34 protein-coding genes, 2 tRNA genes, 2 rRNA genes and 3 pseudogenes (1 of these 41 running past the window's edge) are annotated in these 42,914 nt (G+C 62.8%); 14 read left to right on the top strand and 27 right to left on the bottom strand.

The annotated features are described in order from the left end of the window. Window positions 1-55: 55 nt before the first annotated feature. The 4 genes from FSB78_RS15230 (at window position 56) to FSB78_RS15215 (ending at window position 3,811) form a co-directional block, all read left to right on the top strand. A tRNA-Ala gene (locus tag FSB78_RS15230) sits at window positions 56-131 on the top strand. Between the two features lie 366 nt (window positions 132-497). After that, window positions 498-3,289 (top strand): 23S ribosomal RNA (locus FSB78_RS15225). A 250-nt stretch (window positions 3,290-3,539) separates the two neighbouring features. Then, window positions 3,540-3,654, top strand: a 5S ribosomal RNA gene (gene rrf, locus FSB78_RS15220). A gap of 80 nt (window positions 3,655-3,734) precedes the next feature. Further along, window positions 3,735-3,811, top strand: a tRNA-Met gene (locus FSB78_RS15215). 261 nt (window positions 3,812-4,072) lie between these two features. On the opposite strand, the gene FSB78_RS15210 is transcribed toward FSB78_RS15215, so the two are convergent. The 10 genes from FSB78_RS15210 to FSB78_RS15165 all read right to left on the bottom strand — a co-directional run bounded on the left by FSB78_RS15210 (window position 4,073) and on the right by FSB78_RS15165 (window position 14,576). Beyond that, complete coding sequence (locus tag FSB78_RS15210; protein ID WP_147083419.1) at window positions 4,073-4,960, bottom strand: ComEC/Rec2 family competence protein; 888 nt, start codon at window positions 4,958-4,960, stop codon at window positions 4,073-4,075. A gap of 34 nt (window positions 4,961-4,994) precedes the next feature. Beyond that, window positions 4,995-5,609, bottom strand: coding sequence for a hypothetical protein (locus FSB78_RS15205; RefSeq protein ID WP_147083418.1), 615 nt, complete (start codon window positions 5,607-5,609; stop codon window positions 4,995-4,997). Beyond that, window positions 5,609-6,478 carry a Mov34/MPN/PAD-1 family protein gene (locus tag FSB78_RS15200; RefSeq protein ID WP_147083417.1) on the bottom strand — a complete coding sequence of 290 codons (870 nt, stop codon included), beginning with the start codon at window positions 6,476-6,478 and terminating at the stop codon, window positions 5,609-5,611. The genes FSB78_RS15205 and FSB78_RS15200 overlap by 1 nt, the downstream gene beginning before the upstream one ends. A 101-nt stretch (window positions 6,479-6,579) precedes the next feature. Continuing rightward, window positions 6,580-7,872, bottom strand: a complete 1,293-nt coding sequence (locus FSB78_RS15195) for a hypothetical protein (RefSeq protein ID WP_147083416.1) — start codon at window positions 7,870-7,872, stop codon at window positions 6,580-6,582. Then, complete coding sequence (locus FSB78_RS15190) at window positions 7,865-8,998, bottom strand: MBL fold metallo-hydrolase (RefSeq protein WP_147083415.1); 1,134 nt, start codon at window positions 8,996-8,998, stop codon at window positions 7,865-7,867. Before FSB78_RS15190 ends, FSB78_RS15195 begins: the two co-directional genes overlap by 8 nt. Window positions 8,999-9,114: 116 nt before the next feature. Next, window positions 9,115-9,528 (bottom strand): hypothetical protein, encoded by a 414-nt coding sequence (locus FSB78_RS15185; RefSeq protein ID WP_147083414.1) that lies wholly within the window; start codon window positions 9,526-9,528, stop codon window positions 9,115-9,117. Between the two features lie 46 nt (window positions 9,529-9,574). Continuing rightward, entirely contained in the window at window positions 9,575-10,966 is a 1,392-nt protein-coding gene (locus FSB78_RS15180) for a UvrD-helicase domain-containing protein (RefSeq protein ID WP_158638022.1), read from the bottom strand. A 5-nt stretch (window positions 10,967-10,971) separates the two neighbouring features. Then, entirely contained in the window at window positions 10,972-12,672 is a 1,701-nt protein-coding gene (locus FSB78_RS15175) for an ATP-dependent nuclease (protein ID WP_158638021.1), read from the bottom strand. Window positions 12,673-12,769: 97 nt separating this feature from the next. After that, window positions 12,770-13,291, bottom strand: coding sequence for a hypothetical protein (locus FSB78_RS15170; RefSeq protein WP_147083411.1), 522 nt, complete (start codon window positions 13,289-13,291; stop codon window positions 12,770-12,772). After that, window positions 13,215-14,576 carry a phospholipase effector Tle1 domain-containing protein gene (locus FSB78_RS15165; RefSeq protein WP_147083410.1) on the bottom strand — a complete coding sequence of 454 codons (1,362 nt, stop codon included), beginning with the start codon at window positions 14,574-14,576 and terminating at the stop codon, window positions 13,215-13,217. Before FSB78_RS15165 ends, FSB78_RS15170 begins: the two co-directional genes overlap by 77 nt. Window positions 14,577-14,755: 179 nt before the next feature. Between FSB78_RS15165 and FSB78_RS15160 the strand changes: the two genes are divergently transcribed. Further along, on the top strand, window positions 14,756-15,151 hold the full coding sequence (locus FSB78_RS15160; RefSeq protein ID WP_147083409.1) for a WYL domain-containing protein: 396 nt from the start codon (window positions 14,756-14,758) through the stop codon (window positions 15,149-15,151). Continuing rightward, window positions 15,151-16,005, top strand: a complete 855-nt coding sequence (locus FSB78_RS15155; protein ID WP_147083408.1) for a DUF5677 domain-containing protein — start codon at window positions 15,151-15,153, stop codon at window positions 16,003-16,005. The genes FSB78_RS15160 and FSB78_RS15155 overlap by 1 nt, the downstream gene beginning before the upstream one ends. Window positions 16,006-16,017: 12 nt before the next feature. Here the strand turns inward: FSB78_RS15155 and FSB78_RS15150 are convergent. The 7 genes and pseudogenes from FSB78_RS15150 to FSB78_RS15120 all read right to left on the bottom strand — a co-directional run. After that, window positions 16,018-16,434: pseudogene (locus FSB78_RS15150) on the bottom strand (NAD(P)H-dependent oxidoreductase); the annotation flags it as partial. Continuing rightward, window positions 16,401-16,946 carry a hypothetical protein gene (locus FSB78_RS15145; protein WP_147083407.1) on the bottom strand — a complete coding sequence of 182 codons (546 nt, stop codon included), beginning with the start codon at window positions 16,944-16,946 and terminating at the stop codon, window positions 16,401-16,403. The gene FSB78_RS15145 and the pseudogene FSB78_RS15150, both read right to left, overlap by 34 nt. Next, a complete protein-coding gene (locus FSB78_RS15140) occupies window positions 16,946-17,635 on the bottom strand; it encodes a hypothetical protein (protein WP_158638020.1) in 690 nt (229 codons plus the stop codon). The genes FSB78_RS15145 and FSB78_RS15140 overlap by 1 nt, the downstream gene beginning before the upstream one ends. A 167-nt stretch (window positions 17,636-17,802) precedes the next feature. Continuing rightward, window positions 17,803-18,372, bottom strand: a complete 570-nt coding sequence (locus FSB78_RS15135; protein WP_147083405.1) for a hypothetical protein — start codon at window positions 18,370-18,372, stop codon at window positions 17,803-17,805. Next, on the bottom strand, window positions 18,365-18,607 hold the full coding sequence (locus tag FSB78_RS15130) for a hypothetical protein (RefSeq protein ID WP_147083404.1): 243 nt from the start codon (window positions 18,605-18,607) through the stop codon (window positions 18,365-18,367). Before FSB78_RS15130 ends, FSB78_RS15135 begins: the two co-directional genes overlap by 8 nt. Beyond that, window positions 18,607-19,134 carry a hypothetical protein gene (locus FSB78_RS15125; RefSeq protein WP_147083403.1) on the bottom strand — a complete coding sequence of 176 codons (528 nt, stop codon included), beginning with the start codon at window positions 19,132-19,134 and terminating at the stop codon, window positions 18,607-18,609. The genes FSB78_RS15130 and FSB78_RS15125 overlap by 1 nt, the downstream gene beginning before the upstream one ends. A 204-nt stretch (window positions 19,135-19,338) precedes the next feature. Continuing rightward, window positions 19,339-20,010, bottom strand: coding sequence for a hypothetical protein (locus FSB78_RS15120; protein WP_147083402.1), 672 nt, complete (start codon window positions 20,008-20,010; stop codon window positions 19,339-19,341). An 89-nt stretch (window positions 20,011-20,099) separates the two neighbouring features. Between FSB78_RS15120 and FSB78_RS15115 the strand changes: the two genes are divergently transcribed. Continuing rightward, window positions 20,100-20,669, top strand: a complete 570-nt coding sequence (locus FSB78_RS15115; protein ID WP_147083401.1) for a hypothetical protein — start codon at window positions 20,100-20,102, stop codon at window positions 20,667-20,669. Between the two features lie 996 nt (window positions 20,670-21,665). Here the strand turns inward: FSB78_RS15115 and FSB78_RS15110 are convergent. The 4 genes from FSB78_RS15110 to FSB78_RS15095 form a co-directional block, all read right to left on the bottom strand. Then, a complete protein-coding gene (locus FSB78_RS15110) occupies window positions 21,666-23,012 on the bottom strand; it encodes a hypothetical protein (RefSeq protein ID WP_147083400.1) in 1,347 nt (448 codons plus the stop codon). A gap of 52 nt (window positions 23,013-23,064) precedes the next feature. Next, on the bottom strand, window positions 23,065-23,856 hold the full coding sequence (locus FSB78_RS15105) for a caspase family protein (protein WP_199743195.1): 792 nt from the start codon (window positions 23,854-23,856) through the stop codon (window positions 23,065-23,067). A 409-nt stretch (window positions 23,857-24,265) separates the two neighbouring features. Continuing rightward, the gene (locus tag FSB78_RS15100) at window positions 24,266-25,396 is read right to left on the bottom strand and encodes a hypothetical protein (RefSeq protein ID WP_147083399.1); all 1,131 of its coding nucleotides are present in this window, start codon (window positions 25,394-25,396) and stop codon (window positions 24,266-24,268) included. After that, complete coding sequence (locus tag FSB78_RS15095) at window positions 25,302-26,759, bottom strand: RNA-binding domain-containing protein (protein ID WP_147083398.1); 1,458 nt, start codon at window positions 26,757-26,759, stop codon at window positions 25,302-25,304. Before FSB78_RS15095 ends, FSB78_RS15100 begins: the two co-directional genes overlap by 95 nt. Window positions 26,760-27,252: 493 nt before the next feature. On the opposite strand from FSB78_RS15095, the gene FSB78_RS15090 reads away from it, so the two are divergent. Beyond that, window positions 27,253-28,311: a hypothetical protein gene (locus tag FSB78_RS15090; RefSeq protein WP_147083397.1), complete on the top strand. Its 1,059-nt coding sequence runs from the start codon at window positions 27,253-27,255 to the stop codon at window positions 28,309-28,311. Between the two features lie 88 nt (window positions 28,312-28,399). Here FSB78_RS15090 and FSB78_RS19325 read toward each other — a convergent pair whose 3' ends face one another. From FSB78_RS19325 to FSB78_RS19555, 5 genes and pseudogenes are all read right to left on the bottom strand, one after another. Beyond that, on the bottom strand, window positions 28,400-30,214 hold the full coding sequence (locus FSB78_RS19325; protein WP_199743194.1) for a hypothetical protein: 1,815 nt from the start codon (window positions 30,212-30,214) through the stop codon (window positions 28,400-28,402). 143 nt (window positions 30,215-30,357) lie between these two features. Continuing rightward, a pseudogene (locus FSB78_RS19785) lies at window positions 30,358-30,528 on the bottom strand (putative quinol monooxygenase); the annotation flags it as partial. Window positions 30,529-30,744: 216 nt separating this feature from the next. Then, entirely contained in the window at window positions 30,745-31,950 is a 1,206-nt protein-coding gene (locus FSB78_RS15075) for a hypothetical protein (RefSeq protein WP_147083396.1), read from the bottom strand. Window positions 31,951-31,991: 41 nt separating this feature from the next. Beyond that, the gene (locus tag FSB78_RS15070) at window positions 31,992-32,744 is read right to left on the bottom strand and encodes a GNAT family N-acetyltransferase (RefSeq protein ID WP_147083395.1); all 753 of its coding nucleotides are present in this window, start codon (window positions 32,742-32,744) and stop codon (window positions 31,992-31,994) included. 178 nt (window positions 32,745-32,922) lie between these two features. Then, window positions 32,923-33,209: pseudogene (locus tag FSB78_RS19555) on the bottom strand (IS110 family transposase); the annotation flags it as partial. Window positions 33,210-33,589: 380 nt separating this feature from the next. Between FSB78_RS19555 and FSB78_RS15060 the strand changes: the two are divergent. Further along, window positions 33,590-34,204 (top strand): hypothetical protein, encoded by a 615-nt coding sequence (locus FSB78_RS15060; protein ID WP_147083394.1) that lies wholly within the window; start codon window positions 33,590-33,592, stop codon window positions 34,202-34,204. Between the two features lie 95 nt (window positions 34,205-34,299). Here the strand turns inward: FSB78_RS15060 and FSB78_RS15055 are convergent, their stop codons facing one another. Then, entirely contained in the window at window positions 34,300-36,048 is a 1,749-nt protein-coding gene (locus tag FSB78_RS15055) for a response regulator (RefSeq protein WP_199743193.1), read from the bottom strand. A 595-nt stretch (window positions 36,049-36,643) separates the two neighbouring features. Here FSB78_RS15055 and FSB78_RS15050 point away from each other — a divergent pair. From FSB78_RS15050 to FSB78_RS15030, 5 genes are all read left to right on the top strand, one after another. After that, window positions 36,644-37,927: an arsenic transporter gene (locus FSB78_RS15050; protein ID WP_422396707.1), complete on the top strand. Its 1,284-nt coding sequence runs from the start codon at window positions 36,644-36,646 to the stop codon at window positions 37,925-37,927. A 118-nt stretch (window positions 37,928-38,045) separates the two neighbouring features. Then, window positions 38,046-38,630 carry an RNA polymerase sigma factor gene (locus tag FSB78_RS15045; RefSeq protein WP_147083392.1) on the top strand — a complete coding sequence of 195 codons (585 nt, stop codon included), beginning with the start codon at window positions 38,046-38,048 and terminating at the stop codon, window positions 38,628-38,630. Next, a complete protein-coding gene (locus FSB78_RS15040) occupies window positions 38,605-39,531 on the top strand; it encodes a FecR family protein (RefSeq protein WP_147083391.1) in 927 nt (308 codons plus the stop codon). The genes FSB78_RS15045 and FSB78_RS15040 overlap by 26 nt, the downstream gene beginning before the upstream one ends. Before the next feature lie 92 nt (window positions 39,532-39,623). Beyond that, complete coding sequence (locus tag FSB78_RS15035; RefSeq protein WP_147083390.1) at window positions 39,624-42,479, top strand: TonB-dependent siderophore receptor; 2,856 nt, start codon at window positions 39,624-39,626, stop codon at window positions 42,477-42,479. Window positions 42,480-42,537: 58 nt separating this feature from the next. After that, window positions 42,538-42,914: the beginning of a hypothetical protein gene (locus FSB78_RS15030; RefSeq protein ID WP_147083389.1), read on the top strand. It continues 1,711 nt past the right edge of the window; the window shows 377 of its 2,088 coding nt (coding positions 1-377); the start codon lies at window positions 42,538-42,540; its stop codon lies beyond the right edge, outside the window.

The raw sequence follows: 42,914 nt of genomic DNA, 5'->3' as shown, positions 1-42,914 counted from the left end.
CGTCAGCGTCTCAACGATCTCGATATTCGCGTGTGCCAAACGGCGCATCGAACATGGGGCCTTAGCTCAGCTGGGAGAGCGGTTGCTTTGCAAGCATCAGGTCATCGGTTCGATCCCGATAGGCTCCACCATATCTTTGAGACGAGACGGCGCGTGCCATCAGCTACAACCTAGAGATGAAGAGAAACGGTTCGCCGCACGAGAGTGCGGTGATTGACGGGCAAGCCCGTCGTATTTGACATTGTGAATGGGTTCTTAAAATCGATGCCGTGAGGCGTATGGTTTTGGACATTGAGGACAGCTTCGGCGGTTCGCTCAGCACTTCGGTGCGCGGTGAATTCGACAAGCGGTTCGCAAGGCCAGGACGTGCGTCATCATATAAATAATCTGGCTGAGATTATAATCATCCGCACCTGACAAAGGCCAACGCGCACTGCTCTGCCGAGTTGGTGACCTCTTCGGAGGCACCCAGTGATGTCGTTGGTGGTGTGGACTCTCAAGCGTGAGGTAAGGGCAATTCGTGGATGCCTTGGCACATACAGGCGATGAAGGACGTGGCACGCTGCGATAAGCATAGGTGAGCTGTGAGCAAGCTTTGACCCTATGATTTCCGAATGGGGAAACCCACCTATCCGATTAATTCTACCTGAGCTTCGGCTGGGGTAAAGTTAATTGGTCAGGTATCACTTAGCTGAATACATAGGCTTCGTGAAGCGAACCCGGCGAACTGAAACATCTCAGTAGCTGGAGGAAAAGACATCAACCGAGATTCCGTTAGTAGTGGCGAGCGAACGCGGACCAGGCCAGTGCCTGAATTTCAACTAGCAGAACGATCTGGAAAGTTCGGCCATAGCGGGTGACAGCCCCGTATGCGAAAGTGAGAATTCAGGACTCGAGTAGGGCGGAACACGTGAAATTCTGTCTGAACATGGGGGGACCACCCTCCAAGCCTAAATACTCGTATGTGACCGATAGCGAACTAGTACCGTGAGGGAAAGGTGAAAAGCACCCCGATGAGGGGAGTGAAACAGTACCTGAAACGGATTGCCTACAAGCAGTTGGAGGGCTTTTATGGCCTGACAGCGTACCTCTTGCATAATGGGTCTGTGACTTAATGTATCAAGCAAGCTTAAGCCGTTAGGTGTAGGCGCAGCGAAAGCGAGTCTGAATAGGGCGCCAGAGTTTGATGTATTAGACCCGAAACCCGGCGATCTAGGCATGACCAGGATGAAGGTGCGGTAACACGCACTGGAGGTCCGAACCGATTAACGTTGAAAAGTTACCGGATGAGTTGTGTTTAGGGGTGAAAGGCCAATCAAGCCGGGAAATAGCTGGTTCTCCGCGAAAACTATTGAGGTAGTGCCTCGCACGAACACCTTGGGGGGTAGAGCACTGGATGGGCTAGGGGGTCGCGAGATCTACCAAACCTAACCAAACTCCGAATACCCAAGAGTGATATGCGGGAGACAGACGGCGGGTGCTAAGGTCCGTCGTCAAAAGGGAAACAGCCCTGACCTACAGCTAAGGCCCCCAAATCGTATCTAAGTGGGAAAGCATGTGGGACTTCCAAAACAACCAGGAGGTTGGCTTAGAAGCAGCCATCCTTTAAAGAAAGCGTAACAGCTCACTGGTCTAAACAAGAGGTCCTGCGGCGAAGATGTAACGGGGCTCAAGATACGTGCCGAAGCTTAGGGTGTGCCACTTATGTGGTACGCGGTAGCGGAGCGTTCCGTAAGCCTGTGAAGCGATCTGGTAATGGGTCGTGGAGGTATCGGAAGTGCGAATGCAGACATGAGTAGCGATAAAGAGGGTGAGATGCCCTCTCGCCGAAAGACCAAGGGTTCCTGCGCAAGGCTAATCCGCGCAGGGTGAGCCGGCCCCTAAGACGAGCCCGAAGGGGGTAGTCGATGGGAACCACGTTAATATTCGTGGGCCTGGTGGTGTGTGACGGATCATGTGTGTTGTCTGACCTTATCGGATTGGTCAGGCTTCGAAATGGTTCCAGGAAATAGCCCCACCGTATAGACCGTACCCGAAACCGACACAGGTGGTCAGGTAGAGTATACCAAGGCGCTTGAGAGAAGTGTCCTGAAGGAACTCGGCAAATTGCCTCCGTACCTTCGGAAGAAGGAGGCCCCATATAAGCGCAAGCTCTTATGGGGGGCACAGGCCAGGGGGTAGCGACTGTTTAGCAAAAACACAGGGCTCTGCTAAGTCGGCTTCAAGACGACGTATAGGGCCTGACGCCTGCCCGGTGCCTGAAGGTTAAGTGGAGGGGTGCAAGCTCTGAAATGAAGCCCAGGTAAACGGCGGCCGTAACTATAACGGTCCTAAGGTAGCGAAATTCCTTGTCGGGTAAGTTCCGACCTGCACGAATGGCGTAACGACTTCCCCACTGTCTCCAGGACATGCTCAGCGAAATTGAATTCTCCGTGAAGATGCGGAGTACCCGCGGTTAGACGGAAAGACCCCGTGCACCTTTACTGCAGCTTCAGAGTGGCATTAGGAAGAAACTGTGTAGCATAGGTGGGAGGCTTTGAAGCATCGGCGCCAGCTGATGTGGAGCCATAGGTGAAATACCACCCTGTTTGTTTCTGATGTCTAACCTCGTTCCGTAAGCCGGAACAGGGACCCTCTGTGGCGGGTAGTTTGACTGGGGCGGTCGCCTCCTAAAGAGTAACGGAGGCGCGCAATGGTGGGCTCAGGACGGTCGGAAACCGTCTGTTAGAGTGCAATGGCATAAGCCCGCCTGACTGCGAGACTGACAAGTCGAGCAGAGACGAAAGTCGGTCATAGTGATCCGGTGGTCCCTCGTGGAAGGGCCATCGCTCAACGGATAAAAGGTACGCCGGGGATAACAGGCTGATAACCCCCAAGAGCTCATATCGACGGGGTTGTTTGGCACCTCGATGTCGGCTCATCACATCCTGGGGCTGGAGCAGGTCCCAAGGGTTTGGCTGTTCGCCAATTAAAGTGGTACGTGAGCTGGGTTCAGAACGTCGCGAGACAGTTTGGTCCCTATCTGCCGTGGGCGTCGAAATTTGAGAGGAGTTGACCCTAGTACGAGAGGACCGGGTTGAACATACCTCTGGTGTACCAGTCGTTCCGCCAGGAGCGCAGCTGGGTAGCTATGTATGGACGGGATAACCGCTGAAAGCATCTAAGCGGGAAGCCTCCCTCGAGATAAGATTTCATAGAGCCGTCGGAGACCACGACGTTGATAGATCGGATGTAGAAGTGCGGTAACGCATGGAGCTAACCGATACTAATTGCTCTATTCGCGCTTGAGAGTTCCACCATCAATGACAACACTGGGCAACCAGTCAGCCATTGCACGGTGCGGATGATTCAGCCGACGCCAGATTGCCAATCCCCTCGCCGTCGAGGGATTGGTTCGAATACCACTACAACCAGCACTCGGTGTTCCGAGAGGCTGGCAACCAAAAGCACGGTCTCGATTTTAAGAGCCCCGTCACGGCCACAAGCCACGACGGGGTACCCCACAGATAACGTGCACGCATGTCGCACCGGCTCCATTGCCTGGTGGCTATAGCGTCGGTGTCCCACCCGATCCCATCCCGAACTCGGCCGTGAAACCCGCCTGCGCCAATGGTACTATCGCTCAAGCGATGGAAGAGTAGGTCGTCGCCAGGCATTGAAGCCCGTGCGACATGCATCACGTCATCTGAACCCATTCACAATCTCATCTACCCTCCTTCGCATCAGCGAAGTGTCGCGGGGTGGAGCAGCCCGGTAGCTCGTCAGGCTCATAACCTGAAGGTCACAGGTTCAAATCCTGTCCCCGCAACCATTCCAAAAAGCCTGCAAGTCGAATGACTTAGCGGGCTTTTTCGTGTTCGCCTATCGAGCAAGTGGTCAAGCTGCGCTTCTGTAAAAAATGCGGGTTCATTGCATCGCAAGATCAATGGGTTAGCCTCTTGTCTGTAAAATACACGGCTGTCTTTGCGGGTCAGTGCCGGTGCCCGTTCTACCTCGGCCGCCTGTGTCCCACCCCCTGGCGCACTGTATCGCCTCAAAGGGTCGTCGCGGACGGACCAATATCGCTTCCATGTTACCATGTAGGCGATCCAGCGAGCATACGGGACAAAGCTGGCAGCTGATTCATCCGATCGCCCAGTACAAAGTACCTGCCGTCGGTGGTGACATCGATCGTGATGGTTCCGTCACGGCGTGTGGTCATGACCTTGCGGAGTGGACGGATGCCGAACAGCCCTGCGGGCTTGGTGTAGTCGGGGATGCCGGTCGTGCGGCTGGCGTACCAGTCACCTGTTTCCTGGGTGCCATGTTGCTTCCGCCCGTCAGAGAAGATGACGAGATCAGGCCGGCAGATGTCGAAGACCTCGGTGCAGCATCCGTTTTCACGCCCGTGGTGTGACGCGACGTAGACATTCACGTTCGCCAGCTTAGCGCGGAAGTGTGGGTTTTGCAGAAGCTGGCGCCAGCCGGCCCGTTCGAAGTCGCCACCGAACAGGATGGTGAAGGGGCCGAGGTGGACGAACGCGACCAGGCTGAGATTGTTGGTATCCATGAAGTCGGCGCCGTAGCGGTTCCAGAACACATGCCACCTGACACCGCCAAGATCATGTGACCACTCGCCCAGGAAGCCGGGACCGAAATGAGCAAGGATGCTCGTCGCAGTCGAGACGCCGTCCCTCATTCCACACTCCGCCTTCATAGCCCGGAGCGCATTGGCGTCGACGGTGGGGTTGCTGACGACGGCTCCGATTCCGCAGTTCTGCCATAGATGCGGCAGATCCTCGCAGTGATCCTCGTCGAGGTTCATCAGCATCAGCGTGTCGATGCGCTGACCGTGATATGTAACCGACGGATACCACGGGCGATCGCTACATAGCCCGCAGTCGAGCATCAGGCGATGTCCTGCTGGGCCGGTGGTGACCGAGCATCCGCCGTGGTCGACGTCATGAATCTCGATCTTCATCGATCGCATCCGCTGGGAGGCGCGGTGCGCTCGGTCATGCCGTTGCAACTTTGCGGGCAATGACGTTGCCGACCAGCCGAACTGCCGCATGACGCGCGGATGTGGCCACGATCAGGTATGCAACGAACAGCCCGGCCGAGAGCAGGAGGGTATGCCTAGGTGTGCCGTGTGTCCAGATCAGCAGCGCGGGGGTGATCAGCGCCAGGAGCGCGAGCAACACGGCGCAGTCGCGCAGGATCAGGAAGCGGCGGTGGTTGTCCGCGATCGCGGGATCGCTCTCAATTGCCTTCAGCCAGCGATACCAGAGGGCGTTCTGCTGGGTGGGGTTCATCGGCGCCGTTGGGATCAGGACTGCCAGATCGGTCGGATCGATCCGCGCGTCGGCCGGCGCAATTTCGGAGAAAGCACGGCAGCCAGGAAGACGATCCCGAAGCCGCCAGAAGACAAGCGCCTCCTTAATCGGGCGCGGGAAGACCTCCTGCAGAACCAGCATGGCGATGCCGGCGATTCCTGCCATGCCTGCATGTTCCAGCACCGTCTGGATCTGGGTGATCCTGTCGAGGCCCAGCAGCCCCGCAGCCGCGGCATAGGCCGCCACGATCGGGACGAGATATTTGGCGCTGATGCCGGACTTCAGGGAGTCTGCCATCAGGGAAGCCTCAGATGAGCCTGAATGTCTTGATCGGCGACAATGACCATGAGCGTCGGGCGCAGCTCCGGCGCATCGTTCTCCGCATGCTCCATCATGGCGCGATAGTCGCGACCGGACATGTCGGCCGAGCCGTCGGGGTGGCTATGCCATGTGCCGCATAGATACGTCCGACCGCGCGTGAGGCGCGTCAGCCGTCGTTCCGTCAAGGTGCCACCGGCCTCGCCCAGCTCGAGTCGGGTTTCGGTCGCCGCCGATCCCGGTGGCAGGGAAGAGGCATGGACGATGGTGATGACGCACCGGTTCGGATCCCATGCGCCATAGAGATACCCGCCGGTTTCCGCAGGTAGCGCGGCGGACCGCTCGCCGGTTATGCTGGCGATGGCCGCCGGCGAAATGCGGATCTGCCAGTCCTCGGCTGTCGCAGGGCGCAAGATCGTGAAGGGAGCCATCGGTATCCAGCGCGAGCCGGTTGGCCGCAGCCGCTGATCGAGCGGATTGAGCAGGATGCCGGCTTCGGTGCGGTCGCCCAGGATCGCGGTACAGGCGACCGACGCATGCTGTTCGACCGCATGCTTGGGCAGGTGCACGGTCATCGACGTGCAGCCGAAGCCGTAAAGCAGGGGATCCGGGCCAAGGGGATGACGATTCTCGAAGTCGAGCCATGCCGCCACGGCCGGTTCATTGGGCGCCATAGCTATCGTCGCCAGCATCATGTCCGACATCGTGGGCCCACCCGGCGGCGACACGAAAGTCATGCCGAGCTGCCCTTCATGGAACATCTCGCTGCGGATGATGGTCGCGTCCGTCGCGGTGCGAAGCTCGTCCATCCGAAGGCGCACGCGCTCGTCGGCCGTCGCGTCGATCAAGAGCCGCCCGTCGATCCTCGCCTGAAGATCGACGACATCGATCGTGGTAATATCATCCCGGATCGCCTGCGCCTTGCCTTCGCCGTGCCAGATCGCGCCGGTCAGTCGCTTCGCATGCTCCGCCTTATTGGCGTAGATGTCGGCGCTCTGGGCCGAATGGCGTGCGAGTGGATGCGATCCTTATCCCACACCACGACATCGTCCATGCCGGATCGCGTCAGGCTATCGTGGATCGAACTGCCGAGCGCGCCATGTCCAAGCAGCGCGACAGGCGGTAGGATGTCGACGCCTGCCACCCAGCGCATGAGCTTAGGACATGGTGGATAGTCGCCTACGATCGTCTCGATGCGCATATCCGCGTCGAGGATCGTCTTGTCGAAGTCCTGGGATATGAGAAAGGCGCGCAACTCGAGACTGCGCGCCTTGGGATCGTCAGAATAGCCGAAGAAGGCGTCCATGATTGGTGCCGGTCGCCAAACACCGATGACGACCACCATAGCCTTCCCGCCATGCGGAGGGCGGTGACAGCGAAAGTCGACGCCCCTGTTCAGCAGACCGCCGACCGCGGTGTCGAAGGCGTGGTTGACGCCGATCGATTTCATCCCCTCGAGCAGTTCGGTACCGGTTCGCCAGTCCTCGAACATGGGGTCGCGTTCCACCACGGACGGATTGCGCCACACGAATACCCAAGGGATCGCATGGCGTTCGTGATCGGTCTTGTTGTGATGTCCGATTGCTGGAAGCACGTCCTCTAGTGACAGAAACTGGGGGAAGACCGAGACCTGCTTGTGCTGGTCATCGTCGTAGCTGATCGCGACCCCCATCGCGCTACCGGCATCAGGGTTGGCGTGAGCGTGTTCCTGGAAGACGCGGGGGTTCATCTCGCCCATACGCAGCTTCTGGCCGACGCCGAAGGGAACCGGCTCCCATCCGTCCATCATGAGCGTGCCGGTCTTCGCGTCACGCAGGAAGTCGCGCAGTCGGGTCATGACTGCCTCGATCCCGGCGCGTTCGTAGATCGGCTGGATGCCGTCCAGTGCAAGACAGGGTGCAGCCTTGCTCCCCGGGGGACCCGAGCACAAATGGCCGATTCTGCGCGGAAAGCCTTCCCCCTCGCACAGCACGTTGTACGGCGCGGTACGTCCGAAGGTGCGGCCATCCCGGTAGATGAAATGGATGCATTCGACGTCACGCACGTCCGCAGCGGGCGGCTCCACCGTTGGTTCGGTCGCGATCTCGAAGCTCAGTATTTCAGTATCGTCGACAGAGCGAAGGACGATCGATGACGCCATCACGCCGGGGGACTTCGCGATGCGCGCGACTTCGAGTAGCTGCCCGAGGTCAAAATCCTTCACGACCTCGGCGGTGATCGGTTCGTCATGACCGTCAGCCATAGGAGCCACCCCCGCCTACTGCCGCTCCGCCACCGCCCAGACCGACCGTCGCCGGGACTTTGGCCGGAGCGAGGGTCGGCCCACCCATGGTGAGGTTGAAGACGATGTGAGCGGGAAGGTCCGACGCGCCGTTCCCGCCCGTACAGCGGAAGCGCCCTTCGACCGACCCGTTGATCTCTCCGCCGTTTGCGAGAATGCGAAGGTAGCGGCGCTTAGCGTGCCATGATGGTGGGGTGTCGCCGCCCCTGACCACGCGGCGACTGCTCGACACCACGTACCCGTTGCCGCGCTGCTCGCCGAGCGCCTTCAGCGCCTCGATGGACTCGACGAATTCACCATCCGTGCAACCGCCGAACGGAACTCGGCCGATGGAGCGGCGCGAACAATGATGCGGCGCGAGCAGGATGTGCCACGCCAGATGGTCGGGATTCTTCCGGTGGATCTCCTTCTCGAGCCGTTCGAGAACTTCGACCGAGGTGTCGCCGCAGGTGAGGATCAGATTGTCGCCGCCATAGCGACGAACGGTCCACTGGATGACGAGGCTGGTCGGATTGGATGAGGTCGGCGTGCAGCCCTCGGGCGCCTTGGGGATGTCCCACTCCGCAGGAGTAGGGGCCAGAAGACGCCATTCGAAATCGGTCGCGATGGATCCGGTGGTGACCTTGCTGGTGTCCATCACCTTGAGCCGGTTGCCGTCGCGATAGCCGGCATCGGTGCTCTGAAGCGCATATCGCCGCTTGATCTCGTCGGTCAAAGGCTTCGACTGGTCCGTGGTGTAGTGCGGGTTCAGGCCGTAGGGGCTGCACCAGATCTCATCGACGATGATCTTGGGATCGGAATTATCGGGATCGCTGTCCCAAGTCTCGGGCGACCCGCAATGGAAGATTTCAGAGAAGCCGCCGACATGGTCCTTGTCGGGATGGGTGGATACGAACACGTCGAGGTGGTCGTTGCCACAGGCCTGACGGATATCCGACGCAAAGTCAGGGGCCTCGTCGTCTTCGTCGTCCTGAGCCCTGGCCGCGCGATAGTGGATGTCGATCATCACGACCTTGTCGTGCGCTTCGATCAGGATGCTGTCGCCACACCCCGACGCGAAGGTCGTAAGCCTGTAGTCGCCGCGCATGACGATAACTCCCTTTTGCTCCCGGGAACGAGGTGGGAACAAAGAAAGGCAGATTCAAGATATGGTAGGTGATTATTTAATCATCCCCACATTTTGTTGTTCGCGTCTGTTTATCGTTACGCGGGCGAGGCTGGTTCGAGGCGCTCGAGCACGAACGTCCCCTCGCCCTGATCGAGTTCGACGACGCACATCTTGAGGGTTGGATGCGGAAAGCATCGTGCGATCGACCGCGGGGATGCGTCTTTGTCTCGCGCCTGCGCCATGATGACGTGAACAACACCGCCGGCATGGTCGCGGGCATAGGCAAGATTGTCGATCAGTTCGACAAAACCCGGCCGCGATTTCCATTCGCCGGGGCGATCGGTCTTCCAGTTGCGATAGACGCGGCCCTTATCCTCGAAGCGGTCCTGCCACAGCGTGACCGACACGTCGGCGCCATCCTCGCTGCGTCCGGACCAGCTCCAGCGCGTGTTTCGCGGCGTGGTTCCGAAGAAGGAGAAGCACTCGGTGTGCGTATATTCTTTGGGCATTTCTCACCTCTTGCATCACAACGCGTTGGCCGCTTGCGCCACGGATTCAGACCAAACCGATCACTGGGTTCTTCGAGATTACCGTCACGGACCTCGATGCCCGGCTGAGCGCGACGTAGGCGTTGCAGGCGTTCATGGATCCAGCGTCGAGAATTATCACGCGCTCGGCCTCGAGCCCCTTGAGCAGCAGCGTGCTGCCGATGCCCAAGGCGGGAATATGCCGACCCTTGCTTCGCTTGGCCTCTCGCACCTCCAGCACCGATGCCTTCAGATCGCCGTCCTCGGCGGTGCGTCGCATCCCGTCCATCATTACGTTGAGAAGGTCCGGCCGATACACGAACCACCCCGGCGTCTTGTGCCAGCATTCAAGCATGCGGGCCAGGTTGCCGAACGTGGCGCCATGGCGGGCCGTCAGGAAGATGCGCTCGGAGTCTTCGGCGGGTGCCTCTCTACCGGAAGCAAGATCGTTCAGCCGATCGACGAATGCCTTGTCGATGCCAGACATGACCGTGCGCGCGAAGCGCAGCACTTCAATGACGCGCTTGAGTTCCTTCTCACTACCGATCTTGTCCGCCGCTGCCGCCAGTTCAGGCATGTCTGCTCGCTCAACGACCTGAACGCCATCGTATGTTTTGGCGAATTCCACGCGCGATGCCGCATCCAGTGAGCTGCCGACGATCAGCGCGGTTGACGGCGCCAGACCCGCAAGCTCGGCCATAGCTTCCGCCTCGGCCGATTTCTGCTGTTCTTCGTCTACCGCTTTTTTCCAGACTAGATTGACCGGTGCGGTCGTCAGGTCGACCCCTTGACCGCGCTCGAGCCCGCCCCCGATGGACAGAATCCAGCGACCGAAATCCTCCTCGCCCTCTGCGATCCAGCGCCACGGATCGTCGAGCGTGGCGACGAGAGGGAAGGTGGTCAGCACTTCAGCGTCCCAGTCGGGCAGGGGACCCGCCCAGTCGAATATTCGCTGTAGCGGATCACCGAGGACGCAGCACGGTAGCCGATCGGCGAGCGCGACGACCAGCCGATGCTGGGGGCTGGTGCAGTCCTGATACTCGTCGACGATGACGCGCGAGTATGATGCCCGCAGGATCGCATCGAGGGCGCCGGACGACACCGCTCGGATCGCCGCCTCGCGCAGCGCAGGATACTGGATCGCGGACAGGTCGGGACGCAGGCCTGATAGCTCGGGATAGGACGACACGAGCTGAAGGCACCACCCGTCGAGCGTCGTTACCCGTGGCTTTGTCGTCGCGACCTTGGCTCGCACCATACGCGAACGCAGCGCGCAGACACCGGCGTTAGTATGGGTCAGGACCAGTGCCGGCTTGCCGTCGTTTCGCGCGACGGCCCGCACGATGGATTCGGTCTTTCCGCAGCCGGCGGGGGCGACGATCGAACCACGACCGATCGCGAGAATGTCAGGTGCCGACATGGAGCCTATGCCGCCGCCCATGTGCGCAGGTCGTCGATGATACCGGGCATCGTTCCGGTGCAACGATCAAGCGCAGGAGCCAGGACCTCGCGACCGACACGCTCGCCAAGAGTCACGTTCTTGAACCAGCCGCCCTTCTTGGCAGCCGCGCCCAGATGCCGCCTCTCGTCGAGTCCGAAGCCGATCAGCGTGCTGAACATATCGGCGTTCAGCGTCGCCGACTGGACGCGCAAATCGCTGTTGACCTTGTCCTTGCCGCATTCCTCCACCGCCACCTCGACGAGCTTCTCGATCTCATCGTCGGGGAGCGACAGGCATAGCGCCTGCTCGGTCGATAGCCCCTCATCCCAATGGAATTGCATGACACCGGCAGTCGCGAGTTTCCCGAGCTGGGCGGTAGTGAAGGGCTTGTCGCAGTCGCGTAGCAGGGCGGTCCGGTAACCAAGGTCGGCGAACGCATACGCGCGGTTGATCATGTTGTCGCCGTTTCCATCGGCGAACGCAGCCCCCATTGCGGCCAACGTCGGTTGCCCGGTTTCATCGCGATGCACGTCGAGGCCGCGCAGCAAACCGATTTCCGTCGGCCCCTCGCACACAATGACCTGGGGGGCGAGGAAGGCCTCGGCGCAGGCACGCAGCGTCTTCTGGCTCTCCACCCCGCCGTCGGTACGGCTCATGACCACGCCGCCGGATCCGTCATCGGCTGCCCTCCACAGCTGTCCGGCGGATAGCTCCCGCACGACGACCGCCGAATGCGTGGTAAGGAAGACTTGTCGCATCGGCGCAGTTTCTTTGCTGCCTAGGGTGTGCAGCAGGCGGATGATGCGATGAGGTTCGAGGCCGTGCTCGACCTCGTCGACGAGAACGAAGGGGCTGGCTTCGCCCGCGGCTGCCTGCAGGCCGGCGATGAGAAGGCGGCTGCTGCCGACGCCGAGATTGCGCAGCGGTACGCCGTCCTTGTCATGCAGAGCTATGGTTCCGCCCGAGAAGCTGATCCCATGGGCGTCGAGTAGCGCGGTAGCTTCGAGCGCGCCGGATATGCCTGCCTTCTCCGCGACGGCATGTACGATGTCGAGCGCGTCCTGAACCTGCGTGAGTGCGGCTGTGCCGAATTCGGCGCGAGCCTTTCTTGCCGCGTCGGCAAGCGCGCCGCCAGCGCCGGACGGGATTTCAGCGAGCTTGTTCAGGATGGAACGGTTGCCCCATGCAAGATGATGGTTGGCATAGACGCCAAGCCTCGTGGGGGCGAGTTTCTTGCGCTCAGCGGGCGGCATCTCGCGCGTCGTGCCATCAGCATCTGCGCGATCGGAATACAGGCTCCACCGCGGTTCGAGATCCTGATCAATCGTGAGCCTGACGGTGATCACGTCTTCCAGGCCGGCACCTGGTTCGTCTGACAGCAGTCTCGTGGCTGCATTCCACCCGCGATGGATGATGCCGTAGCGGTCTATGTCGAGCAGCACGTCCGGCAGGTCGCCGATGGTGACACGCAGATCTATCTGCTTCGTCACGTCCAGCTGCCAGAAATCGGCATCTGAAAATGTGAGATTGCGGCGAGGTGCCAGCGCCAGTTCGATCGCATCTAGAAGCGTCGACTTCCCCGTATCGCCGGCACCAATAACTGCATTGAGGCCGGGCAGGGGGGCCCAGATGGCCTTCCGCACGCCTCGGAAGTTGGACACCTCTACCTGACGAATTGCCGCCATCGTTCCCCCGATCCGTCGCCGACAAGTCGGCTGCATCATTTAACAGGTATCTGTACCGGAACTTTTCCTTAAGAGTCCCTGCCTGATCCTCCGCCGATTAGGCGTCGGCCGCGGCAGAAATGTCGAGCTGCTCACCCGAACGCAGAAAGTCATAGATGATGTCGGTCAGGATACCTAACGCTTGCTCGTCTCCCTTGAGCAGTAATTTGGCCAAGGCGTTGTTGGACGTCATCGATAGGATCAGATCCTCCTCCGTCGGCTGCGCCGGATTGCCCCCGGTTGAACTATCCCGCGGCTTGATCTCGAACCCCGTCAGAGCGAGCCCCTTCAGGTCGATCTCGTCCGGCGTGACCCCATCCAGCCTGCTCGACAGCAGCTTGACGAATGACGAGAAGTTCTCGAGATCGGGATCGCTAAGTTCGATCAGTTGCGCAATGTAGGCATAGGTGCGGGAGAACCGCTCCAGGCCGGTCCGGAATTCCGTCAGCGTTCCGAGGGCTCCATCTGCCAGCGTCCGCCGGTGGTCGGACTGCAGCGCCCCGCTACACGACCGTCGGCGGCGCCGCCGGGAGTCGCGGAATCCTGATCTCCTGGCCGGGGAAGATCTCGTCGGGATCATCCAGCGTGTCGATGTTCGCCTCGAAGATCTTGGGCCACAGGCTTGCGTCGCCATAGTGGCGATAGGCGTAGTGACTGAGCGTGTCCGACGGCTTGACCCGTTCGACCGCGAGCACGTCCACGGTCGGGACGAACGTCCATGCTCCGATGGCGTCGAGTTCCGCGGCCACATGCTCCAGCGTGCCCGGTCGATACGGCTTGCCGCCAAGGCGATCCGCTGGAGTGCGCCAGCGCCGCTGCGCCGACTGAGCTACCTGCCAGAGGTGGCGTGGGCCATCGCGGTCGTCCGTGAACACCTGCGTGGCGCTCCATTCCGGCTTCGTCTCGTTGACCAGTGATGCCAGTGGGTTGGGGTTGAACCCGTGGATGCGCGTCCCATGCGCGGTGTCGAGCTTCAGACCGGCCTTCTTGGCACCGGCGAGAACCCAGGCGAGCGCATCGTCGGACAGTCCGCGAATGTCGCCCCCGCCGCCGATCGAACCATGTACGCCCGGGAACCATTTCTCCTGGTACGGCGCCTCGGGGTCATCCGGCTCGGCCCCCGCGGAACGGTTGAGCTGGGTAAGATCGCCGAACGGTACGACCGGGAACAGTTCGCGACGCTCGTCGATGGCGACGGCGTGACGCGCGCTCTCGACGAATGCGTCGAGGCTGGGATCGTGGAAGTCGTACTCGCGGTTGAACCAGCCGCTGAACGGCATCCGCTCCGGCACGCCGAGCGCGCCGACCGTGTCCCAGACACCGAGATACTTTACGCGGAGCTGCGGAGCCGCTCCGGTTTCGTAGCCCCTAACGTTTGCACACCGCCACGCGTCGTCGCCGCCGCCGATGCAGACCGAGCCCGAGTACAGCGAGCGGAACTCCCGAAGCGCGTCGTCCGATGCCTCGTCCCCCTTGCGCCGGTGCTCGTAAAGCTGGAGCGCCTCGTCGATGCGGCCGACGTGCAGTCGCTGCAGCGGGCCGACGTGGCGGATGAAGCCGACGAAAGTGCGTGCGCTATATGCCCCGCGCGAGAAGCCGAAGACGTGGATTTCGTCGCCTGGATCGTAGTTGAAGATCAGGAAGCGGTATGCCTCGCGGACGTTGTCGATCAGCCCGGTGCCGAACATTCCGCCGCGGAACTGGTCGAGGTCTCCGGTGCCGACCCCCTCGTCGTAATGGATGATCTGCGGGACACCGTCGCGTCCCATCCGCTCGATGCTGGCCGCGGTCAGGACGACATTCGTCGCCCGGCCAGGTTCCAGCTTGTTCCAGGTGCCGTCGAAACAGAAGACGAGGCGCTTCATGCATGTTTCCCCCTATGTGAAGCTACAATGTGGGGAGAGATGCTGCATCCGGCCAGTCGGCTGTTGACCGTGGCTCAGTCAGATGGTGCAATATCTGGAACGCCGAAGCGTCGCCGTTCCGTTGGAAGGAGACCATGTCCGCCTACATCAGGGCTTGAAAATGGCGATGGGAGACGTCGATGAAGCGACCGACCTGGGGCAAAACCCCGAAGAAGCCCCGCAATCCGTTCGCCGTGGCGCCCGCCCCGAAGCCCCCGGTACCGCGCCGCCCCGACTTCGAGCGCGTGATCGAAAGCGCGATCGACGCACGGTGCTTGGTGTCGCTTCGATATGACGACGACATGCTTGCGCGTACCTTCCAGCCTGCCGCACTCTATCACTCGTCAGGCGACAAGGTATGCGTGACCGGCATCCAGATCGGCAATCCGGCCGACCCTCGGTCCAACGGCGAGCCACGCGTGTTCGAAGTGGGTCGGATGCGCAGCGTGGAGATCACCGACCAGCCGTTTAGCCAGCCCGCGACGGTCGACCGTTTGGACAGCCGATACGCCGGCGGCATCATCAAGTCGGTGTGATGGGCACCGCATCCGAAGGCATGGTCCAGGATCATGACGTAGATTTCAAAGAGCTGTACGTCGCAGCCAGGCGGAGCTTCGTTGCCGGCGTCGCCTTCTCAGACACGGTCAGTCGTGGCTGCGGACAACTGCCGAGCGCCACCGGTCAGCACTACTGGGCGTCGGTTCTGTTCACCCGGATCGTGGTGACGAGCAAAAGCGTCCAGCTCCTCGCACCGGAAATCCGTCCGTCGGCCCACTGGGACTTCAGCGCCTTGGCATCGCTCGTGCGAAACGTCGCGGAATGCTACCTCTACTTCTTCTTCCTCTGCGTGGACGACGTGCCCGAGGTGGAGAGGGAAGCCCGCATCATCATGCTCGACCTGCACGACGACGGGTCGCGGTCGAGGCTGTTCGCCGAGATCGGCGAACAGGATCCCGAGCCTGAGAAGACGGCGCAGCGCAAAGTCGTCCGTGAATCCCTCGAGGCCCGCTTCCGCGCGAACGCATGGCTCATGGCGCTGCCTGAGAAGCGGCAGCGAGAGCTGCTTCGAGGCGATAAGACGCCCTTCGTCCAGGATGACGTGATTGACCGGACCGACCTTGATCGAAAGCAGTTTCGCTTCATCTATCGATTTCTGAGCGCCCATACGCATAGCGGGCCTCTCGCCTTCTACCGAATGGCTGAGCACGGGCGCGGCATGGGCTTCAGCAACCCCAACGACGCCATGTACGCGGCCTGGGCGCTCGAGTTCGGCGCTGGAATCATCGAGCGGGCGACGGGAGCCATGCTCGAGATGTTCCCTGGGGCCGAGCAGCGGGGCAGGAAGCTGCGGTCGGCCGAGATCAGGCGTTCGCCCGGAAGCAGGCGATAGCCGGATGTCTGGTCAGCGGGTCATCGCCGCTGAGGCATGCGCGTCGCCGGCTACGACTGCCCCGGAAGATCTGCGCTCGGAGTACCGATCGACGAGCTGGGTCGCATGCGGGCGCATCAGCACCTCGAAGCGCACAAGCTCCTCCATCACGTCGACGAGCCGGTCGTAGTAGCTGGAGGGGAACATCCGGTCGTCGGCTCCGAATTCCCTGTAGGCCATCGCGACCGACGACTGGTTCGGTATCGTAAACATGCGCATCCAGCGGCCGAGAAGACGCAGCGTGTTGACGCTGTTGAACGACTGCGATCAGGCCGAGACCTGCATCACCGCGAGCGTCCGGCCCTGGGTCGGGCGCATGCCGTCTATCGACAGCGGCAGATGGTCGATCTGCGTCTTCATGACGCCGGTGATCTGGCCGTGCCGCTCGGGTCGTTGGTGAGGGCGACGCTTAGCCTCGGCATGTCGAGCCGCAGACACGTGCCGAGCTCGGGTTTCCTCGCGTTGATATACGTCAGGCTTCGTACTACTATCGGCAGGGGGTCGGTGAGGTCATGGCGCACCAGGCGGGTGAGCGGGATTGCCGCGTTTCGCTCGACCGTCGGAAGGTGCATTAACCGGACATGGAGCGTCTCGAGCGGGTGATGATACCAGATGTTCTCGGCGACGCGGATGACGCACCGCAGGCCTTCGGGAGCGAGATAGGCTTGGATGTCTATGTCGCGGTCGGCGGACCGTAGGGACTGATCCTGCCAGATTGCCTCACGCCGCAGCCGAGCGATGAAGGCCTCGACGGTGGTGTCCGTCGCTTCGACGGCCGCGACGAGGAGGATCGGCAGATCGAGATGATGTCCGGTGAAGCGGAGGCGGCGGGCGGTATCCGGACCCTGCGTGACCGCCGCGACGGATGCATCGCGACGGTCATCATCGGTACTGCGGATCATCACTTGGCCCTCGTTGCACTGTCCGGCAGAGCGAGCAGGTCCTCCGTTCCCTGGGCCGGCGGCGACGTCTGCTGATCCGTTCGGTCCACGAACAGGCATACCAGCAGGTGCTGCGTCAGCGCTTCCGCACCGTCGTGGATCACCATTTCGCCCCAGCTGGTCCAGCGGTCGACCCTATTTGCCATCCACCGATAGGCGAGGTCGCGCAGGGTCGCGTCCGGCCAGGCCATGTGCCAGATGGTACGGGCGATAGGAATGATGTCGGACGGATCCCGGTGGAGGATCGAGATGGCGTCGCGTCCGAAGGCGCGCTCGCGCACAACGGCGAACCGCAGCATGCGTGCGCTTGCCTCGGCGGCCTCGAAGCGCGCCCTGTCACACTCGTCGGGCGAGTCCGGCTCGCCGAAGAACTCGACTGCCGCGCGACCTACCGGAACCGCGTTCAGCTTGATGGGACGCGTCGCAGCAAGCATTCGCAGCACTGCGATGCCTTCCGATGCCAGCTTGCCGTCGAGCGGATCACCCCGGAATCCTCCGTCAAGCAGGCCTTCGGCGTCCATCCAGTAAGCCCAGAAGCGCTGGTACAGGTGGTCGCCAGCGAAGAGCGAGTGGGCAGCCTCGTCGATCGCGACGATACCGCGGTGCCGGGACGCGAACGAGGCTAGCATTAGCTCCAGCTGCTCGTTCATGACGCGCGGATTGACCCTGCTCATCCTCAGGCGTCCCGTCCAGAACGCTTCTCGTACACTCGGGAAATGGCGTCCATGCTCATCGACGATCGTGACATTCCCCAGCGAACTCGCCGACGTGCGCATCCAAGAGCCCCAAGGGAGTTCGGGCGAATAAGGGTAGTCGCTCATCGCAATTCCCCCACGGCGGCGAGGTCATGGGCGAGCGTCGTGCAGAGTTCGACTGCATAGCGCTCGTTCCGATAGACCTGCTCGATGCCGAGTCGACGCGCCTCGGCGGCGTGGCTGGGGTCGTCAGGGACCAGGTCGCCGATCTCGTCGCATGACGTCCCGATCCACCAGGCATCGTCCTTGCTCTCGAACGCTCCGCGGTGGACGTGGCAAATCGACCTGTCCTCTGGACCCCGATGGTCGCAGGCCTGCGCATAGTCGATGCCGCCGTGCGTGCGCAGCAGCCCAGGCGGGATCGCCTCGGCCGAATACGCATGGAGCGGATGATCGCGCGGGACGGCGACGAATGCCGCGAAGTGTCCCTTCGCCATCCGTCGGACGATGCAGTCGAGGCCCGTCTTCGGGTCGGTCCAGGCGAGCTTTTCGCGCTCGACGGTCCACGGTCCCGTGGCCTTCGGCTTCAGGTCCGGAACGTGATACGCCTTGGCGATCGGCTGGCCGCCGACGACGATGTCGGTCCTTGCGGTGGAGGCGGCACGCGCCACCTTGGTGGTGCGCTTAGCCATGGGCGCCCCCGCCGATCTGCATGCCGAGCAGCGTAATCCAAGAACCGATGCAGGCGATGAGGAGATCGACGGCCATGACGAACGTCATCGCCACAACCAAGTACGTCCGTTCCCCGGAAGGCGGTATGACGAACGCCTCGCGGCACGCCTGCGCGGTGAAGCAGATGCCGGCGATGCCGACAACAGCTGCGCCGATACCGAAAACGTTGATGGAGTGCATGTCGTGGAGGCCCATCATTCCGGCTCCTCCCAGATCGAGCCGTCGTCGTCGCGACGTTTGCCACCGAGCGCGTGCTCCCAGTCGATCCTGGACATGACGGTCGGATTGAGGATACCGCCCATCTCACTCAGCCAGGTCGCGGCCACGGAAAGCCGCATTTCCGGCTGGGCCGTGATATAGGGTTCGGAAAGCCCCTTGAGCGTACGCAGCAGCCCGACGGGGTCGTAGTCGGCGGCGGCAAGCGCGCTGCAGCTACCCGCCACCTCCCACAGGACGCCCAGGTTCATCCCGTCCAGACAGGTGAAGTGGGCGGCGAGTCGGTTGTAGACGTCCGTCTTCTCCTCAGCCTGCGCGGAGAACATGTCGCCGATCAGATCGGGCGGTGCGAGCCTGCTGGCGGTGACGACCGAGGCGACGGCGGCCTCGACGATGCAACGTTCGGCGATGAAGACGCTGGCGGCAAGGGATCGCCACCAGATGAGCGGTGGCGCGCGGTGTTCGGAATGGGCCGCAAGTTCGGCCTCGAGCTGCAGATTTCGCATGACGGATGCTCCGATGAGGGGCCTTGTGAACGTGCCCCAGTTTACGGGTGGAAGGACATTTGGTCCGGCATGCATAACGAAAATGAAGGAAAATGTTTCCTAAGATAGAGGACTTTCAGGATGGGACTCTGTCCGGATAGAAGTCCTGCTTATGGCTTTGGCCGATCGGAGGGGCGTCGAGGATGGCCCTTATGGGCTGGATGTTCAGTCCCCGGCCAGGCCCTTCGTACGATCGCGAAGAGCCCGCTTGTGCCCGACTTTGACCACGCGTCCGGCGCGCTCGAGCTGGCGCACTATCGGATGCAGGGTGGTGAGCGGGATCTGTCGACCATGCCGCTCGGTAATGACATCTCGGATCTTGGCGACGGCCATGCCATCGCCGGGACCCATCTCCATGGCCTCGACGATCAACGACTTGATGGTGGGAGATCCATCCCTGGTTCCCCGTGCCAGATCTGAATTCGGCGCGAAGTACCTTGTGCCGCGATCAAGGATGTCGCCTTGGCCGATGAGAGCCTGCAGGGCGGTTACGATCAAGGAGGTATCGACCTTGAGCCCCAGTCGCGTACGAAGCCTGCCGGCGATGAAAGGAACGGTGGCGCCGTCGTTTCCGGCCTCGTGGACTGCCAGCGCCACGAGTTCCGGCAAAAACGGCGGTGTCGGTTCCGATTTCGCCACAAGGCTGTTTACGTCTCGTGGATCAGCGAGGACGACGTGCCGGTCTGCGGCGACGAGCATGCGGCTGATCGCGGCGATCCGGCGCCGGATGAGATCGTCGATGGCGTCGACGCCGCTTTCGATCTGATGTGTGAGATCCTGGACGTCGGCGATGGCGGCTGCGATAGCTTCGGTATCTCCACGATGGACTGCCCGCATTGGAGGATCCTTTCGGTAGGGTGAAGGCTTTTAGACAAAAGGTCATTTTTCATTTGACTCAGTAAGACTTCCGCAGGCATACGGAGGATATGAAGAAGACAGGGGCAAATGACCTGCCGCAGCGGCTCACGATCGACATTGGCGATCTCGTCGAGCGGAAGACGGTGGGAATCCCCAGGGACCGGCAGGCGCTTGACGAGGAGGAGAGCGAGATCGATGCGATCCTCGCCTTCGCGCGGAGTGGGCGCTTGTCAGTCGGTCAGTCGGACAGGGGCGTAAGTGGCGCCATGACGGGTCTAAAGGGTTTTGCGGCTGCGAAGGCCGATGTGAAGCTGCCCAAGATCACGCACCGCGTTCTTGTGCTGCTGTCACTCGAGCGCCGCCCCGAAGGCGCTTCGGTCGCCTACATGGTCGCCTGGGCGGCGCTGGTCGACGTGCTGGAGGACAAGGTCGTCAGGACGTCCATCTCGCCTTTGCTCAGGAAGATGTCCGACCCCAAGAAGAAAAAGGACGAGGTGCGTCATGACCTCGAGGCCCATAGGTGGAAGATCACCGACGCGGGCAGGACGGTGGCCGCTGCCTTCCGCGCGCAGTGGCTCGCGGCGGATCAGGCTCCCTTCTGGGAAGTCGACGTCGACGATCGGAAGGATGAGGAATGACACCCGCATTCCGGCTCCTGCTGCTCCGGGCTTCAATGCCAGGCACATGATGTAGTCGTTTCAGGATGGGACGTGCCACATAATTGTAGTCCATCCGGAAACTGTTCCTATATTGTTCGTTATGGTGGTCTTCCTGCCGCCTTTTCACCGTGCCTGTTCGGCGCGAACGACGGCTCATGTCTGGAGAATCTGTATGCACAGCGTTGAAGAACTCGTGACGGCCGTCGAAGCCGGCCGTGGTTACCTGGCCCTCGTTCCGGAAGCTGTCATCGGCACGGACGGTTTCCTCCATATGCAGGGTGTCAGGACGGGCAGGCAGTGTCGTTAGGCGGCAGGAGCGAACCGGCAGTCCCGCTGGAGCGGCGGGCGGCACCCGAAGGGCCGTAATGCAATGAAGGAGCCGGCAACGCCGGCTTGCGACCCGCCGCGGCGGGACTAGAGGGCAGCGACGCCTACCCCCGCCATCCGACGCGCGGTAGCGCCACGCCGGCCGTGCGCAGCGCGGTCGTCCGCATGTCGGGCAACGCCCGACCAAGCGTCAGCGATCGTCACGGCTCTGCCGACGAGACGCCGTCAGGCGGCTCGGTGAAGCGTCAGCGGAATAGGGCGCGACCGTGCAGAGCACGGGACGGCATAAGACCCGTATCAATCACCAGTATGCGAAACGCCGTCCTTGAGACGCCATCCGTTCGAAAGGCATCGGCCAATTTGAGCTTTGGCGTGCAACTGAGCATTTCAGGAAACGCCGCCCGTCATTCATTGGTAGAAGAGGGCACGGCCGGTATCGGACCAAGTTCGGCCACTTGGCCTAGGCCATCGTATTGGCAGGTTGTGGAGAGATCCGTCATCCACCAGGCAAATGCCCGCCCATGGTCAGTCGCGGTGAACGGCTTGGAAAATGCAAGGAATGAGCACGGCGGAACCAAGTCAATTGTTTTCTAGGCTGGTATGGAACGTCGTCGCCGCCATTCGAGAAGCTGATCAAGCATCAAGTCGTCAACTTTGATCCTTAAGGTCACCCTGGGCCTCGACGTCGCTGGTACTGCTCTTCTCCTGGAGCTGGCGCAGTTCGTTCTCGACCTTGAGCCGGTCGACCCTGCGCTGGATCGCGCCGGTCTTGGCGTCCCGCATGGTTTCCGCGGCCGCTAGGCCGCCGGCGAGCGCCTCGGCAAACTGGCTTCCACCACCCACCGCGTTGGTGCCCATCGCGACCATCCGACCGTCGGCCGCGAACTCGGCTGACGAGCCCTTGGACTCGAACATGCCGCTGCCCAGGGGAAGGATGAAGTAGTTCGAGAACTGAGCGACCGAGACCGTCTTGTTCAACAGCGCGTCCGCGATCGCGCCTGTCGCGGCGCACGCCGCGCGGCTCGGATTGTCCCATAGCTCGACGCTCACTGGGACGGGTTGGAGATATACGAAGCGGTTGAGCCGCTTGGTCTGATCGAGCCGCCCGTCCTTCACATAGGCCGTCCGCCAGGCCTTCAGCCCGGAGGTCGCGATCGGCTCCGACTGTTGGAAGGCGCCCTTGGACACGACGAAGCGCGCGCAAAAGCCTCCCTTTCCGACGTCCATGTCGGGAATGGTCTCCCCCGGGTAGGTGCCGAACCAAGCGGTGGGCTTGATCGGATCGAGGTCGAAAGCCTCACGATAGCTTCCGTCTGCAGTCTTCGCTGAGATCGCCAGTGCCTTCGCCCGGCTCTGCGTTAGGGTGACGCTGGTCGAGAGCGTCAGCGCGCTCTCGAGTTCGGCCTGCTCGGTCTTCAGGCTCTCCAGCAGTTCCGTGCGGGCTGAGCCCAGCGGAAGCCCGTTCGCCAAATCGGCCTCAATCGTCTCGACCTGACCTGAGACCTTGAGCCACCGGTCGACCTTCTCCAGGATCTCCGGCTTGCAAGCCACCTTCAGTTCCACCTTCTTGGTCGGACCGGCCTTCGACCCGGCGAGCGCCGGAACCAGGGTGGTGATGGTGCCGGACACCCCGAAGGTCGCGAAGCCGGCAGCCGCCTTCGCGAGGGTGGCGAGGACGGCGCCGCCCTTGCCCTCGCCCTCGGCGTTGATTGTCTTCAGCATGCCGTTGTCATGATAGGTCAGCGCGAGCTTGCGGCTTCCCAGGAACGGGCTGCTCGGGTTGAGCCGGACGAGTTCGCCCGGCTTGGCGCTCGCGGTCGCGACCGCCTCGGTCACATAGCCGGGCTTCGGGTCGTTCTCGCCCGGGCAGCGGATCAGGCGAGCCTGCCAGCCCGCGATCACGGTCGAACGCGGAAGGTTGTATCGAACCTCCTGACCCATCGCCTGCGTGGCGGTGGTCAGGGCAATGACGGCGACGAGATACTTCGGTGACATTCGAGGACTCCCCAATGCAATCAGCTACGGCCGCCAGACGTGATCGGTCGGCTTAGAGACTGAAGGCGGCGCCTTCCTCGAACGCGGCATCGGCGGCGCCCACGGTCATGTAGTTCGGCGACTGTTCGGGCGGCAGCTTGCCTCGAACCGCCTTCGCCAGCGCGCTGTAGCTGCCCTGGAACGCGCCGTCCGCCCAGATCGTGAGGAGGGCGCCGGTGAAGGCGCCGTTGAACGGACCGTCCATAGAAAGCTGGTTGTCTTGGCAGCCGGAGACCAGGATCACCGAGCAGGTTGGCGCCGTTGGCGCGGGCTTGGCGAGAATCGCCTCGTAGAACTCGCGGTTCTTGTAGTAGGTTCGGGCCACGATCTCGGGCGGCATTACCCTCGGCACCGCGGCGGCGAACGAGTTCGCCACCAACCCGAGGTTGAACTTCGTGGCGAGCGCGTACTTGAGGACAGTCCCGCTGTGGCAGCTGTCCGAAAAGGCCGCGATCCGCACGCCCGGCGCGAACTTGCCCCAGGCCCAGTATAGCTCGTCGTCGACCAGCTGGCCGTCATAAAGGCACCACGTCTCGTCGAGACGGTCCGGTTCATCCCTGTTGCGGTCGGGGACCTGCCCACCGTGGCCGGAATAGCTGATGATGAGGGTGTCGCCGGCGACGAGTTCGGTCGCGAGACCATCAAGCTGCGCGAGCACCGCCTCGCGCGTCGCATCCTTGGTGATGAGCATGCGGGGCGCGAAGCCCTGCCGCTCGCACAGGTCCGACATCGCCTGTGCGTCCGCCTCGCAGGCATTCAGCGGTCCGGACCAGCCATCGTAATAGGCTGGATCGACGAGGTTCAAGCCGATGTGAAGCGAAATGCCCTTTGCCATGGTGTCTTTCCCCAAAAGCGCTTCAGCAGTTTCCGCTAATCGTCCCACGCAGAGGTCTCAAGCAGCGTCTACCGATTGCCTACTCGATATCATATGACCACTTTCAAGGATACGAAAGAATATATAATCGTAATAACATCTCAAAGTTCTGCACTTTCCCAAGTTTATCAATCCGTTAACTTCAAGGATGCGAATCTCAATCTATTGCCGTTCAGCCACGTATTTGACCATCGCTCCCTCACGGGATGCGGCAGCAACAGGATCGGCGTGGTCAACCGATCGAGGCCTGCAGGGCTGCACCTCGATACTCGAGTTCGCGGCGACGACTTTCGATATCGCTCGTAGTTGTAGTGTCGCGCTTGTAGCCTGCCAGCTGTTGCTAGATTTTCTCTAGTTTCCCAAGCATCCGGCTCAATAGTTTGCACGCCGATAGATCAGCTACCGGGCGGCGTTCGACGTCACCCCACCAGTCTTCCAGCGCCGACACGCCGATTTCCAGCAAGTCGGTGACGACCACGTCCGCTGCCGCTAGGCGGGCAACGCCCTCAAACACGCGGAGGCGATCACCTCCACGAGGGTTCAAACGGTTTAGCGCGTCGACATAGACGCGAGCAAAATCGAAGCGCTGACCTAGCAACGAGTTGAAGTACCCAACCTCCAGACGGGCCCGCCGTAGCTTAGCCGTGACACGCTCGACTGCCTCAATCGCTAGCTCAGCGACGCGATTACGATCACCTCGCACACGCGCGGTGCTGATCATCTCGCTGTTGGCCTTCAAATGCGCTGCAAGAGCGACATCGCGGTCCGGTTCGTTCGATATGCGGGTGCGGCTGATCTCTCTCAAGCCGCTCCAATCTTGGATCTGCGTCTTAGCCCGGATCATGTTGGGAAGGAGCTCCAACTTGCTGCAGCCTAACTTCGCCGCAGCGTCGAGCGCCTTGTCCGCTTCGCGATCCCGCGCCGGTTTGGTGCGAAGAAGCGACGCACCGAGGATGCTCGCCGCGTCCCCGTTGTCAGGGAACTTCTCCCTGAGAGCAGTCGCGACAATAACGGCTTCTTCAAAGCGCTCTGCACCCCACAGTCGCACAATCGAGCGAATGCTTGCGCCAACTTGGCGCTCCTGGTTGCCGCTTCGCTCGTGCGCACGGCCGACTGCCTCCTCAACCAGCTTAGCGTTCACGCCGAGTTGCGCCCTCACCAGCTCAACCACCGCCTGCAGTTCGTCCGGCACGCTGATGGTCGACTCACGCTGCGATTTCGCTACGGTGGCCATTAAGTGATAGGCCTGCAGTCCTGCGATGTGCTCTCGTACGGCGCGGGGTTGCATGTCGATAACCTCCGCGATGTCGCCAAGCGTGGTCTCGCCTAATAGCAGGGCGGCGTAAAGTACGCGCGCTTCGATGCCTGTGAGGCGCTCAAGCTCTCGCCGGAAAGCGAAGCTTCTCACATCCTCGCCATCGCAACCTTTCCATTTCTCGACCACCTCGCGCCGGTTCTCGCCAATTTTCACAAGCCTCACGATCGATGCTGCAAACAGTGGCGAGCCGGAAGAGGCCTCGAAAACGTCGTCTAGGTCGCGTCCGGTAAATGGCGCAACTTCGAACGCGGCGCATAGGTTGGCTAAAATGCATCTCGAAATCGGGGCGCTCCAATCCCCTAATCTTGACAATTGCAGTTGGAGGTAGGCCCTGATCGATGCGCGAGGTCATCAAAATGCGTGATGGTGACAGCTCGCGTCCCACGGTTCTCAGCGCCACGCTGTTAAGCGCAGCGACTGTTTCCTTCTGCTCCTCGGGTGAGAGGGTATCAAGATCGTCAACGATGACGAGCGACGGGATAGTTGACAGCGCCTCTACCAAGCGATCGCCGATCTCAGCGAAGCTTGGCTCCTCTTCCGAGACTGGCATTTCGTGACTTAGCGCCTTAAGAATCTCGGTGAATAGGGAATCAAGGTCACTGAAGTCGACCCGGGAGATTGGTACCATCTTACCGCGTAAGGCGGAGTAGGTTTGCTGCTTGGCAGTCAGCCAAATGAGCGTTTCGATTCCGCCAGCGCCGGTCTCAATGATCTCTTCGGCGTATCGGTATGCGAGCGTCGTCTTCCCTAAGCCGCCGATACCCGTGATAAGGCGGACGGGACTGCGGACATCGCTGATCCATCTGCGCAGGTCGGCAAGCTGCTCCTCCCGACCGACAAACGTGATTAGGTCGTAGTCGCGAGCCGGCAGATGCGCTTGGACCTCCACGTGTGTAGCACCGGTGACCTGTTCAGGCGGCAGCCGGTCAGAATGTAGAAAGAGCCAATCCTCATGAGTATTGGTGGCGGCCCTGCACTCGTCGCGTACCCTTACGTAGACTTCATCCAGGAACGTCCTCTTCCCGTTTGGCTTCTCCGGTCCCTTTCGGACTAGCTTTGTCGGCGCGGCTCCGGCCGGTCGGCGAGGAATTAGCAGCAGGCCGAGCCTTGCTGATCCGCTGGACGCTGCGACCTCGAGCGTGTGGTAGAGGCACTCGATGCTGACGCCGGCATAGCTTTGCAACGTCTTGTTAAGGTCGGCGCAATTGAACCCGTCCACCATGCCGACAACTCGATCGCGGCCTTTGTCTTTCACTCCAAACAGGATGTAGCCGCCGAAAGCGTTGTGAAAAGCGACAGCATCCTTGACGATTTCGGCCACTGCGATTCGATGCGCGGCCTTCTCGGCCTCGGTCGGCTGATCAGGAAGGCTTGGAGCGCTCGCCTTGTAATCCCAGAGTTGGCCCTCGCAGTCGAACGGCCGACCATCAGGTAATAAAAGCTCGATGACGTCCGGTGTGAGAGCTCGGTTGTCGACCGCAATCTTGAGAGCATCGATGACGTTGTCGGCAATCATTTTTCCCCCTGGCGACAAAACGGATCAGTCACTCCTATCCCCTTTTGAGCCAATCATTTACTACAGTCCCGAGAAGCCTGTGCAACCCGCGATGGGTTAGCTAGGCGTTCCTTTTCGCGCTTTTCGTGAAACCAGCTAAGAACGCCGCTCTGCCCTACCAAGAGGGAAGCGCCGTACGTCAGCTTCTGACACGACCTGCCGTTCGACAACTCGTTTCGAAACGGCAGCAAAGTCCTAAACCTCGCCATTCAAGCTGAACGGCCCGCGGCTCAGGCGATCTACCAGAGCCAGTAAATGAACGTTCGAAACTGGGAAGCGGACAGGCCTCGCCTCGCCTTCAAAATCGGGGCTTCAGGCATACAAACCTGGCTGATCACGCGACGCTCCTCATGCGGGGGCGGGGAGATCGGCATCACCCCCCGGAGCTTAAGCCGTCAACATCCTGAAACGTTGCCGAGGTATCGCTCACGCGAAACAGGTAGGTCATCACGTCGTGACGAAAGAACTGAGCCGGCAGGCTCTTTACGATCTCGTGTGGTCGACACCGGTGAAGACGCTGGCGACGCAGTTTAATATCTCTGACGCTAACCTTCGCAAGGCGTGCCAACGCTCCCACATTCCCCTGCCGCCGGCAGGCTATTGGGCAAAACTCGCTGCCGGCAAGAGAGTAACCCAGCCCTCACTGCCGGCCCGCCCGCCCGGCATGAGCGACACGGTAACGCCGGGTGCAGGCCGGTATGACAGTTACTCCTACCGACAGTGGAGCGATGCCGAACTGCAGGGTCCCCTGCCCGCCCGTCCGACATTCACGCCTGACCTCGACGCCGTGCGGGCTGCGTGTCTGAAGCAGATCGACAAAGTCATTATCCCTCGCGATCTTGCACGCCCGCACCACGCCATCGCCAAGATTCTGGCAACCGACGAACAGCGGCGCATCGCGCAACTCGGCAGAGGCTATGTATCGTCATGGGACGGGCCGCGCTTTCGCGCATCCGCCAATGGCGATGTGGTCGGCTTCTTCCCGGTTGAGGACCACGAACTGGGACTCGCCGTTCCCGCGGTCGAGACCGGCACGATGACACACTCGGTCTCGTTGCTGATCCAAGCTGGCTTCAATTCCCGGCTTGCCGCGATCAAGGCCATCCAGGACACCGGCGCAACGTTTGGTTCCGGCGATGAGCTCCGCACATGGCTGAAGTCCCCCGGCGTAGCGCAGTGGAGTGCGCTGCCAGATTGGCCTACCGCGGAGACGAAGCCGATGTGGCTCGAATTCCTCTATGGTTTCGTCCCTCCGGACAACCGCATCTGGGCCGAGCGTCGCTTCTTCGCACTCGTGCAATGGACGAATGTTCCGGCGTCGCCAGGCGCACCAGTCCGGGTGCACCACATTGATGGTCAGCCTTGGATTTTATCAGCCGTCGGCGACAGGCTTGGCGTCATGCAGGCGCCGCTGAATCCTGAACGACGAGGTTTGGCACGCGTCTTAGTCTCCAACCACCCCGGCCGCGTCGAGATCAGTTATCTCGGCCCAGACGATCTGTGGATCCTATAGGCAATTCTGAGCGAACGACGCCTGAGCAACTGCGCTTTTTGGACGGTCTGCGCAAAGCTACGCGGTGAAATTCGAAGCGCTCAATGCCTCATGGCTGGCACATCACATAACCTACCGCACCGATTTCGATGCAGGCCGAGAAGAAGCCCATGAGGATCCAGTAGAGCTGTACGAAGTTTGGTCGCACCGGCAGTCCCGCCGCGATCCGACCGAAAGCCTCCTCCACGTCGGCCCGGCTGAGGGACGAGGTCACGATGACCACGCGCTTGAGGACGGCTGGCGCCGTGGCGGCAAGACCTACTTGCTCCTCGATCTGTGCACGCGTCCCACCACGCATGTATCTGGTGATCGCGGTCGCCGCATGACCATGATTGTACGTCGCGTCCCATCCTTGAAACTTGTTCGCCATCACGTCGCCGACAAGGCTCAAACGCCCTAGGTTCTTGATCGCTTGGCCGACGGCGTCGTGGAAAGCAGAAGCGCTGAGGGAACGGTTCCCATGTTTTGCGTGGTAGAAGGTGATCATCGCCGGATTGGCATTCGCGCTCACACCGATGAAATCCGCCCATTCGTCGCCGAGATCGTCGCAGATCAGCACGTCCTCTCCCGCCAGTCCGTCGGCCACGGCGCGGAAGACGGATCCTGTGGTGAACTCTGCCTGACCCGCCACGAAGGTGCCTTTCTCACTGGTCGTCGCGGCCAAGAGTGGTTCTGTCATAAGATGGCGCAAGAACGATGCCCCGCCTCCGACGAGCGCCTCATCACGAAAAAGCGAACCATCGATATATGCGAGAGCCAGGTCGCTGAAGAGGATGGAGAACATGTCCTCGACGTCGATATACTTTGATAGCGTCTTGCGGTTCGGGTCGGTGCCAACGACCAGCCGCGCGTCCTCGACGAAGACGCCTGCCAATGACGGGATTTCCAGCGTCTTCATGGCGATGCGCGTCTTGTTGATCTTGATCGCGCCGATCTCGGCGCTGGCGTCGTCGACCAGCTTGTACCCGGTTCCCTCCGCCTCGATCACCAGAGGCGGCCGGAGATCCTCAACGATCGTGTCAGTCTCTGCCTGTGGCAGTTGATGCCATATTCCAGCGACCTGCCTTACGAACCTTATCGGCTCGTCGTCGTTGCTGATCGCGTCCGCCATCGCCATCGTATCGACCGCCAGAAACGTCGGCTGCACGCCCGCACCGATCATGGAAAGCTCGACTGGTCTGGCAAAGTTGCGGATGAAAGAGGAAGCCTCGCCGACATCGTTCGAGAGAAGATCCATGATCTCTCCCGCCCATCCAACCGCCAGCTCGTGGTCGACCCGGTCCGATCGCACCGCAATGCGGCCTGTGCTCGGTGTCGCGGAATAACTGCCATCGGGCCTTCGAACCCGGTACCCTTGCGGTACGAACCGTCCAGCGCTCGTCGTCGCTATCGCGTTCTCAAGATCTCGCGCCTCCAGCGTCTTAGATCGCAGTGCAAGGGGCGAAGTCGTCATGTTGCGCAGGCTGATCTTCTCGAACACCGCGTCGTGGCGCGCGATCGCCCGCTCGACCGTCGCCCTCTCGACGGCTTCCAGATGCGCTTTCCGAAACGCCGTGGTGAGATCGAGACCCGTTTTGAAGACGGCGACCATCGACCCCTTCTCAACCAGCAGGAGGAAGCCGTAGAGCCGCTCTACCCGATCGCCAGCATTCTCGAGAAATGGCACCGGCCGGTCGTAAGCGAACGATATCGCGGAATAGAAGGCATCGCCGAGAGACTCTCGGACGCATCTGAAGACGGGACGACCAGCATTGTCGGCGGTGCGCTGCATCTCCAGGAACAGCCCGCGAATCGCCAATTGCGTCACGCGTGCCTTGCGGCGATAGAAGTAGGCTCCGAGCGGCGTTCTAAGTTCTTCAATCATAACCCAAGGTCATAGCACGTGTTCGCGCCGCGTGTGGAAAACTAATCCACATTCAGAATTACACGGTATTAAACGCTGCTATATTGAATCTCTGGCCATGTCCGGAAAGAAACGACCTCGGGAGCACTGCCGGTCCAAGTCGGCTAACCGATGTCGACTGGCTTGGTAACGATGATCGTGGGTCGCTCCGACGCGAGATCGCGGGCGGCAAGACCAAACGCCTTGAAATGGTCCGACGCCATGTGCTCTGCGACGGCACCGTCATCCACATAGAGTTCGTTGAAAACGAAGCGGCGCTCACCCTCGGTTTCCTGCCATAGTTCGTAAACGGTTCGTCCGGCTCCGTCCTAGCCGCTGCGGTCGGCCCTGACCATTATCTACAAGGATGACGAAAAAGCGGGAGGTGTGCATCGCAGCGATCTAATGCGTTCGCGGACGTGCGGTTGGCGATCACACTCGGTTGTCGGGTGTGGGTGGAGGGCCATCCAAACCATGCATCGTTTCATGTCGGTGACTCGAGCAGGCCGAAGTCAGCTGACGGTTCGAGATGCGAAGGATTTGACCTGACCGTCCTCGATTCCGATCGCGAGCACTGCCCTCTCAGCCTTCAGCAAATCAGGATTGTACACGACCCCGAGCGGCACCAGGTAGCGGGCGACGAAATCCTTGGTCGTGTAGGTCTTGAACAAGAGGTTCTCGACAAATTTGCCCGTGTGGATGTTGAACGAGCCGCTCAGCACCTCGGTGCTGTCGCGGCCGACCGCGGCGTAGAATTTCGCATGGCTTTGCTGCTTGAACAAGGCGCCCTTCTGCCCGAGCTCGTCGACGAGCGGGCTGAGGAGATTGAACTTGGCGAGCGCCTTGATGTCGATCCCTTGCGACTTCGCCGCTTCCACGAATCCATTGTAGGTCGGTCGGCGGGTCACCAGCAGGGTCCGGGCAGGATCCGTATAGCCGAGGACCATGTTCCACAGATCGACACGATTCTCCTCGCGGCCGCGATAGTCGAGGCCGATGAACGGCACGACCAGCATCACCAGGCGGTGTCGCGCGCGCCAGCGCAGCAGCAGCTTCTTGAATATCTCGACGCAATCGTCGCGGCTATAGACGCCATCAATGTCGGTCAGCATCGCCGCATCGTCCGGCCCAGCCAGCACGAATTCCAGGACATTCTTCACGACGGGATTCGTTTCGGAGAAGGGGCGGTGGAAAATCATCGGATAGGTGGTGCAGGCGCAGGTGAACTCGAGCGTAACCTCGATAGTGTCGGGCACGCGATGCCGCCCTTTCAGGAAGTAAATGAAATGTGACCTGAGGCGCTCGTTGATGGCCTCGAGAGACTTAGCCAGCTCATCATAGGCCGCGCGCTCCAGCTCGTCGTTGCATGCCAAGCATCGGTAGATCGGGCGCTCCTCGAGCACGAACTGGGGATCGTCGGGCTCTGTCGACGGGATCAGCAGCATATTGTCCTTCAATTCATCGGCGAACGTTAGACCGTGAGCATCGAGAACATCGCTAAGGCTCTGAATATCGTTGTCCCAGGTGGCGACGATCCGGCCGCCGCTCGTGACGCTCGATGCATCGTCGGGATTGGACACAGGGATATAGGATTGATGCCCGCAATTGGCGCACTCGATGACGAATCCGCCCCGGTCGTTGATGCCTCCGGGCCAGCGGCCGATCGAGACGTGAATCGATTGTTCGCAGCCAATCTTGGAGCAGATCGCCGCCACCATCCGATAAGATAGGTTCATCTAAGAAACTTTCGAAAATGTATTTAGATGAGAGGCGTTATGCGATCGATGAACCAAGTGTAGCCTGCATCGAAGCGGATTCCATGGAGTCTGCTCGTGTCGTATTTGATCTTGTCGAAGTGGATTTGTCGTCCATCGAGTTCGATCCGGACGAAATAATCGGTGTGACCAGCGAGCTCGGGCTCAAAGCAGATGATCCGCTCGAGCAGTTGCAACGACCCATCGGGGAGGCGCTCCGCCGACCCGGAGAACCGAGAAAACGGCTTTGGGTCCTGTTCGAACCTGCCCTGGGCGGTGAAGAACTCGATCGTAAAACGCACACGTTCGCCGTTCGAAAGATGGAAAGATCGAGGCAGGATGCGGTAGGCATACATGCCGCCGCCGCTGCCGGTGCGTTCGGGGATCGTCGTGAACCCCATGCGCCTCCAGAAGGGCTCCGCAGCGGATGGCGCGATCTCTATCTCAACGACCGACCACCCCTCCGCAAAGGCGAGGTCGACCATGAATTCCGCCAGCAACCGACCATGGCCGGTCTTCCGGAGATCGGGCCTCACTTCGAGTATGTGATGACCGTCGAGAAAGCCAACGGCTTCTCCGTCGACCATTAGGACATCAACGCGCGTCTCCTCGTCGCGCCAACGACGCACGGTGGTGTCCCAATTGCAGCGAAAACCACGCGGGGGCCTTTCGCCCATGTATCCATCCGCCCGCCAGACGGCATCTGCCGCCTGGAACAAGGCCTCCTCAGTATCGAGCCAGATCTCGATCTCAGCCATCGTCGCAACGGTGGCGGGCACTATCTCACAGGTCACAGCATGATCCTCTTGGATTCTTCGCGACCGAGCGCGGGCAGTTCAGGATCCTCGGCAGCTACATCGTCCGCAGCCGGAGGTCGGCATCACTCGAAGCCGGTGACCGCGTGAGGAACGTTTGATCTTTCGAACTGCTGTATCTCGCTTCGGCATCGACCGCATCGTTCTTATGCCGCTTCACGAACGGCTTGACATACGCAGGGGGAATCAGCCTGACTGCATGACCCATCGCTTCGAGCTCGCGCGCCCAATGGTGTGCACCACCACACGCCTCCAGCGCCACCGTACACCGGGCTGCGACACGAAGAAATCTAACAGCTTTCCCTACGTGAGCTTGCGGCTGAAAACCGCTCGGCCGCCGTTGTCCGCACCATGCGCGTGGAAAACATGCTTGGCGATATCCAGACCGATTGTGGTAACTTCCGACACGGACGCCTCCTTCAAGTGGTGTTCAACACCTCCACTTTGCCACATCGATGCCGTCGGGGGGCGTCCACCCCATCACCAAAATTGCCGTTCGGCCGGCAGTATCTCGGTGAGGTTCAGTAGCGCAGGGCTGGAGCTCTACCGCTCCCTGTGAAGCCGAAGCAAGCGGGGCAGGGTCGGCTAAACTGGAACGAAAAGAGAATGTCGCGCTCGGCCTATGCGCCTCCCCGCAACCAGCATCAACCTCGTAGCCCTCGCTGCGGGGTTTTCTTGCGTTTGTCGCTTTAAACTAGCCGGTTCGCCTTGCGCACCGCACGCGCGTGGGTGTTGTATGGCCAGGGGACGCCGACGGATTGATCCGCCGGCGATGACGGGGGGCCGGCATGAGTCCATTCGAATTGGTGTTCGCGGTGTTCGGCCTGTTGCTCGGGCTCGCGATCGCGGAGGTGCTGGGCGGCTTCTCGCGCGCGGTGACGCTTAAGCGGGGGGTGCGGCCGGTGCGGATCGGGTGGCTGACGCCGCTGCTCGGGCTGCTCGTCATCCTCGACCTCACCAATTTCTGGATGGTGGCGTGGGATGCGCGGGCGCAGATCGATGCGAACTACGCGACGCTGGTCGGAGTGCTGGCGATGGTCGGGATCTATTACCTCGCCGCGACGCTGATCTTTCCCGACACGCCCGAGGAATGGCCCGATTTCGACGAGTGGTACGATCGCCACAACCGCTTCGTGATCGGTGGTCTGCTCGCCGCGAACGTGACGAGCTGGATCGGCCTGATCGCGATCGAGATCGCGCATCCGGTGCCCGCGCTCCCCGCGGCGCCGGCAGGCGCGGGAAGCGACCTGGCGTCGATCCTCTATTTTGCGAGCGGGTTCGCGATTCTCGGGCTGCTCGTTGCGCTGTTGCGGATCAACGCGCGGCGCTGGAACGTCGCGATGCTGGCGACGCTGGTCGTGCTGGTCATCGTGTCGAGCGTCGTGGAGCCCTATGTGGCCTGATACCCCTCGGTCAGGGTGACATCGACGTACAGCCTATCCCACCGCATTTCGCGGCTCGGGCTCGAACACTCGACGCGATCGCGCAACGCTCGTTCCTACGCCTCCGCGGCGCCGAAATCGGATGACTTTCGGCGTGTGCCGGCGTCGGTGTGGCGGTCGAGGGCCTGGCGGATGCGGTCGGCGAGTTCGCTCGGGCGGTAGGGCTTGCCGATCACGTCGCGCTCGGCGCGGTCGGGGCCGTCGACGACGAGATCCTCGTTGTATCCGGTGGTCATCAGCACCGGCAGGTCGGGCGCGCGCGCGGCGATCTCCTGCGCGAGCAGGATGCCGTTGATGCTGCCGGGCATCACCAGGTCGGTGAAGACGAGGTCGAACGGCTCGGCCGGATGGACGCGGTCGAACGCGGCGAGCCCGGCCTGGCCGTCCGATGCCGTCGTCACGCGGTAGCCGAGCCCCTCGAGGATCTCCTGCGCGAGCGCGAGGACCTCGGGGCTGTCCTCGACGACGAGGATATGCTCGCCGGCCGCGACGTTGGTTTCGTCCGAACTCGCGTCGTGGGTGTCGGGCCTGGCGAGGCGTGGCGCATCGTCGCGCGCGACGGGGAACAGCATGCGGATCGTCGTGCCCTCGCCGACGACGCTCTCGATCTCCAACCGGCCGCGCGACTGCTGCAGGAAGCCGCTCGCCATGGCGAGGCCCAGACCGGTTCCCCGCCCGACGCCCTTGGTTGAGAAGAAGGGTTCCATCGCCCGCTCGAGCACGTGCGCCGGCATGCCTTCGCCCTCGTCGCGGACCTCGACGACGACATAGTCCCCGGGGGTCAGGAAGCGTGCGGCGGCATCGCCGTTGAGCGTCGCCAGCGAGGTCGCGATCGTCACGATGCCGCCGTCGGGCATCGCATGGCGCGCGTTGACCAGCACGTTGAGCAACGTCATTTCGAAATTGTCGGCATCGAGCAGCGCATTCGGGAGGCGGCGCCGGAGATTGAGCTGCAGGTCGATCCGGGTGCCGAGAGTCGTCTCCAGCAGTTCGCCGAATTCGAAGATGAGGTCGCTGACGTTGACCGCGCGCGGATCGAGCCGGGTCTTGCGCGCGAACGAGAGCAGCTGCCGCGTGAGCTTGGCGCCGCGTTCGCTGGCCGCGCGCGCGGTATCGACATAGCGCCGCGCGCGCTCGCCCAGATCCTGCGTCGCGAGCAGCTCGAGATTGCCGTTCACGACCTGGAGCAGGTTGTTGAAGTCGTGCGCGAGCCCGGCCGTCAGCTGGCCGATCGACTCCATCTTCTGCGACTGCCGCTGCATCTGTTCGCTGTTGCGGCGGCGCGTGACGTCGAGCTGGCTGGCGAAGAAGTAGAGCAGCTTGCCGTCGACGTCGTAGACCGGGCCGAGGAACACCGCGTTCCAGAACGGCGTCCCGTCGCGCTTGTAGTTGAGCAGCTCGATCGACACCGCCTGGCGAGCCTCGATCGCGGTGCGCAGCTCGGCCACCGTCTCGCGGTCGGACCCGACGCCCTGGAGGAAGCGGCAGTTGCGCCCGAGGATCTCGCTCTCCTCATATTGCGTCAGGTCGAGGAACGCCTTGTTGGCGAAGACGATCGGGCAGTCGGGCAGGTTGGGATCGGCGAGAACCATCGGCATCCGCGTCATCTCGACCGCGGCGAAGAAGACGTTGCCGCGGTCGTCGAGACCGGGCTTGGTGATCGTGCTCTCGCGCCAGTGATGCTTGCCCGGCGCGTCGAGCGGATCCAGCGATCCCGTCAGCCTTCCGTTTGCCGGAACGCCGCTGCTCTGGCCGCCGCCCTCGACGTCGCGCAGGGCCGGTTCGTTCTGCTGTCCCTCACGCATCGCCATCGTCCCACGCTGATCGTCCGCGCTCGGCCGAACGCGAGCGGCTGTCTTGCCTCACCGACGCTGCACAAGGAAAGCCTGTTTTCTCCGTATCATGGCGGTTTGTGCGGCGCTGCCCCGGGTAGACGGACGGGGATGGACGCGAACTGAACCGGATGGTCATGGGTGGCATGGCGTGCCCTCGATGATGAAGGGGGATCGGCCGTCGGCGGGTCGGATCCGACCGGGATCGACGGCGTGCGGCCCGTGCCGACGGGGCGGTGATCACCCGGCAGCCGTGCCTGCGAAGGCGCGATATTGGGCGTGGCGCGCGCGTTTCAAGCATCTTGTCGACGTCGGGCTCGGCTCCCGGCATCGCGCTCAACCCCGATCCGGGGACGGTACCATCGGCGGCGTGGTGCCGAACCGAGCCTCGACGCGCGGGGCCGGCGCGATATCATGGCGGAAATGTCATGGAACGATCGCCCCGAGCAGTCGCTCTCCGCGCAGATCAGGGAGGGGACGACATGACGGGCTGCCGGGACTGGATACACGGCGACCTGCCGGAGGACGGGGCGGGCCGGCCCGGCGCCAAGCTGCAACCCGTGGCGGCATGATGGCGCCCGCTATGCCCGACATGGCGAGGCTCGTGATCTGGCTCGTCTGCCTTGCCACCACCGCCGCGGTGATCACGCGGCCGTTCAGGTTGCCCGAGGCGATCTGGGCGGTGGCCGGCGCGGTGCTGCTGGTTCTGATCGGGCTGATGCCGGTCGGCGCGGCGTGGCAGGCGGTGCGCGAGGGCACCGACGTCTATCTGTTCCTGATCGGCATGATGCTGCTGTCCGAAACCGCGCGTGCCGAAGGGCTGTTCGACTGGGTGGCAGTTCAGGCGGTCAACCGCGCGAAGGGATCGACTAGCAGGCTGTTCGCGCTCGTCTTCGGCGTCGGCATCGTCGTGACGGTGTTCCTGTCGAACGACGCCACCGCGGTCGTGCTGACCCCCGCGGTCTATGCCGCCGCCAGCAAGGCGAAGGCGAAGCCGCTGCCGATGCTGTTCGCCTGCGCGATGATCGCCAATGCGGCGAGCTTCGTGCTGCCGATCTCGAACCCCGCCAATCTCGTGCTCTACGGGGGCCGGATGCCGTCGCTCGGCGCCTGGATGGCGTCGTTCGCGTTGCCCTCGCTCGCGTCGATCGCGGTGACCTTCTTCGTGCTGCGCTGGGTCGAGCGCGCGCAGCTGACGGGCCCGCTTACGGGGACGTGCGAGACGGCGGTCGAGCCGGTCACGCTGTCGCGCGGCGGCTGGTTCGCCCTTGCCGGCATCGTCGCGACCGCTTTGCTGCTGATCGCGGTGTCGGCGTTCGACGGGGAGCTCGGGCTGCCGACCTGCTTGGCCGGGATCGCGACGATGGCCGCGGTGTGCATCACCGGTCGCACGTCGCCGCGCGCGACGCTCGCGTGCATCTCGTGGGCGGTGCTGCCGCTCGTCGCCGGGCTGTTCGTCCTGGTCGAGGCGCTCGGCCGGACCGGCGTGATCGCGGTGCTGGCGCGGTGGCTGGCGACCGGCGCGGCGCAGTCGCCGACCACGACCGCGGGGGTTGCCGGCACGATCCTGGCGTTCGGATCGAACCTGATGAACAACCTGCCCGCCGGGCTGATCGCGAGCACGACGATCGCGCAGGCGCATCCGCCGCAGATCGTCACCGACGGGTTGCTGATCGGCGTCGACCTCGGACCGAACCTGTCGATCACGGGGTCGCTCGCGACGATCCTGTGGCTGACCGCGATCCGGCGCGAGGGCGAGGATGTCGGCTTCTGGCGGTTCCTGAAGGTCGGCGCGCTGGTGATGCCCCCGGCGCTCGCCGCGGCACTCGGCGCGCGGTTGCTGATCGGGTGAGGCGGCCCGCTCGGGCGGACATTTTTTGCGACGAGCGGCGCGGACGATCGGTCTTTCGGCGACGGACCGTGACGGAAGAGTCCGTGCCGCGCATCCATGCTGTGGCTAAAGGGGGATCATGACGCGCTTCAGCACCGAACTCGTGACCTGGGTCGCGCGGCAGATCCTGCCGCACGAGCCCGCGTTGCGGCGGTGGCTGCGAACCGCGTTTCCCGGCGTGGATGTGGATGATGTCGTGCAAGAATCCTATTGCCGCCTGGCGGCGTTGCCGGATTTCAGGCGCGTCGACGATCCGCGCCGCTACCTGTTCCAGACGGCGCGCAACGTCGTGCTGACCGAGCTTCGCCGTGCGCGGGTGGTGCGGATCGACGCGGTCGGCAGCAGCGCGGATCTCGAACATGCGCTCGCCGCCGACGACCTGTCGCCCGAACGCATCGTCGCCGGGCGCGGGCTGTTGTCGAAGGTCGAGCAGTTGCTCGCCGACCTGCCCGAGCGCAGCCGGACGATCTTCCACCTGCGCAAGGTCGAGGGGATGTCGCAGCGCGATATCGCGGGCCGGCTGGGGGTGACCGAGACGATCGTGGAGAACGATCTGGCCAGGGGATTGCGCGTCATCCTGAATGGCCTGTCCGCGGATGATCGCGCGGATCTGTCGTCGCGTAGCGTAAGGAGCCGCAATGCGCGACCATCCGGACGCCGTTGACCGGGCCGCGGCGGCGTGGGTCGTGCGGCTGGACGCCACGCCCGACGATGCCGCACTGCTGGACGCGATCGATCGCTGGTGCGCCGAGGATCCGCGGCATCCCGGCGCGCTGCTGCGCGCGCGTGCGGTCTGGAGCAGCGTCGATGCCCGCGACGTCGCGCGCGAGCGGCCGGCACTGGTGACCCGGCGCCGTGCGCTGGTCGCGGGCGGGGTCGCGGCGGCCGCGGCCGCTGCGGTCGGCGCGCTGTGGCTGGGCGCGCCGGGCGATACCGGGTTCAGGACCTCGGTCGGCGAGCGCCGGATCGCGAGGCTGGAGGACGGCTCGACGATCGTGCTGAACACCGCCACCGCGGCGCGGGTCCGGCTGACCGCCGAGGAGCGCGCGATCGCGCTGGACGACGGCGAGGCGTGGTTCGCGGTCGCGCATGATCGTGCGCGTCCCTTCGTCGTGTCGGCGGGCGACGTCCGCGTCCGCGCGGTCGGCACGGCGTTTGCGGTGCGCCGCTATGTCGGGCGCACCGAGGTGACGGTGACCGAGGGGCGCGTCCGGGTCTGGTCGGTGGCTGCGCCGGAACGCTTCGTCACGCTCGACGCCGGCAAGCACGCGGTCGTCGCCGATCGCACGGGCACCGCCGAGACGATCGTGTCGGATACCAGGCCCGACGTGACGCTGGCATGGCGCAAGGGCGAACTCGTTCTGGACGGCATGACGCTGGGCGACGCGGCGGCCGAGTTCAACCGCTACAACACGCGGCAATTGTCGGTCGAGGCGCCGCTCGCGGATCGCCGGATCGTCGGCTGGTTCCGGACCGACGATATCGACGGCTTCGCGCGCTCGGCGGCGGCGATGACGGGCGCGCGGATCGAGCGCGACGGCCGCTATCTGCGCGTCGTCGAATAATTCCGGGGCTTGCTGACGGAAAACGCCCCGCGACGCATCCTTACCGGCAGACGCGCTGAAGACGCGGCCGATCAATCGCAGGGGAGGATATCATGCGTTCGCAACTCTACACGGGCCTGGTGCTGGCCAGCGTCGTCGCCGCCGCACCGCCAGCCGCCGCCTATGCCCAGACCCGCAGCTTCGATGTCGCGGCGCAGTCGGCCTCGACCGGCATCGTCGCGTTCGCCCGCCAGGCCGGCATCCAGATCCTCGCCCCCGAAGCCGCCACGCGCGGCCGCCGGATCGTCGCGATCAAGGGCAACCTGCCCGTCGCCGACGGCCTGCGCCGGATCGCCAGCGCGTCGGGCTTGAGGCTGGTGTCGTTCGACGGCCGCACCGCGGTTCTCGCGACCGCCGCCTCCGCCGCCTCCGCCGCTGCGCCGCAGGTGTCGCAGGCCGATCCCGCGACCCCGGTCGGCGTCCAGCCCGAGACGCAGCAGGCGAATAACGAGCTCGACGAGATCGTCGTCACCGGCACGCGCGCGCGCGGCCAGACCGTCCTCACCTCGTCGTCCGCGGTCACCGTCGCGACGCGCGAGGACCTCGACCGCAAGGCACCGCGCTCGACCGCGCAGGCGCTCGAGCTGATCCCCGGCGTGTTCGTCGAAGGATCGGGCGGCGAAGTCTCGAACAACTTCTCGGTCCGCGGCCTCGCCGGCGGCGGCCAGCAGTTCGTGCAGCTGCAGGAGGACGGGCTGCCCGTCTTCTACATCAACGCGCTGAGCGACACGATCCTGAAGCAGGAAGCGTCGATCGACCGCCTGGAGGCGGTGCGGTCGGGCTCGTCGGGCGTGCTGACGGTCAACGGCGCCGGTGCGACGGTCAACTTCATCACGCGCAAGCCCGATTTCGACAAGTCTGGCGGCACGTTCCAGCTGACCACGTCGAGCTTCGGCACCGCGCGCGTCGATGCGTTCATGACCAAGCCGATCGCCGAGAACACCGCGATCTCGGTCGGCGGGTTCTACCGCAAGGACGACGGCATCCGCGATCCGGGCTATGACGCGAACCACGGATTCATCTTCCGCGGTGCGATCGCGCAGCGCTGGACCGGCGGCAAGCTCACGTTGTCGGCCAAGGTCGTCGACGACAGCAACATCTTCTATGTCGGCATTCCGCTGACGGGCGTCGGCGATCCGAAGTCGATCCCCGGCCTGTCGGCGACGCACGGCCTGCTGCAGAGCCGCGATTTCGCGCTCGTCCGCACGCGCACCTCGCCGACCACCGGGCGCTCGTTCCAGCCGATCGACCTGGAAGACGGCGTGCATACCAAGGCGCAGTCCTATGGCTACGACCTGACGCAGGACATCGGACGCGACTTCAATTTCTTCGCGCGCGGCCGCTACACGAACTTCGGCACCGACTTCAATTCGATCTTCTCGTACGACAATTCGGGGCTGGGGCTGGCGTCGGACCGGCTCGCGAACAACCCGACCAGCGCACAGACGCTCGCGCGGTTCGCGCCGCAGGGCGGCAACAGGCTCGGCATCCGCTATGTCGATACGGGGCAGGTCATCACCGGCACCGCGGCGCTGAATGCGATCAACGGCAACGGCCTGCTCGCCGAGAGCGTGATCGGCCGCAACCGCGCGTCGGTGCGCGAGTTCAACAGCGACACCGGGATCACGTGGCAGACGCCGACCAACTCGCTGACGCTGGGCGGGCTGTTCACGCGCTCCAGCCGCTACAACGACGCGATCGGCACCGCGACGTTCCTGACCGACGTGCAGGACCGCGCGCGCCGCGTCGACGTGGTCGCGCTCAACGCCGCCAACAACGTCGTCGGCTCGCTGACCGAGAACGGCTTCCTGACCTATGGTACGTTCGGCGAGGGGCCCAGCCGCGCCAAGTTCAGCTCGATCTCGGCCTATGCCACCGACCAGCTGACGCTGTGGGACAAGCTGCGCATCGACGGCGGTGCGCGCTTCGAGCATTTCGTGTTCAACCGGCTGGCGGGCGATACGCTCAACCGCGCGCCGATCGCCGGGTCGGGGACGTTCGATGCGGCGGGCAACCTGCTGGTCGACAACGACAACATCATCGCCAACAACTATATCAACAACAGCTTCGCCGGCACCTACACGGCGCAGCGGCGCGAGTTCAACAAGGTCGCGTGGACGCTGGGCGCGAACTATCTGATCACCCCGCGGCTCGCGGTCTATGGCCGCTATGCGACCGGGTTCCAGGCGCAGGAACAGAACGAGCCAACCAACCTGCGCTTCGCGGAAGGCGGCGTGCGCTATTCGAGCGGCTTCCTGCAGGCGTCGGTCACCGGCTTCTATACCAAGTTCCTCGATTACCCGCAGTCGCGCGACATCACCTCGACCGTCGGCGGGGTCGCGATCACGCAACAGCTGACCGCCAATTCGGGGATCAAGGTCTATGGCGGCGAGTTCGACGTCACGCTGCGCCCGACCAGCTGGTTCCGGCTGCAGGCGAGCGGCGTGATCCAGGATTCGAGCATCAGCATCGGGGATCTGACCGCACGGCGCAACGGCGTGGTGGTCGACATCAACACGATCGATCCGGCGTTGCGCGCGACCGTCCAGGGCTTCGGCGGCAACCGGCCGGAACGCACGCCCGCGCTCAACGTCAACGTCACGCCCGCGATCGTGCTGCCGAACGACATGGGCGAGATCTATGGCAGCTGGAAGCGGATCGGGAAGATCTATGCCGACGTATCCAACTCGCTCGAGCTGCCGGCCTATTCGGTGTTTTCGGCAGGCGTGCTGTTCCGGCTCGACGACGCGGTGTCGTTCTCGGCCAGCGTCGAGAATATCGGCAACACGATCGGCCTGACCGAGGGCAACCCGCGCGGCGGCTTCGTCGAGAATACCGGGCAGAACACCTATTTCGCGCGTCCGATCAACGGTCGCAACGCGGTCGCGAGCGTCCGCTTCGACTTCTGACGCCTCCCCCCTTGGGCGCGGTTCACCCCATCCGCGCCCCTTTTTCTTCGGAGATCGCATGATCCGCTTCACCTCCGCGCTGGCGCTCGTCGCGGCGCTTGCCGGCGGTGTCGCCGGATCCGCCCAGCGTATGCCCGCCCCGGCGTCCAGCGACGCGCGGGATGGTGCGCCGCTCGCCTTCCGGATCGACGAGGGCCGCAACATCAACGCGTTCGTGCGCGATGGCCGGACCGCGGCGCACCTGCTGCTGCGATCGGGCGACGTCCCGCGCATCCTGTCGGCATTCCCCGCCGGCAACAGCGCGGTCGGGCTGTGGTTCGACAAGATCGCCCGCCCCGCGACCTGGACGCTCGACACGCCGCCGGCGCCGATGCCGATGACGGACGCGAAGGGGCGGCCGATCCACGCGGTACAGGCGGTCGCGAGCATCGACGC

The sequence above is a fragment of the Sphingomonas ginsenosidivorax genome (assembly GCF_007995065.1).
Lineage (GTDB): Bacteria > Pseudomonadota > Alphaproteobacteria > Sphingomonadales > Sphingomonadaceae > Sphingomonas > Sphingomonas ginsenosidivorax.
Note: the sequence above shows the minus strand (reverse complement) of the source record. Positions and strands in the feature narration are given on the sequence as shown.

Excerpts from the sequence above, each read along its gene's own strand:
- FSB78_RS15110 (WP_147083400.1), bottom strand. The coding sequence starts at position 23,012 with ATGTCACCGAAGTATCTCGTCGCCGTCATTGCCCTGACCACCGCCACG.
- FSB78_RS15205 (WP_147083418.1), bottom strand. The coding sequence starts at position 5,609 with ATGGCAGACTCCCTGAAGTCCGGCATCAGCGCCAAATATCTCGTCCCG.
- FSB78_RS15130 (WP_147083404.1), bottom strand. The coding sequence starts at position 18,607 with ATGGGCCTCCACGACATGCACTCCATCAACGTTTTCGGTATCGGCGCA.
- FSB78_RS15170 (WP_147083411.1), bottom strand. The coding sequence starts at position 13,291 with ATGATCCCGACGAGATCTTCCCCGGCCAGGAGATCAGGATTCCGCGAC.
- FSB78_RS15165 (WP_147083410.1), bottom strand. The coding sequence starts at position 14,576 with ATGAAGCGCCTCGTCTTCTGTTTCGACGGCACCTGGAACAAGCTGGAA.
- FSB78_RS15160 (WP_147083409.1), top strand. The coding sequence starts at position 14,756 with ATGAAGCGACCGACCTGGGGCAAAACCCCGAAGAAGCCCCGCAATCCG.
- FSB78_RS15075 (WP_147083396.1), bottom strand. The coding sequence starts at position 31,950 with ATGGTGGCGGCGATCTGCTCCAAGATTGGCTGCGAACAATCGATTCAC.
- FSB78_RS15195 (WP_147083416.1), bottom strand. The coding sequence starts at position 7,872 with ATGGCTGACGGTCATGACGAACCGATCACCGCCGAGGTCGTGAAGGAT.
- FSB78_RS15060 (WP_147083394.1), top strand. The coding sequence starts at position 33,590 with ATGAGTCCATTCGAATTGGTGTTCGCGGTGTTCGGCCTGTTGCTCGGG.
- FSB78_RS15095 (WP_147083398.1), bottom strand. The coding sequence starts at position 26,759 with ATGATTGCCGACAACGTCATCGATGCTCTCAAGATTGCGGTCGACAAC.
- FSB78_RS15035 (WP_147083390.1), top strand. The coding sequence starts at position 39,624 with ATGCGTTCGCAACTCTACACGGGCCTGGTGCTGGCCAGCGTCGTCGCC.
- FSB78_RS15055 (WP_199743193.1), bottom strand. The coding sequence starts at position 36,048 with ATGCGTGAGGGACAGCAGAACGAACCGGCCCTGCGCGACGTCGAGGGC.
- FSB78_RS15185 (WP_147083414.1), bottom strand. The coding sequence starts at position 9,528 with ATGCCCAAAGAATATACGCACACCGAGTGCTTCTCCTTCTTCGGAACC.
- FSB78_RS15175 (WP_158638021.1), bottom strand. The coding sequence starts at position 12,672 with ATGGCGGCAATTCGTCAGGTAGAGGTGTCCAACTTCCGAGGCGTGCGG.
- FSB78_RS15210 (WP_147083419.1), bottom strand. The coding sequence starts at position 4,960 with ATGAAGATCGAGATTCATGACGTCGACCACGGCGGATGCTCGGTCACC.
- FSB78_RS15180 (WP_158638022.1), bottom strand. The coding sequence starts at position 10,966 with ATGTCGGCACCTGACATTCTCGCGATCGGTCGTGGTTCGATCGTCGCC.
- FSB78_RS19325 (WP_199743194.1), bottom strand. The coding sequence starts at position 30,214 with ATGATTGAAGAACTTAGAACGCCGCTCGGAGCCTACTTCTATCGCCGC.
- FSB78_RS15190 (WP_147083415.1), bottom strand. The coding sequence starts at position 8,998 with ATGCGCGGCGACTACAGGCTTACGACCTTCGCGTCGGGGTGTGGCGAC.
- FSB78_RS15120 (WP_147083402.1), bottom strand. The coding sequence starts at position 20,010 with ATGCGGGCAGTCCATCGTGGAGATACCGAAGCTATCGCAGCCGCCATC.
- FSB78_RS15045 (WP_147083392.1), top strand. The coding sequence starts at position 38,046 with ATGACGCGCTTCAGCACCGAACTCGTGACCTGGGTCGCGCGGCAGATC.
- FSB78_RS15050 (WP_422396707.1), top strand. The coding sequence starts at position 36,644 with ATGATGGCGCCCGCTATGCCCGACATGGCGAGGCTCGTGATCTGGCTC.
- FSB78_RS15155 (WP_147083408.1), top strand. The coding sequence starts at position 15,151 with ATGGGCACCGCATCCGAAGGCATGGTCCAGGATCATGACGTAGATTTC.
- FSB78_RS15040 (WP_147083391.1), top strand. The coding sequence starts at position 38,605 with ATGCGCGACCATCCGGACGCCGTTGACCGGGCCGCGGCGGCGTGGGTC.
- FSB78_RS15145 (WP_147083407.1), bottom strand. The coding sequence starts at position 16,946 with ATGATCCGCAGTACCGATGATGACCGTCGCGATGCATCCGTCGCGGCG.
- FSB78_RS15125 (WP_147083403.1), bottom strand. The coding sequence starts at position 19,134 with ATGCGAAATCTGCAGCTCGAGGCCGAACTTGCGGCCCATTCCGAACAC.
- FSB78_RS15070 (WP_147083395.1), bottom strand. The coding sequence starts at position 32,744 with ATGGCTGAGATCGAGATCTGGCTCGATACTGAGGAGGCCTTGTTCCAG.
- FSB78_RS15140 (WP_158638020.1), bottom strand. The coding sequence starts at position 17,635 with ATGAACGAGCAGCTGGAGCTAATGCTAGCCTCGTTCGCGTCCCGGCAC.
- FSB78_RS15115 (WP_147083401.1), top strand. The coding sequence starts at position 20,100 with ATGAAGAAGACAGGGGCAAATGACCTGCCGCAGCGGCTCACGATCGAC.
- FSB78_RS15135 (WP_147083405.1), bottom strand. The coding sequence starts at position 18,372 with ATGGCTAAGCGCACCACCAAGGTGGCGCGTGCCGCCTCCACCGCAAGG.